Source organism: Paraburkholderia sacchari (assembly GCF_000785435.2).
Taxonomy (GTDB): Bacteria; Pseudomonadota; Gammaproteobacteria; order Burkholderiales; family Burkholderiaceae; genus Paraburkholderia; species Paraburkholderia sacchari.
In genome coordinates this window covers 571,612-622,569 of sequence record NZ_JTDB02000004.1, presented here as the reverse complement: position 1 = coordinate 622,569, position 50,958 = coordinate 571,612, and the positions used below count along the sequence as shown (strand labels likewise).

The window sequence follows — 50,958 nt, the reverse complement described above, 5'->3', positions numbered from 1 at the left end:
GCAAGGGTGGGCAGGACGCACAGGTTGAGAGATCGGTGTTGTGCCAGATTAAACAACACAACCCCAATTCAGCAAAAACCTCTTTACGCTTCTTCCAGATTGGCTGTGGCGCCGGGTTGACCAAAACCCGATGCGACGCAGCAACCCGTCATGCCTGATGACCATAGCGAGCTGGTCCCACCCCTTCCCATCCCGAACAGGACCGTGAAACAGCTCCACGCCGATGATAGTGCGGATTGCCCGTGTGAAAGTAGGTAATCGTCAGGCTCCTCATGCAGTATGTCCAGAACCCCGGTGGCTCACCATGAGCGCCGGGGTTCTGGCGTTTACGCATCGTAAGAAGTCCAGATGAGCGGCCTGGCATCGTTCACCAGGCAACGAACGCGGAAAACGTTAGGCCCAAACCGTCACGACGCGAGAGCGACACCGTACTGCGATGACAGATAGCGCCGGATATCGTCGGGTGCATTGATGAAGCGCGTTCCATTGTGCTCGCGGACGTCAACGGTGGAGTCCTTTACCGTTTGGCCGTTACCGAGCACGATCACCGGTGCGGACTGGTTGGCTTCGCCGATCAGTTCGACGATTGTCCTGCGCGGACGCGGCGCGTCGATGTACTGGACGTCAACGTCGCTGCGCAACTGCGGGAAGAAGCTCAGTAAGCCTTCGACGGCAACCGAGTCGCCGCAGTAGAACGGTCCTTCACCGCCGCTAAAGAATCCAGGACGCAGAATGAAGAGTGTGTCTTTCATGATTGTCTCGCTGTGGTTGGGTAGGGAGAGGAGAGGTGCTGCGCAAGTCGATTCAGGATTCCATTTGCACCATGGTCGCGGCACGCAGCCGCAAGAATCCGGCTTCGAGATCGGCGATCATGTCGTCGGGGTGTTCGAGGCCAGCGTGAATCCGCAACAGCGGGCCGGCCCATGGCCATTGCTTTGCGGTTCGGTAGCGCGCTGGGCTGGAGCGCAGGATGAGACTTTCGAAGCCGCCCCAGCTATAGCCCATGCCGAAACAGGTCATGCCGTCGAGCAACGCGCGCATGGCTTCCTCGGCTTGCGGGTGCAGCACCACGCCGAATAGCCCGCTCGCGCCCGTGAAATCGCGTTGCCATAGCGCGTGTCCCGGTGAACCCGGCCGCGCCGGATAGAGGATCTCGGCCACTTCCGGCTGCCGCGCGAACCAGTCCGTCAAGGCGTGCGCATTGCGCTGGTGCCGCTCCAGCCGAACCGAGAGCGTTCGCAGACCGCGCAGCGCGAGATACGCGTCGTCGCCGCTCACAGTCATACCCAGTTGCCGGTAGAACCGGTTGATCTTCGGGTACAGCGAATCGGTCGTGAGGATCACGCCCATCAGCAGGTCGGAGTGCCCGGAGATGTACTTCGTTGCAGCGTGGATCGATACATCGACGCCATGTTCGAACGAGCGAAAATAGAGCGGCGTAGCCCAGGTGTTATCCATCAGCACGATTGCACCGTGGCGATGCGCGACCCGGCTGATCGCCGGGATGTCCTGCACTTCGAAAGTCAGCGATCCGGGCGATTCGACAAACACCGCGCGCGTGTTCGGCCGCATCAGCGACGCGATGCCCGCACCAATCGCCGGATCGTAGTAGGTGGTCTCGATGCCGAGACGCATGAGCGTTTCGTTGCAGAAGGTACGTGTTGGATCGTAGACGGAATCCGTCATCAACAGATGGTCGCCGGGATTCAGCACGGCCAGCAGCGACGTCGTGATCGCACTGAGCCCGCTCGGCGTGAGCATCGCGCGATGCGCGCCTTCGAGTCGCGCGAGTGCGGTTTCGAGCGCGCGCGTGGTCGGACTGCCACCGCGCCCATACGCATTCGGCGTGCCGCTCGCGGTCTTGAGCGCGTCGAGATTTTCAAACAGCAGTGTCGATTGACGATAGACCGGCGGATTCACCGGCGCACCGAGCTGGTCGTGCTTGCGGCCCTCGTGGGCCAGAACGGTGTCAGTCGAAGGCATTGCGTTCAAGGTGTCGTCCTCTCTGTCGTCGGTTCAATCGAGGTGTATCAGGCACCGCCGCAATTTCGCGACATGTGCTGTGCGTGAAGACATATTAATTTCGCGAGCGCGAAAAATGTTTTTAAAGAATCGCGCCGATCCCGCTAAGATTGGGAAAAGTTTCTAACCCGGAGGAGATATGGATAAACGCGATGCGCAGATGCTCACACTGCTTCAGGCAGACGCGACCATCGGACTGAACGACCTCGCCAAGGCGGTCAATCTGTCGCCCACACCTTGCTGGAGAAGACTGCAGAAACTGCGCGATGATGGGGTGATTTGCCGGCAAGTCGTGCTTTGTGATCCTAACAAACTGAACCTTGGACTCACGGCTTTCGTGACGGTGCGCTCGAATCAGCATGGCGATGCATGGACGACGAAATTCATCGAAACCGTACGTGCCATTCCGGAGATCATCGAGATCCACCGGCTGAGCGGCGACGTCGATTACCTGCTCAAGGTCGTGGTGCCGGACATCGCTGGATACGACAGCGTTTACAAACGGCTGATCAAAAGCGTTGAGTTGATGGACGTGAGCTCGGCGTTCGCGATGGAGGTGATCAAGCGAACAACGGCCCTTCCACTCGATTACGTCGTGAATGGATAACGCAAACGCGCCACCGCCGAAAATGATCGGCTGGTGGCGCGTTTGTTGGATTACGTGCCCGGACGATTATGCCCGGAACTAGCTCAGTCGCTGCGAAACGCCTCGCGATAGGCGAATAGTGCGGGCGCGCCTCCGGTGTGCAGGAAGAGCACGGGCCCCTCACGTTCGAAGCGGCTGCACGCGATGCCATCGAGCAGGCCGGCCATCGCCTTGCCTGTGTAGACGGGGTCGAGCAGCAGTCCTTCGGTCTGTGCGAGCAGGCGAATTGCGTTGAGTCCGGCGGTATTGGGCTCACCGTAACGGGGCGCGAAGTAGGCATCCCACAGATCGATGCGCATGTTCGCAGGCGGTCCGAGGTCGAGCAGCTCGCTCGTCTGCTCAACGAGGCTCTGTACCTTCGGATGCTGCGCTGCCGAAGTGCGTGACACCGTGACACCGATTACGGCTGTCGATGGCATCTCATGAGCGAGCGCGAGCGCTAGACCGGCATGCGTGCCCGCACTGCCGGACGCGAGAACGATGGCCGAAAAGTCGAGCCCCGCCGCGCGAATCTGCTGATCGAGTTCGAGGCCCGCGCGCACGTATCCGAGCGCACCAAGCGCATTCGATCCGCCGACCGGAATCACATACGGACGTCGCCCTTCGTCTCGCAGTTGCTGCGCGGCGGCTTCGAGCTGCCGGTCTGCATCGTTGAGATTGGCGACCTCATGGACCTGTACACGGAACAGGTCGAGCAGCAGCCGGTTGGCGCTGTGCAGATAATCTTCGCGTGTGGTGCCGATCGGATTCTCCAGCAACGCGACGCAGTCGAGTCCGAGTTGTGCCGCGAGCGCTGCAGTCTGCCGAACATGGTTCGATTGGAGCGCACCCGCGGTCACGAGCACGTCGGCATTCTCGCGCATCGCGTGTGCGCCGAGATACTCAAGTTTGCGCAGCTTGTTGCCGCCCATGGCGAGTGAAGTGAAATCGTCGCGCTTCACATATATATCGCGGCCAACCTGCGCAGACAGCCGCGGCAGCCGCTGTAGCGGAGTGGGCGAGTCGACAAGATTCAGGCGCGCAACGTTATTCAGTCTTCTGGAAAGCGGTGTCTTTGTCATACGATGGCACGAGTGTTGGGTTCAATCTGCGCTGCCGGTCGGACGGCGGCGCGCGTCGGATCAGTGCAAAATCTTGTCTAGAAAATCGCGTGCGCGCTCTGAACGCGGCGTATGAAAAAACGCGTCGCTCGTTGCGTCTTCAACGATCACGCCACGGTCCATGAACAGCACGCGATGCGCGACCTTGCGTGCGAAACCCATCTCGTGCGTGACGCAAACCATGGTCATGCCGTCACGTGCGAGCTCCACCATGACGTCGAGCACTTCGTTGATCATCTCCGGATCGAGTGCGGACGTCGGCTCGTCGAACAGCATTGCGATCGGGTTCATCGACAGCGCTCGGGCGATCGCGACGCGCTGTTGTTGCCCACCGGACAACTGGCCGGGAAACTTCTGCGCATGCGCCTTCAGCCCGACACGATCGAGAAGGCGCAGCCCGATGTCGCGCGCTTCGTCCGTGGGCCGGCGCAGCACCTTGGTCTGCGCCAGTGTCAGGTTGGCCAGCACGGACAGGTGAGGAAACAGCTCGAAGTGCTGGAACACCATGCCGACGCGCGAACGCAATTGCGCGAGCTTGACCGAAGGGTCATCGAGCCGGGCCCCGTCCACCGTGATGCAACCTTTCTGGAATGGTTCGAGTCCGTTGATCGTCTTGATCAACGTAGACTTGCCCGACCCGGACGGGCCGCAGACTACGACCACTTCGCCTTTCGTGACCGCTGCGCTGCAGTCGGTGAGAACCTGATGCTTGCCGTACCACTTCGAGACGTTGTCGAGAGTAATCATGTTCGGATTCTTCGTGAATGGTGGGACGCAGCCGCCCGCGAACTGGACGGCGGTCGGTGGTTCAGTGCGTCGACGGCAACGTGCAGCGCGTTTCAATGCGGCCCTGGAGCCACGCGAGCAATGTGCTGAGCACCCAGTAGATCGCGGCGGCCGCGAGATACAGCGGAAGCGGCTCGAAGGTTGCGGCGATCACTTCTTGCGTCGAGCGCAACAGCTCGGTGACGGTGATGACCGATACGAGTGACGTGTCCTTGACGAGACTGATCAGCGTGTTCGAAAGGCTCGGAACCGCGAGACGCAGCGCCTGCGGGCATACGATGTAGCGCAGCGTTTGCAGGTGCGTGAGGCCGAGGCTGTGCGATGCGGCCCACTGGCCGCGGCCGATGCCAAGGATCGCGCCGCGCATGCTTTCGGACAGGTACGCGCCGGCGTTCAGCGTTAGCGTCAGAATGCCTGCGGAGGTTGGATCGAGCGAGATGCCAAGGTCGGGCAGTCCGTAGTAGACGACGAACATCTGCACGAGCAACGGCGTGCCGCGCATCAAGCTCACATAGCCTTGCGCGATCGAGGACAGGAACCGGTTGTTGCCGATTCGTACGATCGCGACCACCAGTCCGACGATCAGCCCCAGCAGCATCGATGCGATCGCGAATTTCATCGTGAGCACTGCGCCCTTCGCGAGTACGGGAAGGGTGTGAACAACCAGATCAAATGCTTCCATGAACTGGACTCCAGATCGTTTTCGAACGCGCCGGCGAGGCGAAGGCGCGCGCGCATCATTGATTTGTGGGGTTAGTGGGCATTCGGGGCCGAGACGTCGGCGCCAAACCACTGCATCGAGATTTTCTTGAGCGTGCCGTCTTCGCGCATCGAAGCGAGCGCGCTGTCGATGGCTTTTTCGAACTTCGGATTACCCTTGCGGAAAGGAATGCCCATCTTCGTGTCGGCGCCGGGGATCACCCCGCTCGCACGCAGTGGCAGATGCGAGGTTTTGATCAGGTAAGGAACCATCAGGCGATCGTTCACTGCCGCGTCGAGCCGGCCCGTTGCGAGGTCGCGCAGAATCTCCGCCTCGCCGGGATATGTCTGCCCATTGATCGCGGGTACAGTTTTTACGAGCTCCGCATAGTTGCTGCCGAGCACCACGCCCATCTTGAGATTCTTCAGGTCGTTCAGCGATTTGAATGCACGCGAATCGTTCTCGCGTTGCAGCAGTTGCGCGGCCGAATACACGTAGGGCTGGCTGAAATCGAGCACCTGCTGGCGTGCCGGCGTGATGGCGACCTGGTTGACGATCACATCGAACTTGCCGGCCTGGAGGCCTGCGAGAATACCGCTCCATTCGGTTGTGACGAACTGAGGCTTGACGCCGAGCCGGGAGGCGACGGCTTTCGCGACATCGACGTCGAATCCTTCGAGTTGCCCGTCGCTATTGCGGTAATCGAACGGAGGGTAAGTGCCTTCGAGCGCGACTCTCAGCACGCCGGCCTGCTTGACCGTGTCGAGCAGGTCGGCCGCATGCACGGATGCGGTCGTGACGCCGAGCAGTGCGGTGACCAGTGCTGACGTGAATAGCGGTTTGAACGACTTCATCTTTGTCTCCGTTGGCAAGAATACGAATTGGTGTGGCGATTTCGTGTTTGAGCGACGATTGCTGCTTAAAAGCGCAGGTTTCGCGCGTAGATCGGGGCGCATCGCTCACGGTTACGAATGCGGCTCGACTGATGGCAAGCTTAGTTCTGTCAAAATGGAAAGTGTTTCCAAAAGCGTGCGCACAACAATCGTTTCCTGGAAGATTTTGCTAGTTCTGAACCAGGTTGCGAAACCAATGTGCTATCGGTGCGACCCGGGTCCGACACGGTTACACCGGGGCGCGGCGCGGTTGCTCCGACGCCGGTCGCGGGCCCGTGTGCCATGCATGGAAGGACATGGAAGCAGCGCGCGCTTATGCAGCAGCGACTCGGGCAGGGAAGGTTGATTGCATGGAGGTCGCCTGGCGAGCACGCGAACGTTCACGGCAAACGCCGATGAGTCTTGCGCGGGACCTCGGAATGCGGGTGCCTGTCGACCCGCTGCCGATGCGTTCGGCGAGAAGAAAAGGCGGCATCCCTTCAACGAGGTTCTCGACGATCTCTCACGAGCAGCCGCTACGTGACGGCGCTCTACCGCATTGCACAAGTGGCGCCGCGCGCGATCATGCCGACGGGCTATGTTTCGGTGGCGAACCGGCTCGAGCCGGGCGAGCTTTTTTCGCTGCCATTCGACAATCCGCTGCTGACCCAGCGCCCCGCATGCAGGTCAAGACGCTTGCCGGGTGAACTTTAGATGGCATTGCGAAGGAATGCCTGGAGTGGATAATCAAGCAACTTAAGCACGCGACGCCGTCGCGATAAATTACAGCACCGGCCATTTCCGCCCATTCAGCGCGGCTTCAGACAAGTCGATGCCGAATTTCATTTCGCAGCCGACCGCGGGCGAGGTGTGTCTCCACACCTCCTGGCTGCCGCCGCGGCTGGCGTGTCGTTCAACGCGCTCCGCGGGGATTCAGGCCTCGCGGTAGGTGCCTTTCGCCTTCGCTGCGTGGGTAGCGAGAATGTCCATCAGCGTGGGGCTCAGGCAGTCGTACGGCTCGAGCCCTTTGTCGCGCAGGGTCTGGCGCACTTCGGCCATCGTTGAAGGCGGCGTGCCGCTTTCGATGATCGACGAGACGAAAGCCGCGAAGCCGGGGCCTTCCCAGCCGGTGTCCTTCGACAATTCCGTGTGAATGAAATCGAGGCCGTGGAACGCGTGGTCCTTGTTCTCAATGCGGCCATACAGGTGCGTCCCGCAGGCAGTGCAGGCGTGGCGCTGGATTACGGCCTTATCGTCCACGACCTTCAACTTCTCCGCATGCGCCGTCACCGTGAGCTTGTCGCGCGACACGACACCCACGACGGAGAACAGCGCCCCCGCCGGTTTCCAGCATTTGGTGCATCCGCAGGCATGATTGAACGCGACCTGCGAGTCGACACGAACCTCGACGGGATCGTGCGCACACTGGCAGCGCAAGGTGCCGCCCGCAAAGTTCTCGGCACCTTTCTGAATGCCGCGATCAACTGAAGGATGGATTGCTGAGGTCATACTTTGTTCTCCTTTTTTAATATCAATAGTGAACTACGGTGTGGATCGATTTACGCCATTTCTACGATCATCTGCTAAACCGGTTTTTCGTAGTCATCGAGCTTCAGGCAGTCGATTGCCAAGCATGACAGGGCAAAAGTGGAGATACTGGGCGGTAGTATATTGCAGTACTGGGCGGGAGTATACGATTTAAGGTGGCCTCAGCCTCTCAGAAGCTGGTGCGCAGATGAGCAGGAAGCATGCCGCAGAGTATTTGGACAAGCGCTGGCGCCATCGGCACGCGTTCCGAAATTGCGGAAGGCTTTCCCCAAGAGGTACCACGAAGCGTGGCGCTCACGCGGGCCAGCAACGCGCCCGCCGAGCGCCTTGAGAGCATGATGAAAAGCGCGTGCGGCGCTTTGCGCGAACTATGCGGGCACATGCGTTGCGCTACGACGGCGAGGACAAATTCGTCAGTTGCGCAAGGAGAAAGTCATGAAGCCAACCGTGTTAGGCGTGTACGAAAGCTACGCGAACGCGCGCTCGGCACAGCGCGCACTGGGTGAGGCTGGGGTGGCGCAAGCGGATATTGCCATCTACTCGATATCGGTTGATGCTCCCCGCGAAAAGGGGCCACGTGTCTATCTACAGGGCGCTGTCGATACGCACCACCATCACCGGAGAGTCTTCGAACAACTCGAGCAGTTGTTCGCGCGCATTTTCACGAAGGGAGAGTATCCACCGGATCCAGAGGACTACAGGGAATTCATCCGCCGCGGCGGCACGATAGTTAGCGCCGATGTTTCTGAAACGCAAGTTGACATTGCGCTTGAAGCGATGCGCCGAACGGGCGCCGCTGACATCGAGGAACGCGCCAACGTATGGCATACCGGTTCTGCGAAAGCGGAAAATACGGAACACCCGGCACATCCAGATGGCGCGATGGCCGGCAAATATGCCATGCAGAAGGAAGCCATGCGCGCACGGCAAGATGACACGCCGGACGCGTCGGCGGTGCGAACGACGCCTTCCCCAGGCAATGCTGCCGCAGCAGGACCAGACGCGCACGGCTCCGCATTTTCGTCCACCGATCCGAATCTGCGGCAGATAACGACGCGTGCGGAAGCGCGAGGATCGACCTCGCCCACCGGGAAGCAGTCGCACGAATCGGGCGTGGATCAGGCCGGGTTCGGGCGCATGGATACCTGTGCGGGTCTCAAATCGCACGCTGCGCAGCCAACTGACGGCACCTCCGCCGCGTCGAAAGCCCAGCGTCCACAGGGTCCCCAGCATCCCCAGTATCCCCAGCATCCCCAGCATCCATTAGGCAGCGGCTACATGGGCGATCCTGGTCTCGGCACCCCGCGGGACGGCGCAGGCCAGGCCGACAGTGAATTTAGAGAGGATTACGAGACATATTATGAGAACACGGGCGCATCTTACGACGAGTATCGCCGTGCCCACTCGCATGGGGCCATGCTTGGACGCGACGAGCGCTACCGCGGGGCGGACTGGCAGGGCGTTGAAGCGCGAGCGCGTGCGACATGGGAGGCTCGCTACCCGGAAAGCGCCTGGGAGCGGTTCAAGACGGCAGTCCGACACGGTTGGGAGCGTGTCAGGCGCGGCGGCTAGTTTTGAACGATGGTTCAGCGGGTCTGGCTCGCCGCGCCAGCGAAACGGGCGAATGAGAAATGCGATAAATCTGCGCGACTCTGGCCGTACATGACGCGCTCGGCCAATGCCTCGCCGATCGCGCTGGCAAACTTGAAGCCGTGCCCGGAAAAGCCAGTCGCGACGTGGACGTTCGGGCAGCCCGGCGCGGTATCGATGATGAAATGCTCGTCCGGCGTGACGTCGTATTCGCAGATCCTTCCCGTCCGTAACCTTCCGGCTCCCGGGAGGAATTGCTGGACGAAGTTCTCCAGATCGCCAGGATCAGTTGGCTCGGCACCGAATGGGGCAAGCTCGGCGTCTGCGGAAACGGGCTGTCCCCCGTCATGCCGGCCGACCTTCAGGCCTTCGCTGTTCAGGTCCGGGAAGCCGTAAAACTGGCCAGCCGCCGACGCCATTGCGAAGCCGGGGAACCGGTCCGGGCCAAAATCCGGCGCTGGTTCGAACCATGCGAAGCTCTTGCGCACGCGTGTCACCGGGAGCGCCATGCCCAACGGTGCAATCAACGTGGGTGTCTGTTTGCCCGCGCACACGAGAAGCGCCTGGGCGGAGAACCGTTCTCCCTCGCGGGTCACCACACCAACGCTGTCCGGGCCATGCCATTCGATGCGCAATACCGCCGCGCTCGTCCGCAACGTCGCGCCCTGCATGACAGCGAGTTTCCGGTAAGCGCCAACGGCGTGCTCGCAATACAGCACACCGGCATCGGGTTCGAAATGGACGATATGCTCTTCGCACAGCCGCCACGCCGGCCATCGGTTGCGGGCCTCGCAACCGTCGAGCGTCTCCAGCGTCAGCCCGTAACGGGCAGCACTTCGCCTGACCTCGTCCAGAAAGTGGTCGCCGGGCAAGCCGATGTTGGCCACACCAGTGCGAACAAAGAGCGGCGTCCCCGTCTCCTGTTCCAGTTCCGTCCAGAGCGCCTGCGCCCGCAACGCCAGCGGGACATATGCGGCCCCCTCGCCATAGGCGTGACGGATCAGGCGCGTGCTGCCATGATGCGAGCCGATGGCATGTGGCGGATCCTCGGCGTCGAGCAGCAGCACCCGGTTGCCGGCCCGGGCGAGATAGTACCCGGCAGCCAGACCCATCGAGCCTGCGCCGATGATGATTGTGTCGAAGGAGTGAGCGTTGACGTCCGGCATGGATATCGGTGGCGCAGCGACGGAAGTGGAAGGGAGCCGCTCCGGCCAGTGCCCAGGAACACTTCATTGCATGGCGATTTACGCATCACATCAAATCGGCGCGCGCGGCGGCAGCAATCATAATCGCATTCGACGCCAATGTCGTTGCTATTTCAAGACGTGGAGTTCGCCGCTAAATAGATGGAATGGTCGCCTGTCGCCTTAACGGGCGGCAGATCGCCGAAGCGAGCCCGAACTTCGGGCAGCGCGGCAGGACTAGTGCAGCGCAGCGCAAGCGGCTACGTTTGCCTCAGCCGCCACGAGCCGGTGGTCGGTGCGAAGGAGCGCGTCGAGGTCCGCCATCTGCGAGCCGTCCTGGCCACTGCGCTCGCCGCTGCGCTGCTCGCGGTACATGATCGGCGGCACGCCGAACTGCTTGCGGAATTCGCGCCCGAGATGCGAGGCATCCGCGAAACCGCAACTCGAAGCGATATCGGCCACAGTGCGGTCCGAACTCGTGAGCAGCCACGCAGCAGTACGCAAGCGCAGCACATTGGCGAACGCGCGCGGGCTCTTGCCCGTCTCGGCCTTGAAGAGCCGTTCGAGCTGGCGCGGCGAGAGATTGAGCTTGCAGGCCAGTTCTTCGAGCGGGATATTGCGCCCGACTTGCTGCTCCATCAGCAGGATCGCGCGCTTGACCTTCGGATGCGTCGCGGGCTCCAGACCCGGCGGATGCGGCTGAGGCGCGTTGCCCTTCTGCATCTCGCCCACCAGCAGAATGCGCAGCGCCTTCTGCACGGTCGCGTGGTCGAAGTGGCGCAGCAGGATCGCGGCGGCCACGTCGATCGACGCGCGCCCGCCCGAGCAGGTAATGCGGCGGCGGTCGATCACGAAGAGCCGGTCGGCCACCAGCGCGTCGGCATTCACGTTGGGAAAGCGCTCGATGAAGTCCCAGTAGTGGAACCAGCTTACGCAGATGCGGTGATTCTCCAGCACGCCCGCGCGCATCATCGCGAACACGCCGGTGCAGATGCCCACCACCGTGGTGCCGTTCTCCGCCGCGCGGCGGATATGGCGCAGCGTTTCTTCGCTTGCCTGCGGGCCCGAATGCAGCAGACCGCCCACGACCACGAGATAGTCCACGGGCTCGGCATCCTCGAAGGTCTCCCACGGTGTGACCTGGATGCCGCAACTCGCGCGCACCGGCGCGAGCGTCTCGCCGATCACGCGCCACGAGCAGCGCACGGGCTTGCTCGAATCGCCGTCGTCGGCCGAGAGGCGCAGCATGTCCACGAAGCCCGAAAAAGCCGTGAGCGTGAAGTTGGGCAGCAGCACGATGCCGAAGCGGATGCGCTCCTTGGGTTGTGCGTCGGGCGAGAGAGCGATCGGAAGCGGGTCGGACATGGCGGCGGGTAGCTCGGGAAAACGCATGCGAATGAACGTCTGCGGCCCGGGAATACCAAATCCGCATAAAACCCGCGGCGCTGCAGTCCGCTCAAGCGTCGCTTATCCGGCGCGCCGGCACTTGTGGTTATGCGTCAGGGATCTGCGTCAAAGCGAAATTCGTCCGCCATGGCGCGGCCCGTGGCGACGGTGTTCCGCGGCCACGGCGTATTTGTTCTATCGGCGCATGGCCGGGTTGGCGACACTCGGCGGGGCCGATTCAACCTGATTCAACCTGAATTCAACCGCCAGGGCCCTCCACCGTGCCGCATCAGCCGCGCGCCAAAACCGTCGATCTCAACCAGCGCGCCAGCCACGGCGACGCCGCCGCCGCGCTTGCGCTGCTCGAACAGAGCATGGCGCGTGGGCATCAGCGCATCGGCTTGCTGCGCTATCTGCGCGCGCGGTGCCTCGGCGCCATGCTGGAGGGCCGGCATCACGACTACGCGCAGCGCGTGACGGCCCGGCTCAGCGAAACGGCGCTGGCCTGCCTCGCACAGGAGGCGCAGCGCCGCCATCGGGGTTGAACACAACGCTCAGAGCACCACCGTGCGGCCGTCGTTGATGAACACGCGGCGCTCCAGGAATGCCTTCACGGCGCGCCCGAGCGTCACGCACTCGACGTCGCGGCCCACGGCGAGCAGCCGCTCCGGATCGCAGGTGTGATCCACGCGCTGCACTTCCTGCTCGATGATCGGGCCTTCGTCCAAATCGTCGGTGACGAAGTGGGCCGTCGCGCCAATCAGCTTCACGCCGCGCACGTGCGCCTGGTGATAGGGGCGCGCGCCCTTGAAGCCGGGCAGGAACGAATGGTGGATGTTGATGGCGCAGCCGGCGAGACGCTTGCTGGTTTCGTCGGAGAGAATCTGCATGTAGCGCGCGAGCACGAGCAATTCGGACCCCGTCGATTCGAACAGGTCGAGGATCGCGGCTTCCTGCTGCTGACGCGTTTCCGGCGTGACCGGCAGATGGTGGAACGGCAGCCCGTGCTGGCGCGCGAGCGGCTCGAAATCGGCATGGTTCGAGGCGATGGCCGCAATATCCATCTGCAATTCGCCCATGCGCCAGCGGAACAGCAGGTCGGCCAGGCAGTGTTCGAGCTTCGACACGAGGATCAGCACCTTGGGCCGGACCTGCAGGTCGTGGATCGCCCACGTCATCTCATGTTTGCGCGCCGTGGACTCGAACTCGCTGCGCAGGCTCGCGAGGTCGAGCTCGCCGTTGCCTCCGCGAATCACTTCGTGAAAGACGCAGCGCAGGAAAAAGCGCGAGCTGATGTCGTCGTCGAAGACGGTCAGTTCGTCGATGTAGCAATGGTGGCCGTCCAGAAAACTGGCGACGGCGGCCACCTGTCCGGCGGCGCTCGGGCAGGACAGGGTCAGGACGTACTGGTGTGAGCGAACGTCGATGGACATGTGAGGGTCTCCAGGTATCGTAGCGATGCGAGGAGTAAGCCATTTTTTGCCCGCCGGCACATAGAACGCACCCGCTATGTTGCGGGTACGGAAACGCCAGGCGGCGTTAGCGCGCCGGCGCGCCAAGCCTGAGCGTCCTCTCAAGCCCCTCAATCGTTATGTCTAAACCACGGCAATCGTCTGTGGAATTTGAAAAATACGGGCGTTCGTTGTCGAGTAATTAATTCGCGCTGATTCGGCTGGGCAGGGGATGGCCGTCGACAAGCAAGCCTGTGCTGCCAATCCAGGACGCGCCAATCCCGGACGCGAATATGACCTGTCTTCCGCCGGCGGATGTGTGGGTCGTGAACGTGCAGGAGCTTTATCTCAACGGCTCGATCAGCGGCAGCCACGGCGTGCCGATCGGCGGGCAAGAGTCGCTTGGCCTCGACGGCAAGGTTTCGTTCACGCTCGCGACGATCGAGCGTGGCTGGGGCAAGTTCGGCGGCTGGGATTTCGCATCGGCTTTCACGCTGCCCTATGTGTGGGAAGAGGTCACGGCCACCTCCGCCGTGGGGCGGGCGGGGCGCACGACGACCGATCGGGCGTCGAACCTCTGCGACATGTACTTCACGCCGATCATCGCCGGCTACAGCTTTAGCCAGAACGACCATCTCGCGCCGAGCTTCAACTTCTGGGCGCCCACCGGCCAATACGACATTCATGCGCTGGCGACCCGAGCCTGAACAACTGGACCTTCGTGCCGCAAGTGGCCTATACGAAGCGCGTGCCGCAATACGGCCTCGAATTCGACGGCGTGCTCGGGCTGCAGTTCTACACGCGCAACCCGGCGACTCAATATCAGAACGCGCCGTTGCTGACGCTCGCTGTCATGGGCCTGAAGAAGTTTGCCAATGGCCTGGGCGTGGGGGTGGTGATGGGCACGGTGCAGTTGCTCGGCAAGGACACCGGCCCGATCGCGAACCGGCTCGACGGCTTCGTCGGGCACGACTTCGCCATGGGGCCGATCATCATCTATGACACGAAGATCGGCGGCAAGCTGCCGGTTTCGGCGAGCCTGCGCTGGGTGCCGACCATTTCGAGCAGCAACCGCCTGAAGAGCACGTCGACGTAGCAGGCGAGCGCCACGGTCGCGTTCTGATTGCGGCGCGGGCCTGCGAGACGCGTAGCCTGCGTTGCACGCAAATTACACGCAATTACTCCACGCTTTCGCCGCGCGCCTTGTGCTGCGCCGCGAGCTTGTCCTGCTGCGAGGGCGGCACAGGATCGTAGTGGCTTAGCTGGATGCTGTAGTTGCCGTGGCCGCCCGCCAGCGAATTCAGGCGCGACTGGTAGTCGTTGAGTTCGGCGAGCGGCACCTTGCCCGCGATCACCATCGCATGGCCGCCCACCGTGCGCGTGCCGTGCACCTGCCCGCGCCGCGAAGAGAGATCGCCGATGATATCGCCCATGGCCGCTTCGGGCGTCATCACCTCGATGTCGACAATGGGTTCGAGCACGATGGGCTGCGCCTTGAGCACCGCATCGATAAAGGCCTTGCGCCCGGCCGTAACGAACGCCACTTCCTTCGAATCGACCGGATGGCTCTTGCCGTCGTACACGGTCACGCGCACGTCCTGCATCGGGAAGCCTGCGAGCGGCCCGTTTTCGATCACCTGCTGAATGCCTTTCTCTACGGCGGGAATGAACTGCGAGGGAATCGCGCCGCCCTTGACCGCATCGACGAATTCGAAGCCCGCGCCGCGCGGCAGCGGCTCGACGCGCAGCATGACCTCGCCGAACTGGCCCGCGCCGCCCGTCTGCTTCTTGTGGCGGCAATGGCCCTCCGCCTTGCCGCCGATGGTCTCGCGCCAGGCGATGGTGGGCGGCCGCGTGATGACTTCGAGCTTGTGCTGGTCCGTGAGGCGTTCGAGCATGTAGCGCAGATGCAGTTCGCCCAGGCCGTGCACGACAGTCTCGTTGGTGCCCTCGGGGTGCTCGATCAGCAAACAGGGATCTTCGGCGGCGAGCTTTTGCAGGACCTCCCAGAGCCGCTGCTCGTGGCCGCGCCGCGCCGGCTCGATGGCGAGACCGTAGATCGGATTGGGAAACTCGCACGGCGTGAGGTGGATATCGCCATCCTCGGGGGCGTCGTGCAGCACGTCGTCGAAGCTGATGTCGTCGGCCTTGGCCACCGCGCAGATATTGCCGGGGCCGGCGCGCTGGATCTCGGTGTGATCCTTGCCCTGCAGCATCAGCAGATGCGCGACCTTGAAGGGCTGGCGGCCATTGCCGATATAGAGCTGGCTGTCGCGCGTGACCGTGCCCTGATGGATGCGGAACACGGCCACCTTGCCGATGTACGGGTCCACCACGATCTTGAAAACGTGCGCGAGCACGTGTTTGTCGGGGTCCGGTTCCGCTTGCACGGGCGTGCGCTTGCCCTCGGCCTCGCGATAGAAGAGCGGCGGATTGCCCTCGGTGACGTTGGGCAACAAACGCACGAACACGTCGAGCAATTGCGCGATGCCCGCGCCCGTTGCCGCCGAAGTGAAGCACACCGGCACCAGATGTCCTTCGCGCAGCGCGCGCTCGAAGGGTTCGTGCAATTGCTCGGGGCGTATGGCTTCGCCTTGCTCCAGGTACAGCTCCATTAATTCCGGGTCCAGTTCAATGACCTGGTCCACGAGCGCATTGTGCGCCGCTTCCACCGAATGAAAATCGGCCACCCCCGAGGGGTTAAAAAAGCAGTCCACCACGTCGCTGCCGTTTTGCGCGGGCAGATTGATGGGCAGGCACTGCTTGCCGAATAATTCCTGAATTTGCGCGAGCAGGCCGGGAAGATCGACTTTTTCGCCGTCGATGCCGTTCACGACGATCATCCGGCACAGCTTGCGCTGCTGCGCCCAGGCCATCATGCGGCTGCTGGTCATCTCGATGCCGGTGCGCGCGTCGATCACGATGGCCGCGGTTTCCACGGCTTCGAGCGCGCTGATGGACAGGCCCGCGAAGTCGGGATAGCCCGGCGTATCGAGCAGATAAATGCGCGTGTCCTGATAGTCCAGATGCGCAAGCGCGGAATTAAGCGAGTGATGATATTTGCGCTCCAGTGGATCGAAATCGCAGAGGGCGGTGCCGCGATTCACGCTGCCCGGTGCGTGGAGCGCGCCGCCTTGATGCAGCAGCGCTTCTGCGAGCGAGGTCTTGCCGCAACCGGCGTGCCCGACGAGCGCGACGGTGCGGATGGCAACGGGTGCGAAATCCATTTTTTGAGCCCTCGTTAGACGGGGTCATCCGGCGTGATCCACGGCGGTTTTATGATTCCACTGGGTAATCAGGGGTTTGTCAACCTGATATCACCCACTCCCATGCAGTCGGGTCTTCAGCGCCGCTTCGAACGCGCTCAGCGCTTCGGGACCAGCGTCTGTGATCGCCCACCAGGTCATCCCGCTGTCGCGCCAGCGCGCCAGCGAGTAGCCTTCGCGGCCAGTCGCCCCGGCTGGGCCCGCGGCAGCCTGGGCGGAGTCCGGGAACACATACACGTCGATCACATGCTTGCGATAGTGATAAGTCAGGACCGCCACCCGCCGATGTCCGAGGTAGTCGAGCCGGCCCCCCACCAGGGGGAAGCCGCTCGCAGTCAAGTCTTCGACTGGAGGCGCATAGTCGATCCGGCCGTTGAACCACGGTTTCACCGTATGCTGATCGGACGAAATGACGTCGATGTCGCGCCCTGAAAGCTGGGCCCGGACGTGGCTCGACACGAGTTCGTCGACGAACGGGCTGTTGTCGACCGGACGAGCCAGCGTCAAGACCACGCCCGCCGCCACCGCGCATAGCGCAATCGCCAGACCTGTCAGACCTGTTAGCCCTGTTGATCCCGTCAGCCAGCCGGCGCGCGCGCCTTTGCCGGAGGCGGTGCTGCCGCCGCCTGTCCCGAAGCCGCCTCCATGCGGAATCCGCCAGCCGTCGAGCCATACAAAGCGTTTCTGCTTGCGCGTGGGAGCCTCCCTGTCATGCGTTTCGTCCGCATCGACCGACAGCGGGGCGGCCGGTAACGAGGCGGCTATCCGCGCGCGAAGCCCTTCGGGCGCACGGTAATACTCGGCGCGGCGCACCGCGCGGCTGACCGCGCGCACCGCCTCGCTTTCGCGACGGCATGCGTCGCAGCCCTTAACGTGGCGCTGCAGGCGATGCTCATCGGGTGGCGACAGCTCCCGGTCGACGCTCGCGTCCAGCAGCGGCCTTGCATCTTTACAGTCCATCTGGCATCTCCCCTCTGATGGCGCCTGGATTGTGGCGCGGGGCCAAGCCGCCGCGTAACGCGCCTGGCAGGTCGCTCGCATCGCTCGATGCACTGCTTCGGCGGGCGTTAGCGCTTTCGCCGCGGGATGGCGACTTCACGCCACGCGTCTGCAATGCGCTCAGCAGCGCGGCCAGCTTGCGGCGCCCACGCGCCAGGCGCGACATCACGGTGCCCACAGGCAGGTCGGCAATCTCCGCAATCTCGCGATAGCTCAGTTCCTCCAGTTCGCGCAGTATCAGCACCTCGCGAAATTCGACCGGCAGCTGATCCAGCGCCGCATGCACGAGACGTGTGTCCTCGTCGCGGATGAGGAGCGTTTGCGGATCGGCGCATGCAGCGCTCCACTCGTCGATCGTGGCATCGTCGAGGTTGTCGTCGAACCCGGCAACCTCGTGCGACGACTTGCGCCTGCGCCACTCCGTGTACCAGGTCCGCCGTACAATCGCCAGCAGCCAGGGGCGCGCGGTGTCGCCGCGAAACGTATCGAAGAAGCGGAATGCACGCATGAACGCTTCCTGCACGATGTCGTCGGCATCGTTGGAGTTGCCGCTCAGCCAGCGCGCGAGGTTGTACGCGGCATCGAGATGCGGCAACGCCATTTGCTGGAAACGGCTGCTGCGGGCAGCGTCGTCTCTATTGGTCTCACCCACACTGTCTCTCCACGCAGGTTTTTGCCAGGGAGGCCGAAAGAATCAGCGAAATTCCGGAGCGAAGCAATGTTCCTGACAACACGTGAAATTTGGACATGGGTCGACCTCTACAAAGTGTGCATAAGGAACATCATTAACCTCTCAGGCGCGCGAGCCCACCGGATGTTTTCGCAGCTTTCGACGTTCAAAGGCGTTGCGCAACTGACCCAGGATCAACGCACTGGCAATCAGCGCTAGATACAGAGCGACGAGATTGTGACGCGTAGCATTGAGGGCTGCCTGGTGGATCACGAGCGTGGCATCGGCGGGCGGAAGAATGCGACTCTGTCCAACGACGGCTCGCATCATCCGGATAAAGCCCGCAGCCGACAGCAGCGGTAACAGGACAACGAACGCCAGCAGCGCGGGCCGCAGGCGACGCGCCTGCGCAAAGCGGCGCAACCGGAACCACAGCCCGAGGCATCCGTGGATCCAGCCGGGCGCAAGCAGCGCCAGTTGGAGGCCCTGCGTGCCGCTCGTAAGCAGTACGACAATGACGCGTTCGTAGTCGGGTTCGAAGCCATAGAGCGAAGACGCAAGCCGCGTTGTCACCGCATGGCGGATAAGCAGGAGCGGCAGGCTGAGCCCTGCCCAAAGGCGGATCCATTCCGCGGGCGGCAGCGCCCAGTGGCGCCGCCCGTATATCGTGTGCAAAGCCAGCGTGAAATGCAGGGTTGCAGCACCGTAGAGCGCGATCGTTCCGGGTATGCTGCGCCAGAGCCGCAGGGCGAGTACGAGACCGCGCCCGGCCAGGTCGAGCGACCAGATCCCGAGCGCGTGATTGACCAGATGCAGCAAGAGATAAGTCAGCATCACGAGGCCCGATGCTAGTTGAAGCGGGCGCAGAATGGATTGCACCCTGACGCTCACTTCCGCCTCCAATGAGCGAGGCGCGGCATCCTTCGAGCGGGCGTCGAAATGGCGCCCGCTATTCTCGCGAGCTTGTTGATGCGCCGGCGTAATTGAGCAGATTCGCGACCAGATTCGCGACCAGACGCGCTGGGCGCCGTTGACCGGTGCGGCGCGCTGTCCTGCTCAATCGCCGCGCATTGAAGCAGCGATTCGGCGAAGCGCTGTAATGCCGATATCGAACCGCATACGCTCTGGTATTCCTCGCGGCCAATCCTGCCGTCGAGGATAACGGTCAATCCCGACGCACGAGCCCTGTCGATGATGTCCATTTCGTTTCCCTCATTTCGTGTGCCACGACTGCAATACCGCGAACTCGTGCCGGTTATTCCCGGATTCGACGAGAGAGACGTGAAGGCAGGCGGATAAGGGACGTGTTCAGGATCGGGAATAAAGCGGCCGGGTGGGCGGTATTGCACTTGAAACCCGCCCTGGAAGCGCTCCGGATCGAACCGGCGCGCGGCTTTCTGAATCCAGTCGAGAGGAGTTCCGCTGTTCCCGCAGCATTGAGTCGCGTGGCGCCTGCCCTCGTCCGCGCTGCCCCGAGCTTTCCGCCTTCATCGGCCAGGACCCGTCATATGGACCAGCTACAAGCCATGCGCGTCTTCACGCGTGTCGTCGACCTGAGCAGCTTTAGCCGCGCGGGCGATCAGCTCGGCATGTCCGCCGCAGCCGTCACGCGCAGCGTCAGCATGCTGGAGGCGCATCTGAACCTGCGCCTCCTGAACCGCTCCACGCGCAGGCTCTCGCTCACCGAGGCGGGCCGCCTCTATTTCGACGGCTGCCGCGCCGTGATAGAAAAGCTCGACGAAGTGGAATCCGAGCTCGTACGCGCCACGTGCGACCCGAGCGGCGTGCTGCGCATTGCTGCGCCTTCGGTGTTCGCAAGCGGTGCGCTCGCCGCGCTGCTCGGTGCGTATCGCGGCGCGAACCCGCGCGTGGATTTCGATGTGACCGCGTACGACGGCCACATCGACATGATCGAAGGCGGTTTCGACGTGTGCTTCGCCACCGACCACCAGCAGGTCAACGCCTCGCTCGTGAGCCGCGAACTCACTTCTATGAAGGAGATCGTGGTGGCCGCGCCCGGCTATCTCGCGCGCAAAGGCGTGCCGCGCACGCCGGGGGAACTCGCGCAGCACGACCTGCTCGCGGTTTCCGACGCGCCGCGCAGCTGGACGTTCGCCAATGCGGAGGGTCTGCAGCGCGTGAGCGTGAACGGACCGCTCACTGCGAGCGGCTACGTCACCGTGCGTGCCGCGGCGCTCGCCAACATGGGGATTGCACTGTTGCCGCTGCCCCTCGTTACCGAGGACATCGCGCGCGGCGTGCTGCTGTCCGTGCTCAACGCGTACGACATAAGCGGCGGCATGCAGCACGTCTTCATCGTATACCCAGGCCGCAACTACCTGACGATGAAAGCGCGCAGCTTCATCGACTTCGCGGTCGAGCAGTTCCGTATCGATCCTGCAAACGCAGCCAGTGGCACGCAAAGCACGCCGGTCGCGATGCGCGCCGTCGCCTGATGTGCGGGAAGAGAATCGGTTCGCCACAAAAAATCCGGGAATAAAGTCGAATCAAGCTGAGTTCAGCATGATGCAGCAAGCGAAATTTAACGGATMTAAATGTAGGAGTTCGAAATGAAAAAGCATCTTGTATTCGGTCTTTCCATTGCCATTCTTGCATCGGCTAGCGCCGCGACCAACGCGTTCGCTCAGGAAAAGACCGGTGCCGAAGTCCGCCAGGACGACGGGCACCAGATGGCTGGCAACCAGCAAAACGCAAGCGGCGTCGGCGCAGAGATGTCGGGTTCGGGCGCGTCGGGCGTCGCCAGACCATCGGCGGCTGGCAAGGCGGAGCCGAACTGTGTCGGTCCGGTCAGCTTTTGCACGCTCTACTTCGGTAGTTGAATGCGTGCGCATGGCGGCTATGCGTGGGCCATTGGACCGGAGTCCCGTCAGTCGCCCATCAAGCTGCTCGTTGGCAGCGACAGCTTGCCCTGGTCGACGAAGCGAGTACCGCCGCCGATGCCGCCCGCCAAGCGCCCACGGACCTCGTAGGGGATGCGGCCCGCCTTCACGCCGCCCCCGAAGGCGAATGCCTGGCGCACGGCGGCGAATGCGGGCACGGTCAATGGCACGACGATCACGGTTTCACCGAATCGAGGCACGACCCCGCTCTGATCGCTAACACCGCTGGCGAAGGATTGGCCGTTGAGGTTCAGTTGCAGTGACGCACCGCTAAATTCGACCGGCGAGTCGTTGGGATTCTGGATGCGCAGCTTAACGTTAAAGCGCATCTCCAGTCCTTCGCCCTGGAGCGGGTCGATGCCCGCCACGCTGACTCTGAGCGGCTCCTGGCCGGTCAACCCCACACACGCGCTGCACAGGAAAAGGACACAAAGGAAGGCGCAGAAGAGGCGACCTGAGCGCACAGCATGGAGAGCCGGCATGGCAAGCCTCGTCGGGTTGATCTGCTGGTGCTGGCCAGTGTAGCGCTTTTCCATCTTTGAACCGTGGAGCGAAGCTCGCGCTTAACGCCGCCTGCCACCGCCTCTGCCGCCGCCGAAGCCTCCTGCGCCCCATCCGGTGCTGCGCGCAGTGCCGCTTCCCCTTTGCAGGCTCGAGTTCGCACGATTGATATCTTGCCGTACGGCATTGCCGCCGCCACCCAAGCCCTGGAATCCGTTGTCGCGTCCAGCGGCCGCGTCCCGGCCCCGAAAGCCGCCGCGCCCGTCCGCGCCGGCGCTGCCGCGGCCGTATTTCTGGCGCGTGGCATTGTCGCGATAGGCCACGCCCTGGCGGTGTTTCGCATCATGCTGCCAGCGTCGGTTGCCATCGGGCTTGCCGCGTTCGAAATTGCGGTCGATGTTGGTGGCTTTGCGATGGTCGACATACACATCGCCGCCATTCCAGTTGCAGTTGCCGAAGATCGCCGCTGCCGCGATCAGGCCGACGCCAAAACCGAAGGCGGCGCCGGGATAGTACGCGGGATAGGGCGGCCAGTAGTAGTACGGGAACGCCGGGTAGGCCCACCCGGCGTAGACGACGGCGGGATCGTAGACCGGCACATAGATCACCGCAGGATCCGCGGGCTCGATGCGCACGATCGTCTCGCCGCCAACTGCGCCGCCGGCCGGGGCCTCCACGATCACGGTCTGCTGCTCATTCGATTCGAGGTGTCCCGATTGCTTCGCGCGCGCACGTAGCCGCTGCACGGCGTCGAGCACGTCTTTCGGCTGGCCCAGGAAAGCGTCGCCGAGTTTCTGGGTCCAGTCGAGCTTGTCGTTCATCGGCTCGAGGATCTGCGGGAACGCGACCAGCGATTTCACGCTGACGTCCCACGTCTCGCTCTGCACCGCCTTGATTGCGGCCTCACCCTTGAGATCCGGGTGCGCCTTGAGCCAGCGGGCGGCAAGCGCGACCTCCATCGGATAGGTGGACGCCATCAGCACCTGGGACAGGAGTGCGTCCGGATAAAGCGCGATCGGCGCGACCATGGCCTCGATTTCCTCGCTCCGGTACGGCGCGGGTTCGTTCTGGGCTTGCGCGCTGCTCGCGCCGCTCGCGGCGGGTAGCGCGGCGGACGGCGCTACAGCTGCCGGGCCGGCCGCTGGCGGCGCGACAGCAGTCTGGCATCCGGCAAGCGCCAGCAGGGCGCAACACGAAACGGCATAGGTCCGGCGCGTCATGGCGATACCTTCCTCCAGCCGTGGCCGGGGTCAAAGGATTGCGTGGCCGCTGCCTGCGCAGCGGTATTCGGTCCGAGGTCGCGCTGATAGACCTGGCCCGTATAGTTCGCGATGAAACTCATCACCCCGGTATCGCCGTAGCGCGCCGGCCATGCCATGACCGCAAAGCCGGCAAACAGCTTGCCGTCGAGAACGTAATTGAGCGCGCCGCCCTGGGCGCCGGGCCCTTGCGAGGTGAGAATCTTGTAGCGATAGCCGTAATAGCCGTCTTTGCCCTCGTTTTGCGCGCCGGCGCCTTCGAACGCGGGCCCAAGCGGGCTCGGGGATTCTCCCGGGCCAGTCGGCCAGTACAGGCCGTCGTGCTTCCCGGGGGAGCTCGACAGTTTGCTCGCGTAGACCATCATCGTCCCGTCGTCGTGGGTGGTCTCGGCGTATTCGTCCTCGGCGTCGCGGATCGCCTGCAGGACCTGGATTGCGGCAAGCTCGTTGCGTCCGATGCGTCGCAGGCGCATTTCTTTCGCGCCTGCGGCGGTGTCGAACTGCCAGCCGCCGGCCGACTTGACGATGGGGATGGGCAAGGTCCAGCCATCGTTGCCGACCGCGATGACCGCGCGCCCGTCCGATTGCCGGATGGCGTGAGCGACGCCCCATGCTTTGATGAACTGCGCCCGGACGGCGTCGTCGACCGGCGGGATGACGTCGCGGAAATGCTCGCCCAGCATGTTTTGCATCGCCGGTTCGTCGTTGTTCAGCACGGCCTGGCCGAAAGCCGTCATCGCCGCATCCGGCGTGCTGAAGTGCTGGCGCGCGAGCGCGTTTGTCGCGCCGAGCCCGAATAGCAGCGCGCAGGCCACGCCGATGCGGGCTCGCCGGAAAAATCCGTGTTGCGGGGTTCTCATGCCTGGGTCTCCCTGACATAGGCTTGCGCGGCGCGGGGCGCGTCGCAGCCGGTCCGCGGGCAGTGCCGGTTCAAGCGTACGCGAGGCGGGAGACTGCTGGTATTGGACTTTGGTCCCATACCCGCCTGGCAGGTTTTGGTGCAAATCGGCCCGAGGCCACGAGGCCCGCGTAGTGCGCCATGTCGACCATGAAATACGCGCCCACGCTCCTGGCGATCCTCGAAAGACGCTCGAAGCCGCTGTGCAGCGCGGCCGCGCTGCACAGCCATTCAGACGGACCCGCTCGTGCGGCCGCCGCGCGCGTCGCGCATCGTCGCGGCATAGCCGGTCAGGCCCAGCAACGGACCGGGCACGAGCAGCCAGGTTGCATCCACGCCGATGTAGCCGAACAGCGCGGTAGTGGCGGCGATCGAGACCACCGTGATCGCAAAGCCGATCGAATTCTGGATTGCCAGCGCGCCGCCCACGCCGCCGGGCGGGCACGCCTTTGCCGTGAGCGCCGAGAATTGCGGAGAATCGGCGATCACGGACGCGCCCCAGAGCAGCAGCAACACCGCGAGCATCGTGGGCGAAAGCAGCCGCCACGCGATAGAGAAGGTCAGTGCGCACAGGCCCGACATCGCGAGCGCGCCAAGCGCGACCCTGGCGCTGCCGATGCGTCGCGACAACGCGCCGCCAATCAACGTACCGAGCGCGCCCACGCCGATGACGCAGAACGCAAGACCCGACACGCCCATGCGTGGAAAAGCACCCAGCAGCGCGGTGCGCGAAATCAGCAGCGGCACTGTGGTCCAGAACGCGTAGAGCTCCCACATATGGCCGAAGTAGCCGAAGGCCGCCGCGCGAAATGCGCGAATGCGGAATGTCGCCCAGGTGCTGGCCGTGGCATGCGCGCTGCCGGCAGAGGAGCGTGCCATGCGGGCGTGCGGCCCCTCGCCGAGTGCGCCGACGAGCGCCGCGCCAAGCAGCGCGAGCACCGACGAAGCGGTAATCACGAGTTGCCACGGAAAGCCCGCGCCAACGAAACGCATCGCATGCGGAAGCGCGGTGCCGAGCGTGAGCATGGCGACGAGTTGCGCGAGCGCCTGACCGGTTCGCTCGGGCGCCCATCCGACGATCAGCTTCATCCCCATCGGATAGATGCCGGCCAGACACACACCCACGCAAAAGCGCAGCACGGCCCCGCTGACGAGGCCAGTCGCGAGCCACGCGAAACCCAGGTTAAAGAGCGCACCCGCCAAAGCGCTCAACACGAAAATCCGGCTTGCGGCGTAGCGGTCCGCCATGCCGCTCGACGATATATAGAGCGTGCCGAGAATGAAACCCATCTGCACGGCGCTGGTGAGCCAGCCGATGTCGCTAGCCGTGGCGTGCCAGACGCGCATCAGGTCGGCGGCCGTGCTGTTCGCGCTGAACCACAGCGAGGTGCCGAACAGTTGCGCAACGGCGATGGTGCCGGTCGCGCCCGGCACGCGTTGCCGAAGGCCTGGACGTTTGCGTGCGGTGGTGGAATTCATGAGGTGCCTGGTAGCCATGCTCGCGCACGGCGGCGCGCGGGGTGACGACCAGGTCATGTGCCTTTTCAATTCCCCTGTGGCCCGTTAAAGCGCTCCAGCAGCGAACTGAGCAAATCGATCGGCAACGGAAACACAATGGTCGAGTTCTTGTCGGCGGCGATGGTGGTGAGCGTCTGCAAATAGCGCAGCTGCATGGCCTGCGGCTGCTGCGCGAGCCGCTGCGCGGCTTGCAGCAACTTTTCGGATGCCTGAAGTTCGCCTTCCGCATGAATCACTTTCGCGCGTCGCTCGCGCTCTGCTTCGGCCTGGCGCGCGATGGCGCGAATCATCGTCTCGTTGAGGTCCACATGCTTGATCTCGACGGTGGAGACCTTGATGCCCCACGCATCGGTTTGCGCATCGAGCGTCTTCTGAATGTCGGCGTTCAATTGCTCGCGTTCCGCGAGCAACGCATCGAGTTCATGCTTGCCCAGCACCGCGCGCAGCGTAGTTTGCGCGAGCTGGCTCGTGGCCTCGAAAAAGCGCGCGACCTGAATCACGGCTTTTTCCGGATCGACCACGCGAAAGTAGACCACGGCGTTGACCTTCACCGAAACGTTGTCGCGCGTGATCACGTCCTGCGCGGGCACGTCGAACACGACAGTGCGCAAATCGATGCGCACCGCCTGCTGCACGACGGGAATGATGAGCACGAGCCCCGGCCCCTTGACCTTCCAGAAGCGGCCGAGCATGAACACCACGCCGCGCTCGTACTCCCTGAAAATGCGAATGGCCGAAACGGCGAGCATGATGGCCAGCACAATCAGCAGACTCGTGAAACCGAAGGTATAACCGATCATGAATGTCCTCCGTGATGTGCTTCGCGCAGCGGCGCTTCGTGCAGCGGCGCGACGCTCAACAGCAGGCCGTGGCGACCCGTCACGCGCACCTGGCTGCCCGTGGCGAGCGGCACCTCGCAAGTCACGCGCCAGCGTTCGCCATGCACGCGCGCCCATCCCGAGGCCAACGCGTGATCGGGCGTCAGGCCTTCGTCGATGATCTCGCCGATGCTGCCGACCATCGCTTCCGAGCCGCTCACCACCGGGCGGCGGCGCGCGCGCAGCGCCACGCTGGAGACCGCCGCGACAAACGCCGCGCCGCCGAGCGCGAGGCCCGCGATCAGCGGCAGCGGAATGCCGTAGCCGGGCACGTCGGTGTTGATCAGCATGAGCGCGCCCACGGCGAACGCGACGATGCCGCCAAAGCCGAGTACGCCGAACGTGGGCAGGAACGCTTCGGCAATCAGGCACGCGAGCCCCAGCATCACGAGGCCGAGCCCCGCATAGTTGATGGGCAGAAGCTGCATCGCGAAGAGGCCGACCAGCAGGCAGATTCCGCCGGCCACGCCGGGCAGCACGAAGCCGGGATTCGCGAACTCGAAGAACAGGCCGTAGATGCCGATCGTCAGCAGGATCAACGCCACGTTCGGATCGGCCACGATGGAGAGAAAGCGATTGCGCCAGTCGGGCGCGACATACACGAGCGGCGCGTGCGCGGTTTCGATGCGCATCGTGCCGGCCGCCGTGGCGATGGTGCGGCCGTCGAGCTGGTGCGCGAGATCGGCGGGGTCTTGCGCGATAAGGTCGATCACGTGCTGGTCGAGCGCCTCGCTGGCGGACAGGCTCACCGCCTCGCGCACCGCGCGCTCCGCCCATGTAGCGTTGCGCCCGCGCAGCTGCGCGAGGCCGCGAATATAGGCGGCGGCATCGTGCATGACCTTGCGTGCTTCGGTGGAGGCGTTGTCGGTGGCGTTGTCGTTGGCTTTGTCAGTGGCTTTGTCAGTGGCCTTGTCATTGGTCTTGTCGCTGGCCTGCCCGCCCGAGGCCGCGCCTGGCGCGCCGGGCGGATTTGGCGCGCCGCCCATGCCGCCGATCCCGAGCTGCACCGGCGAGGCCGCGCCGAGGTTGGTGCCGGGCGCCATGGCCGCGACATGGCTTGCGTAGACGATATAAGTGCCCGCGCTCGCGGCGCGCGCGCCGCCAGGCGCGACGAACGCGGCCACCGGCACGGGCGAGCCGAGGATCGCCTTGATGATCTGGCGCATCGAGGTGTCGAGTCCGCCGGGCGTGTCGAGCTGGAGAATCGCGAGCTGCGCGTGCTGCTGTGCGGCGCGCTCGAGCGTGCGGACGATGAAATCGGCGCTGGCGGGGCCGATGGCGCCGTTGACGGTCATCACGACGACCGCGCGCTGTGCAGCCGCCTGAGCAGGCTGCGCCTGAGCCGTGGCGTTGAGTGCCGCCACCGCCGCGCAAACCACCAGCAGCGCCGCAAAAAGCGCGGCGCGCGCGAGCCGCGCCGGCAGCGGATGGCGCGGCGGGCGACGAGGGGGCGGAGGCGCGTCGTGCTCCGCCGCCCGGGTGGGGCGATGAGCGCGCATCGGAACGTCCGGACGGGCAAATGGAATAGCCCGATATTTAAGAGTAGGTGGTTTTTGGGGGAAGGGGGGAATAGCGCGGAAATGTTGCGGTGCAGCGGGGCGTAATCATCAACGACAGGTGCCCGCCTCAAAACCAGGTGGACACCTGTGTTCCTCGTTCAGCGCGCCGCCTCGAGCCTCAAGGCAGCTTGCCAAGTACGGCGCCGAACTCGTCCTTGCTCAGCGCACGCAGCGTTTGCGTGCGGATATTGCCGAGCGATCCGAGCGCAAGGCCGAACGCCATGAAGCTCTGCTCGTCCGGTGCTTCGACGATCGTGACAATGTCGTATTTCCCTAGCGTCCAATAAATTTCCCTCATTTCGCAGCCGAAGGTTTTGGCCATTTCCGCGGCCTGGCCGGCGCGCTGCGCGCTGTTGCGGACAGTGCGAATGCCCTGGTCGGTGAACTGCGCAAGAACCACATAGGTCGACATGACGGCTCCTCGTATGTTGACATCGGGTTGGAAGACGCGCGCGGGCTTTCGTCACGAACGCCATCGCAGCCGTGCTCATCAAATGCCTCCGCGCGCGTTCGACATTTCGGGCAGGCGCGAGCACGGCTGGCGCGTCGTTCGAGTCAACTGCCCGCTGCCTGCCGGGCTTCGGGCAGGATGTTCTGGTTGCACCGGAAAAGGTTGTCCGGGTCGTAGCGCGTCTTGATGGCGATGAGACGCTGCATGTTCGGCCCGTAAGCCGCCTCGACGCGCGCGCGTTCGTCTTCGGTCAGGAAGTTCACATACACGCTGCCGAGCGCGTAGGGCTTCGACGCTTCGAAAAATCCGCGCGCCCAGGCAATGCAGCGGGCGTCGTCCTCGGGTTCGGTCCAGCGGCCGTGCACGTTCATGACGTAGAGCGCATCGCGGTTTGGATAGGCCATCGCGTCGGCGGCCACGCGTTGCGTCGCCGCGCCGATTTGCCCGAAGAATATTTCGCACTGGGGCGAGGGCAGCGTGGCAATAGCGTCGCTCAACGTGTCGATGAGGGCGTCCGGCAGCGCGGCGAGATTGTGCGATTTCCAGTAATTGCGCGCACCCGGCGTGAGCAACGGATCGAACGCCTTTTGCCACGCGGCGTAGGGCATCGGCCCAAGATGCTCGCCATAGGGCTGACCGAAACGGCGCACCGGCTCCACCGCGCTCGGGCCGTCTTCCAGCGCGCCCGTGTAGCAGACCGCGAACGCGATGATCGGCTTGCCGTGCACCTCGGGCGGCAGGAACGGCAATGGCGGCGCGAGGCGCGATACGCTCCAGACCGTGAGCGTTTCCGGCATCGCCGCGGCGGCTTCGCGATACTGTGCGAGCGCCTCTTTCGCGGCGTCGAACGGCAGTACGACGAGTCCGCCGTAGACTTCGGGCCCCACCGGATGCAGCGCGAACTCGAACATCGTGACCACGCCGAAGTTACCGCCGCCGCCGCGAATCGCCCAGAACAGATCGGCGTTTTCATCGGCGCTCGCGCGCAGCAGATTGCCATCGGCGGTCACGACGTCGGCGGCGACGAGGTTATCGACCGACATGCCGAAGCGCCGGCTCAGCCAGCCGAATCCTCCGCCGAGCGTGAGTCCGGCCACGCCGGTGGTCGAGTTGATGCCAAGCGGCGTGGCGAGGCCGAACGCCTGGGCTTCGTGATCGAAGTCGCCCAGCGTCGCGCCGGGTTCGACATACGCGCGGCGCGTGGCGGGCTCCACTCTGACCGACTTCATCGGCGAAAGATCGATCACGAGACCGTCGTCGCACAACGCGCTGCCGGCGATATTGTGGCCGCCGCCGCGCACGGCGAGCGGCAGCCCGGTGTCGCGCGCGAACGCCACTGCGCGCCGCACATCGGCGCAGCCCTGGCAGCGCACGATCAGCGCGGGACGTCGCTCGACCATGGCGTTCCAGATGCGCCGCGCTTCGTCGTAGCCCGCGTCGCCCGGTTGCAGCACCTGGCCGCGAAGCGTGCCTTTCAGTGTTTCGATGGAGTCGCTCGACAGAGTGGGCATGGCACACCTCTCATTCAACGGATCGGGAAAACGCACGCGATTGGCGCATCGCGCCACGGCCTGGCATGGACTGGCTGAACTGAACTTCTGGCGACCGATTCAATGTGTCGAATCAAGGCGGATTTCGCACGCGGGGATCAATGCGTGCATTCGGTCGGGAAAGCGTGAAAGACGGGCTTTCGGAATGGCTGCGGGCGCAGCCTGGCTGGCCGGGACATGGAGGCCCAGCCGACGAGCGCTTCGCGAAACGGCTCGTAACCCGGGCTCGTACCCCGGCAGCCGGCGAGGCTCGAAGATAAATTAGCTAACCTGAATGATCAAGCTCGATAGATAATTCTTTTGCGTTTGGTTTGCGCATTTCACTTAATTCGCGCAGTTAAATCAGATTATTATTGTGCGCGAATTCATTTTAGTAGTTTAGCAAACGCATTACGCCGATTCTATAATTTTCACGCATACGCGGGCTGCTTGCGTATGCGCGCGTCGTAAAGCGCTGTTAACCTGCCAACAAGGGGTCTCGCCATGACTCGAAAGTACATTGATTGCAGGGAGTTCCCCAGCGAGATGAATTGCACGGTTGCAATTTCGGCGGATTCGGACTCGGAGCTTCTGGAGGCCGCCGTGCAGCACGCGGTGAGCGTGCACCATCACACCGATTCACCGGAGCTGCGCGCACAAATCAGTCAGCTCTTTCACGAAGGCTCGCCGCCCGTAGCGTCGCCACGCGCGGCATGAGCGAGAACAGGTGGCCGGCATGCAACGTGCCGGCCCAGGCGGGGGTGCCTCGGCGGGGAGCTAATCGCCACAGCGCGTGAGAGCAGGAGCCCTGCGCGCCGTGGCGATTGCTGCGATTGCCTGCGAGTGCTTGCCTTAGTAGTGAACCACGGTGCGAATCGACTTGCCTTCGTGCATCAGATCGAAGGCTTCATTGATCTCCGTGAGCGGCTTCGTGTGCGTGACGAACGGCGCGAGCTGGATCTTGCCCGACATGGCGTCCTGCACCATGCCCGGCAGCTCCGAGCGGCCCTTCACGCCGCCGAAGGCCGTGCCCAGCCAGCGGCGGCCTGTCACGAGCTGGAACGGGCGCGTGGAAATTTCCTGGCCCGCGCCAGCCACGCCGATCACGACCGACTGGCCCCAGCCGCGGTGCGCGCATTCGAGCGCCGCGCGCATCACGTTGACATTGCCGATGCATTCGAAGCTATGGTCCACGCCCCAGCCCGTCATCTCGACGATCACTTGCTGGATGGGCTTTTCGTGGTCCTTGGGGTTGACGCAGTCGGTGGCCCCGAAGGCGCGCGCCAGATCGAACTTGGTCGGGTTGGTGTCGATGGCGATGATGCGGCCCGCCTTGGCGATCTTCGCGCCCTGGATCACGGCGAGACCGATGCCGCCGAGGCCAAACACCGCAACCGTGTCGCCTTCCTGCACCTTGGCCGTGTTCTTTACCGCCCCCAGACCCGTGGTCACGCCGCAGCCCAGCAGGCAGACCTGTTCCGGATTCGCTTGCGGGTCGATTTTCGCGAGCGATACTTCGGCCACCACGGTGTATTCGCTGAACGTGGAGCAGCCCATGTAGTGATAGATGGGCTGGCCGTTGTAGCTGAAGCGGGTGGTGCCGTCGGGCATCACGCCCTTGCCCTGGGTGGCGCGCACCGCCACGCACAGGTTGGTCTTGCCGCTCTTGCAGAACAGGCACTCGCCGCATTCCGCGGTGTAGAGCGGAATCACGTGGTCGCCGGGCTTTACGCTGGTCACGCCTTCGCCCACTTCCACGACAATGCCGGCGCCTTCGTGGCCCAGCACGGCGGGGAAGAGGCCTTCGGGATCGTCGCCGGAGAGCGTGAAGGCGTCGGTGTGGCAGACGCCCGTATGCGTAATCTTCACCAGCACCTCGCCCTTGCGGGGCGGTTCGACATCGATCTCGACGATCTGGAGCGGCTTGCCCGCTTCGAATGCGACTGCGGCACGTGATTTCATGGGAATCCTTAAGAATAGTGGTCGAACGGCTGCGGGCGGAGCGCCTAGCGCAAATAGGTCCGGACGAGGCTCACGACATCGTCGATCGAGCCGGACGTGGACTCCGTGATTCCAGTCAGTTGCGTGAACTCTTCGCGCAGATGGCTTTCGAGCACGCCGGCCATGACCCCGTTGATTGCGCCGCGAATGGCCGCGAGTTGCTGCAGCACGGGAGCGCAATCGGCGCCTTCCTCTAGGGCGCGCTCGAGCGCGTCCAGCTGCCCGCGCACTTTGCGCACGCGCGTGAGGACGCGTTTCTTTTCTTCGGGGGAATGGGGCATGGCGTTACCGGAATGGTGATACTGGGAGAGAGTATAGTGGAATACTGCCTGGGAGTATAGGGGCCGCGAGGCCGCCGCCGCGCTCAGCGCTTCAACAGCCATAGCAGCAGGGACACCACCGCCGAAACCAGAATGCCGGTGACGATGGGGAAATAGAAGTCGAGGCCGTCCGTGACGATATGAATGTCGCCGGGCAGTCGGCCGAACGGGATGCGCACGAGCCAGCGCCATCCCAGGCCCGCGAGGATGCAGGCAATGCCGACAACAATCAGGAAACGGTTCATGCAGCGCGCTCCCCTTGCGCTGGTGGGATCAGATCATGATAGGCCGATGGAGGAAATTTTGGCGCGTATGCGGTTGCGCGCGACTATTAGGGGCGGTTCACGAATCCGTAGCGCCCGCGGCACTCAAGGCATAATTCCCTACGCGAACTACCTGTAATATTTGAAAGCCCCCCATGGCATTGCACAGACTTTCCGCTTTCGCGCGCCAAATCGCACGAATTGCGCTGATCGCGCTTTTGTCCCCGCTTTTGTCGCCGTTTTTGGCTCTCACGCTGGTTGCTCCTGCGCTCGCCTTTCCGGCTGTCACGATCGCGCCCGCCGCGACCGCAAGCGGTGTGGACGCCACGCCGCCCGCCATTTCTCTGACCGAGGTGCAAGCGCTGCTCAAGCAGATGCAGGCCAAGCAGGACGGCATCAAGCAGCAGACCTCGACCGCGACGGGCGGCAAGGATCTCGATGCGCTCTCCGACGCAACCCAGCAACTGAGCGCCGACGTCGATAAATTGCGCAGCCAGATCGCGCCGCTGCGCACGCAGGTACAGGCTCAGCTCGACGTGCTCGGGCCGGCGCCGGCTTCCGGCGAGCCGCCCGGCACCCAGGCGGTGGCCCGCCAGCGCGCCACCCTGAATGCGCGCAAGGATCAGATCGACGCCGTGCTGAAGCTGGCCGACGACCAGAAAAGCAATCTCGACATTCTGTCCGCGCAGTTCGCGAAGCTGCATCGCGGCTTGCTGAAAAACCAGCTCGCGCTGCGCTCGGGCGGCATTTTCAGCGCGCAATTCTGGGTGCCGCTGCTGCACCAGCCTCCCGAAGACGGGCAGCGTCTCGGCGCGTTCGACGCTCAGGTGCGTGAGATGTTGCGCTCGGTCTGGGAGCCGGGCCAGCGCTTCCTGACTTCGCTGCTGTTGATCGTCGCGCTCGCGATCTGGCTCGGCGGGCGCAAGCTCGTGCAGCGCTCGCTCGCGTGGTTCTGTCTGCATCGCTTGCCGCCCACGCGTCTGCGCCGCAGCGCGCTGGCGTTGTCCACAGCTATCTCCACGCTGCTGGCAGCGTCAATTGCGCTACAGGTCCTCTATCTGGCGCTCGCGCGCCGCGTCGATCTCACCCCCTCGCTGAGCGACCTGTGGGGCGAGTTCACGAAGCTCACGCTGACTTGCGCACTGATCTCGGGGCTCGGCCGCGCGCTGTTGTGCACCAATCATCCTTCGTGGCGGCTGCCCGCGCTGGCCGATCCGGTGGCGCGCGCGCTGCGGCCGTTTCCGAGCACGCTCGCGATGCTGCTGTTCGTCGCCGGCGCAGTCGAGGCGATCAACCGCATCGTCGACACGAGCCTTTCGGTCACGCTGCTCGGCCGAGGCCTCGTTTCGCTTGTCACGGTGCTAACCATCGGCGCGGCGCTGCTGCGCGCGAACCGCGTGCGCGCCGCGATGGCCGCGGCCGGCGAGGCGCCCGAATCGCACTCCACGATGGCGGGGCTGATTCACGCCGGCACCGCACTGGCGATCATCGCGTCGCTGATCGCGCTGGTGATCGGCTATATCACCGTTGCGCGCTTCATTACCTACGAACTGGTGTGGTTCGAGATCGTGCTGTGCAGCATCTACGTGCTCACGCAATTGAACCGCGATATCTGCGCGAGTCTCTTTAGCGCGAATTTCTCGACGGGCAAGCAGCTGAAAAATCTGCTCGGACTCGAGGACAAGCATCTCGACCAGGTGCAAGCCGTGCTCTCGGGGGTCGGCACTAGCATACTGATGCTGCTCGCGGTGGTGGCGCTGTTGACAGGCGGCTTCGGCACGACGCCGGCGGACCTCCTCAACAGTCTCATCGGCATCATTGGCGGGCAGCGGCTGAAGAGCCTCGACATCATGCCCGCGCATATCGTGAACGCCGTGATCGGGTTCGCAGTCGGCGTTTACCTGCTGCGCTCGGTGCGCCGCTGGCTCGACCAGGAGTTCATGCCGGCGCTGGGCATGGACCCCGGCATGCGCATGTCGCTCATCACGCTGTTCACGAACGTGGGCTATGTGCTGCTGGTGCTGATGACGTTCTCGCTGCTTGGCGTGCGCTGGGACAGCCTCGCGTGGATCGTGAGCGCGCTCTCGGTCGGTATCGGCTTCGGCCTGCAGGAGATCGTGAAGAATTTCGTCTCGGGTCTGATCCTGCTGACCGAGCGGCCCGTGAAGGTGGGCGACCGGATCAGCATTGCCGACATGGAAGGCGACATTCGCCGCATCAACGTGCGCGCGACCGAAATCCAGCTGCTCGACCGCTCGACGATGATCGTGCCCAACTCGCAGCTGATTTCGCAGAACGTGCGCAATGTCACCATGGGCGACAGTACCCAGGGCGTCGCCACGCTGGCCTTGACGTTCCCGCTGGATACCGATCCGGAGCAGGTGCGCGACCTGTTGCTCGCGGCCTATCTCGAGCATCCCGACGTGCTGGCCGAGCCCGCGCCTTCGGTGCTGTTCAGCCAGCTCACGCCCCAGGGCATCACGCTCAGCGTGACGGGGTACGTAGGCAGCCCGCGCATCGCCGCCAAGACCAAGAGCGATCTTCTCTTCGCCATCCTCAAGCAATTGCGGGCCGACGGGATCACGCTGTTGAATCCGCACAAGGTGATGGTGCAGAACTGGCCGATGCAGGACTCCGCACAGACGTAGATCGGGAAACGCGGCGCGGAGCTTAACCTCGTCGCGGCCCCCGTAAGGTCATAGGGCGATTACTTGCCGCAAAGCAGGAGCAGGCGCTCCTGGTCCGAGCATGGCCGGCCGGTGATTTTCTGCTGGGCGGTAGGGCCTGGCGGCGTCGCCGCCGCCTGCGTTGCGGCGCGATGCGCGATACAAGCCTTGAGGCGGTGCTCGACAGGCGGATAGTACTGCCACCCTTTGCCAAGGCCCGGCAGTTCGAGTTTCACCTGCTTCCACTTCGGGTGGCCTTGGCTCTGCAGATTACCGAAGTTCTCGCAGAGCGAATCGGCAAATCGTTTCAGATTGCCGACGGTGTCGCGCAGATTGTAGTCATAGGTCACGAGAAAGGCCTTGACCGTCCATGTCGGCACATCTTCTTTCAGCCAGTTCGGGTAGCTCGATGCGTGAATGGTCGCGGGAAAATAGGTTTGCTTCGCGCGGGCCGTTTCCGGGGCGTTCGCGTCGACGCGCAGGAAGCGGATTTGCTGAAGCAGCTCGGGATTCATGTCGGTAAAGAGCTTCGCGGGTTGCCCTGCGACGACAATCGCCACATCGATCTTCTTCACGATCAGCGCGGCCAGCGCATCTTCGTTGCTCAGATTCTGTACGTTCTGCTCGGGAATCGGCTGGCCGAACATGAGGCGGTACAGTGTCGTGGCCGATTGCGCGGTGCCGCTGCCGATCAGGCCTACGCTGATGACCTTGTCCTTGATCTCATTGATCGTCTTCATCGGCGAATCGTTTCTAACAACGAAATAAATTTCCTCGTCATAGAGCGGCATGATGAGCCGCAGCGGGCGAATCATCGTGCCGGCCTCTTCGTTGCCCGATTTGGCCATATCGACGTAGGCCTGGTAGACGTCCGACTGCACGAGCGCGAGTTTTACGCCCGGTTCGAAGCGCATGCGCTGCACGTTTTCCGCCGACCCCTTCGAGGGAATCACTGCGAGGTCGATGCCGGCGGGTTGCGCAACCCATTTTGCGAGGTCCTGGCCGATCTGGATGTACGTGCCTCGCTCCGGGCCCGTCACGATCTTGTAGTGTGCTTCTGCATCTGCCGTGGCGCTGGCGGCGAACGAGGAAAAAAGCAGGGCAAACAAGCCCGTCAGGGCCGCCAGGATCATTTTCAGCATGGTCTCTCTCCCGCATGGAATCTGATGACCGACAGACCTCCAATATGATATGGAATCCTGCTCAATGCGCCGCGTTTGCCGGTGACGGGTGCTTCCAGCCGTCTTGCACGATCGCCCGCTCCGCTGCATCGGCGCCATTGGTGTTGCCATTGATGGCCGGACTGGTGGCACGGGTCGTGGCAGATTGATTCGCTGCCGCAGCCGTTTGCGCAGCGCGATTGCTCGCGCCCGGCGGATTCGGTGCGCTCAGCGGTGTCCAGCCCGTGGCAACGATGGCGCGCTCCATCAACGCGCGTGCGTGCTGGCTGTATGAATCGATCGCGAGCGCTTCCGATGCCTTTTGCTGTACGCAGCCCCAGACATGCTCCGACGCACATTGCTCCGCGATCCGCAACGCACTATCGCGTTGCTGTTCGCGCGGATTATCGGACACGTCACTGATTGGCGGCGTGACTTGCGGTTTTGTCGTGGCGGATTGCGATCCCGTATCGGCAGCCGTGGGCTGCCCGGGCGCAATGTAAGCAATGGACCCGCCCGAAGTGTGTGCGCTCTGCTCGTCGGCGGGACTATAGGGCTTGCGGATTTCGACGATCAGAAGATGCGCCGCGTACCCGATGGTGAGAAACATCCCGGCGAGCAACAAGCCTTTCGTGAAGATCCATCGCGGCGTGAACCTCGATAGCGCCTCATGTTCGAGCGGCCCGTTCAGGTATTGGGGCTTTACTGTTTCACGTTCGGGTACAGGCAGGTCCGTGCGCGAGAGCCTCGCGGCCGCAGGCGCGGGGGGGCCCGCCGCCATGGCGCCAAGGGCTCCCGGCATGATTCTCGGGCGCACATCCCGCGCAACCCTGTCGAGCGGATGATGCATGCCGCAGTAAGGGCAAAGGTCGACGTCATCGTGAAGCATGTGGCCGCAGCGCTTGCATGCCGCCGGGGAACTCTGGTCACGAAAAATCTGAGTGGACATGTTGATGCTCCACCGATATGCCAGCGCCATTGGCATCTTCAGAATCGTTGTCGAAGCGACCGGTGAGGCGTCGCTGGGCTACGATCTGCATGTGCGAGAGAACGGGAGCGCCGGTCCGTGCGCTGCCGCGGGTGAGGAAAATATGGGTGATTTCCCACACTGAGTCAACCTTCGCTGTTACCTACCGCACATATGCATTTTGGAATATTTGTTTGAAGGGTTGCATCGCGTATTTTTTTAGTATGCATGTGCGGTATCCACGTTTGGGAACAAAATCGCGAAGCTGGAAAACGTTACGGATAAAAGCTATTTAATTCATCAATGTCTTACTTCGCGTCGCCAGAGCGTGATGCTGACTGTTCATGGATCGGGAACAGCGCGTCGGCTCGTGACATCTATTTCCTCGAAAGCCGGGAAAGTCCCGGCCGTTTGGAACGAGGAACGAGAATGGCGGACTCGCACGTAAGCGCATTGAGCGATGCCGACGCGGATATCGTGCGCCGCGTCGTGGCTGGCGATCTTCCGGCCTTCGAATTGCTGATGCGCCGCCATAACCGCCGCCTGTTCCGGCTCGCGCGCGCCACGCTGCGCAACGACGCCGGAGCGGAAGACGCATTGCAGGACGCGTATCTGAAGGCGTTCAGGGCGCTCGGGCAGTTTCGCGGCGATGCGGTACTCGCGACATAGCTCTCGCGCCTCGTGCTCAACGAGTGCTTCGCGAGGATGCGCCGCGAGGCCCGCCGCCAGAACCTGGCGCCAACGCTCGTGCATTGCGCCGACGACGAGCAGATGGCTTTCGACATGGACCCGATCAACGCTCACGACGATGTTGCCCCGATCAGGCGGCCTCCCGCGCGGAGATCCGCGCGCTGCTCGAACGCAAGCTCGACGCGTTGCCGGTGGGGTTCCGCCAGGTCTTCATGCTGCGCTCGGTCGAGGAGATGAGCATCGAGGAAACGGCGCAATGCCTCGGCATTCCCGAAGCCACGGTGCGCAGCCGCCATTTCCGGGCTCGCCAGATGTTGCGCGATGCGCTGGCCGAAGAGGTCGATCAACTGGGGCCGGCGCTATTCGAGTTTGGCGGCTCGTGCTGCGACCGCATCGTCGCGGCCGTGCTCGCGCGGTTGCGCGAGGAGTAGCAGCGTAGTGTCATTGACGCTGGTGGCGTCGATGTGTGTGTTACCGAACACACATGCCCGATCAATGAGCGTTCGCGTCCGCGAAAATCGGCGGAGAATTCACAAGTGCGGCGCCAGCCGGCCGCCGCTGCGCCTTTCTCCTCCGCGAGGTCCGCGATGATCTTTCGCCAGCTATTCGACTCCGTCTCGTCCACCTATACCTATCTGCTCGGCGATGCCGCAAGCGGCGAGGCGCTGCTGATCGATCCCGTCTACGAACAGGTGCCGCGCGATCTCGCGCTATTGCAGGAATTGGGCCTGCGCTTGCAGGCGACGCTCGACACCCACGTGCACGCCGACCATGTGACCGGCGCGTGGCGCATGCGCCAGCGCTGCGGCAGCGAGATCGCGCTCGCGGCCACGGTGAACGCAGAGGGCGTGAATCGTCCGCTGCAGCATGGCGACCGCGTGGCGTTCGGCAAGCGTTATCTAAGCGTGCGCGCAACGCCGGGGCATACGAGCGGCTGCCTGACCTATGTGCTCGACGACGAGAGCATGGCCTTCACCGGCGACAGTCTGCTGATTCGCGGCTGTGGCCGCACCGACTTCCAGGGCGGCAGTCCGCAGCAACTGTTTGTGTCGGTGCGCGAGCAGATCCTCACGCTGCCCGACGACTGCCTGCTTTACCCGGCGCACGATTATCGCGGCATCACGGTCACGAGCGTGGCCGAGGAGCGGCGCTTCAATCCGCGCCTGGGCGGCGACGTGGATCTCGGCGATTTCGTGGGCTACATGGACAACCTGAACTTGCCGCACCCGAAGCAGATGGCCATTGCGGTGCCCGCCAACCTGCGCTGCGGCAAGCCGGAAGGCGAAGCGCAGGCGGCGATGGAGACGCCCGACTGGGCGCCGCTGACCTTGCGCTTTAGCGGCGTATGGGAAATCGAGCCGATGGCGCTGCTCGAACATGGGGCCGATTTCCAGATCGTCGACGTGCGCGAGGCGCCGGAATTCATCGATCGTCTGGGCCATCTGCCAGGCGCCACGCTGGTGCCGCTTTCGCAGTTGATGGGCCGCCTCGACGAACTCGACCGCGAGCGGCCCGTGGTGGCGGTGTGCCGCTCGGGCGTGCGTTCGGCGCAGGCGAGCGTGCTGCTGGGCAAGGCCGGTTTCGGCAAGGTGGCCAACCTCGCGGGCGGCATGCTGCGCTGGAAGGCCGAAGGCTTGCCGGTTGCGACGGATAGCGTTTAACGCCGATTGCGTTCTTCAATCAATGCCCCAGCCCCGACCTGGCGATCTGCTGCTCGACGAATTGCGCGAATAGCGCGTGCATACGCGTGGTCGGATGGAGATTGTCGGCGAACATATAGGTCTGGTCCGCGTTGGGCGCGACGTAGGTAGGCCGCGAGCATAGCAGCGCGGTGTCGTCGGGCGTTTTGGCGGGGTCGCAGGCCTGCGCGGTGTTGGACACCGTGAAGCCGTTCGACTGGTAATTGGCGATCAGCTGCGTGGCCCACGTGTACGAATCGATCTCGATGACCTTGCCTTGCACGCCGTTGCTCTGCAACGCGGCATTCAACGTGGCGTTGAAGCGTTGCGACAGCTGGGTGAGATTCGCGCCGTGGTCGGCCTGGGCGATGCCCTTGGGCGAGAGGCCCACGTTCGGCACGTTGACCACCACGACATGCGTGGCGCCGCCCTGGACGATCTGCGCAACGATCTGGGCGAGCGTGGTGGCCGCCTGATCCACGGTCGCATTGGCGGCGGGCGGCGTGCCGGCCCGCAGCACGTCGTTCGATCCGGCCCAGACGAGCACCAGTTGATTGGCATTGAAATTCCCATGCGCGGACACGTAGCTCGAAAGCTGCTGAGTCACGGGCATTTCGACGTTGCCGATCACGTCGGAGAGAAAGTCGTACTGGTTGGCCGGCGTGGCCACGGTGGAGCCGCCTTCCGCATAGCCCAGACCGCTTTGCGCGCTGAGCTTGTGGTCGATGCCGATCGTGTATGCGGCGCTCAGGTTGTCGCCATAATACTGCGCGACGTTTTGTGTCCACACCTGGCCGGGATTGGTCGTGAAGCGTCCGCCGCCCACCGCGCCGGCTATTGGCGCATAGGTGCCGACATCGGACAGGCTGTCGCCGAAAGAGACGATTTGCAGATGCACGCCGCCAGGCGGGTTGGCCGCGCTGGGGCCTGGGCTGCTTTCGTCGCCTCCACCGCCGCCGCATGCCCAAAGCAGTGCAAACAGGATTGTCGACGTTATTGCAGAAGTTACACCGCGCAGGCAGTTGCCGGTTCGTTGCATCGCGCCTCCTCGCCGCCTGAGGCGGCCATGCCCGCTTTGGCGGGCTTGCGCGAGAAGAAGAGGCAAAAAGGGTGCCCGCCCCGGCCTGGTGCCTAATGACGAACGCGCTTCAAAGTCTCGCTGGGCATCTTGCCAAACGCGCTTCGGTAGTACTGCGCGAACCTGGGCATATGGCGAAAGCCCCATTTCGCGGCCACTGCGGCGACCGTGCAGGCGGGGCGGCGCTCAGCAGGTCGCGCAACGCACCGTTGAGCCGTGCATTCATGAACCACCGGCCCGGCGTCATGCCCACGCTGTTCTTGAAGATCATCTGGAGCGAGCGCTGCGTGTATCCGCTGCGCCTCGCGATATCGGCGAGCGAAAAGTCCGCCAGTTCCCCGGCGATGTCACCCGTGCTCGCGATGCGTTCGGCAAGACCCAGCGCGAGCCGCAAATCGCCGAGCACGAGGCGCTGATGCGCCATTGCACTGCTTCGGGCGCTCAGCAAACGATGCTCGATATGCCCGCCATAAACGACATCGAACGCTTGCTGTAATTCAAAACCCGAATAGTTCTGTCGCCAATAAACGGGCGGAGACGACACGTTGCACTCTCCTGGGGATTTTCGCTTTTTGGATAACGCATTTTATCCACCTCGATTATTTTACGTCCCAGTGATGCAACGATATTGGGCGCGAGGGGGAATAAGGTGCCGAGCGAATCCGGCAAGGCGACGATTCGCGTGGTCGAAGACGATGACGGTCTGCGCGATGCCCTGGCCGCGCAGCTTCGTTGTGCGGGCTACGAAGTCCGCACGTATGCGTCGGCGGGCGAGTTTCTCGTGAGTCCGCCGCTTGAGTGCCATGGCTGCATTCTGCTGGATCTGGTGTTGCCGGGGCCCGGCGGTTTGTCTCTTCAGCAGGCGTTGCTGCGTGAAGGCGATGTGTTGCCTGTTGTGTTCATGAGCGGGCACAACGATGTGGAGGCCGCCGTGAAAGCGATGAAGGCGGGCGCGGTGGATTTTCTGGTCAAGCCGTTCAGCTTCGATGTGCTGGTGGGCGCGCTGGAGGCGGCGCTTTCGGCGCGTGCAAACCAGGCGCCGCCGCCTGCGCCGTCAATCGAGTTGAGCGAGCGCGAGCGCTTTGTCCTGATCGCTATCGTCGGCGGATCGAAAAACAAGGACATTGCGCGCGAATTGCGCCTCTCCGAGCGGACCATCAAGCATTGCCGCGCCGCGCTGATGCAGCGCGTCGAGGCGAAATCGTTCGCCGACTTGTTGCGGTGCGCCGCGCCGATTGTCGGCTAGCGATGCGCCCGGCGCTGGCGGACTTCACCAACGCCATGGGTCATCAGGGCAACTGTCCCAGCGATTGCTGCAAGCTGACCAGATTGACGGGCACCACGCGAATCAGGCCGCCGCGCGGGCTGTCGATATCGGCGATCAACGACAGCGAAAGCGCGACCGTCACCGGCAGCACGAACATCAGCACGCGCCGGCCCGTCGTGCCGCGCGCGCCGTAGCCCTGCATGAGGTTGCTAAAAAACGCGATCGCCATCATCAAGCCCCACGCGGACACCGGAATGCGATTGAGCCAGGCCGCCTGTGTATAGCCCTGGGTATTCAGCACGTCGTTCATGCCCGACGCCACCATGGCCGTGACCGGGTTGGGCCGTTCCAGCGCCGCGCCGCGCACGCTCTGCCACAGTTGCGCCTGGAGCGCGGTGGTTTGGTTGTTGATCGCTTCGAGCTTGTGCCCATCGCGGGTTTTGTAGTTTTCGATGCGCAGTTCCAGATATTGGGCCAGCAGCGCCTTGATTCTGGGCGCGTCGGCGGGGCCCAGCAGATCGGCGCGCACATATTCGGTGCCGATTGCGTTGGCTTCTTCTTCCTCGTAGTTCTTGCGCTGGTCGTAACGGCTCACCGCCATCGAAAGCGTAAAGCCGATCAGCAACGCAAGCAGCGTAAGGGTGGCGCCTTGCACGACGTTGTAGTTGTCGCGCGCTTCGTCGGACATGGGAAACCTGCGCTGCATGACGAGCGTGCCACAGGCGGCCGCCGTGCTCAGCAACGCGACCAACACGACAAACAGAACTGCAGGGTGGTGAACGAGTTGAGCCATTTCTATCTCTCGAGCTTTATCTAATAGTTGGAGCCGGGCGTCAGGATTTTACGGTAACTGGCTCGTTTCTGGATATTGCTGCGTTGCGTGAAAAGCCAGCGTTTCGAATGAAATGCCTGGCGGGATTTTTAACGGCGATTGCCCTTAAGGGCAATAAATTGCCCTCAATACCTATGGCACGTTTATGCCGAATTACGAAAACTTGCATATCTGCCAAAGGACGATCTCTAAACGGTCGCGCCGCGCTTTGAGTTAGTTGCCTGCCTTTTGCCGGCTCGCTATTGCTCCTTTACTGAATCCGTTGGGCGATGCCATGAATCACATTTACCGTTTGTGCTGGAATCGTTCGCTTAGGCAATGGGTAGTCGCGTCGGAGCTTGCGACGCGGCGTGCTGGCAGAGGCGCGAGCCGAACCGGCAAGGGCTTCAGGCGCGTGTTGGCGTTGATCTTCGCAGCGGGCATGCCATTCGTGCTGATTGGTCCGGCGCTTGCCGCGGGCGCGCCCACCGGCGGCCAGATCGTTTCGGGCGTAGGTTCGATCAGCCAGGCGGGCGCGGTCACGACCATCCAGCAGGGCAGCCAGACGCTGCAGCTGAATTGGCAGAGCTTTAACGTCGGGGCCGGCAATACGGTCAATTTCGTGCAGCCGGGCGCGAACGCGCTGGCGGTCAACCGCATTCTCGGCAGCACGCCCAGCGCCGTGCTCGGCAACCTCAACGCCAACGGCCAGGTCTGGCTGATCAACCCCAACGGCGTGCTGTTCGGGCCGTCGGCGCGCGTGAATGTCGGCGGCATCGTGGCATCCACGCTCGACGTCGACCCGAACACGCTCGGCAGCAGCAAGCGGCGCTTTAGCGGCAACGGGCAGGGCAGCGTGATCAACCAGGGCTCGATCACGGCGGCCGATGGCGGCTATGTCGCGCTGCTCGGCAATCGCGTTTCGAACCAGGGGCTCATTAGCGCGCGGCTCGGCACGATCGCGCTGGCGGGCGGCAGCGCCGCGACCCTTACGTTCGACGGCTCGCGCCTCGTGCATATCCAGGTCGATGCGAGCACGCTCAACAACCTGGCCGAGAATAATCAATTGATGGTCGCCGATGGCGGCCAGGTGATCATGACCGCGGGCGCGAAGGACGCGCTGCTCGCGAGCGCCGTGAACAACACGGGCAAGATCCGCGCGCAGACCGTCGAGAACCGCGACGGCTCGATCGTGCTGCTGGGCGGCATGGAGTCGGGCACGGTCAACGTGGGCGGCACGCTCGACGCCAGTGCGCCAAATGGCGGCAACGGCGGCTTTATCGAAACTTCGGCGGCGCATTTCAACCTCGCGCCGGGCACGCGGATCACGGCGGCGGCGCCGCTCGGGCGCGCCGGCACGTGGCTCGTGGACCCGACCGACCTGACCATCGACGCCAATGCGGCCAGCACCATTTCGGGCACGCTCAACGGCGGCACGAACGTGGTCGAGCAGACCACGGCATCGGGCGCAACGGGCGCCGGCGTGCAGACTCCGGGCAATGGCGATATCACCGTTGCCGCGCCTATCAGCTGGACCAATGCGGCCGCGAGCCTGACGCTCGACGCGTACAACGCCATCAACGTGAACGCGGGCGTGAACGGCGCGGGTGGCGTGACAATGGGGGCGCACGGCGGCAACCTGACGATCAACGCGGGCGGCTCCATTGTCGGCGGCACCGGCGTCACGCTGGGAACCGGCGGCAACTTCGTGAACAACGCGGGCGCCGCAGCCGTGAGCACGGGCACCTCTGCGCCGTGGCTGATCTATTCGAGCGACCCGCGCCGCGACACCACGGGCGGCCTCACGCCTTCATACGTGCAGTACAACGCGCCCTATGGCACGACGCCGGCGGCCTCCGGCAACGGCTTCCTCTACAGTCTCGCGCCCACGATCACCCTGACGGGGCTGACCGGCAGCGTGACCAAGGTCTACGATGGCACGACCACCGCGCACCTGACCAACGCGAATCTCGTGACGACCGGCCTCGTGAACGGCGACATCGTCGCCAGCGCGACGGGCACCTACGCCACGTCCAACGCGGGCACGAACATCACGGTGAATTCGCCCACCACGTTCGCGGGCGTGGTGGTCACCACGGCGGGCGGAATCCCGGCCTACGGCTACCAGGCGAAGGGCCTGGCCTCGGCCGACATCGGCACGATCACGCCCGCGCCGCTCTCGGTCAGCATCGTCAACAACCCGACCAAGGTCTACGACGGCACGACCTCGGCGACGCTCCCGGCCAGCGATTACCAATTCACGGGATTCGTGGCCGGCCAGGGCGCGAGCGTGAACCAGGCGAGTTCGGTCTCGTACGCGAGCGCCAATGCGGGCTCGAACATCCCCATCAACGCGACCTTCACGTCGACCAACTTCGTCGCGAACAACGGCACCAACCTCGCGAACTACACGCTGCCGGCGACGGCGACGGGCATTGGCACCATCACGCAGGCGCCGCTGCTCATCAGCGGGCTGATCGCGAGCAACAAGGTCTACGACGGCACGCGGGCCGCCACGCTCAACACGAGCGGTGCATCGCTCTTTGGCGTGATCAGCTCGGACAGCGGGCAAGTCGCGCTGGATTCGAGCGGCGCGGCCGGCAATTTCGTGACGCCCAACGTGGGCAACGGCATTTCGGTGATCCCCTCGGGCTTCACGCTCACGGGCGCCAAGGCCGCCAACTACCAGATCGTGGTGCCCAGCTACCTGGCAGCGAATATCACGCCCAAGCTCGTGACGATCACGGGCGTGACGGCCAGCGACAAGGTGTACGACGGCACCACCACGGCGCCGCTGAACGTCAGCAATGCCACGATTTCGGGCCTCGTGCCCTCGGACGCGGGCAGCGTTTCGCTCTCGACCGGCGGGGCCGCCGGCACCTTCAGCCAGTCCAACGTGGGCAACAACCTGGCCATCTCGGTCAACGGCATGACGCTGGGCGGCTCGGCGGCGGGCAATTATTCGGTGGCGGGCATCACGGGGCTCACGGCGAACATCACGCCCGCGCCGCTGACCATCACTTTCATCGGCGCGCCGACCAAGGTCTACGACGGCACCGTCAACGTCGTGCTGAGCCAATCTGACTACACGATGTCGGGTTTCGTGGCGGGACAGAGCGCGACCATCGGCCAGGCCTCGGCAACTTATGCCTCGCCGAATGCGGGCACCAACATTCGCATCACAGGGAGCATCACGCCTTCGGATTTCGTGCCGGGCCCCGGCACGTTGCTGTCGAACTACTCGTTCCCGCCCACGATCACGGCCCCGGCCGGCACCATCACGCCCCAGCCGGTCCAGGTCAGCATCATCAACAACCCGACCAAGGTCTACGACGGCAACGACGTCGCCACGCTCGGCGCGAACAACTATCAGGTAACCGGAGCGATTCCGGGCGAGTCCATCACGCTCAACCCGTATCCGCCGTCCGGCACCTATGCGTCGTCCAACGTCGGCTACTGGGTGGTGACCTCGACCCTGCCGGCGGGCGACTTCCAGGCCGGGCCGAACACGCTGCTTTCCAACTACCTCTTGCCGACCACGGCAACGGGCTTGGGGACGATCGTGAAGCGGCAGATCAACCCCGGCACCTTGACGGCGCAGATCACGAACAACCCGTCGAAGACCTACGACGGCAACACCGTCGCCACGATTCCGGCCAGCGATTTCACTTTCAGCGGCTTCGTGCCTGGCCAGGGCGCGACGGTGAACCACACGATCACCGGAAGCTACGCGACCAAGGACGTGGGCCAGCAGCCGGTCACGGCGAGCCTCAACCAGTCCGACCTCACGGCCAACGCGGGCACAGACCTGAACAACTACTCGTTCCCGGTTTCTGCTTACGGGATGGGCTCGATTCTGCCGGCCCAACTGATCGTCACGATCGTCGGCAACCCGACCAAGGTCTACAACGGCGACACGATCGCGCGCGTGACCGGCAGCAACCTGCAGATCAGCGGCTTCGTGAGCGGCGAGGGCGCCAGCATCACGCCCACCGCGCAATTCACTTACGGCTCGGCGAACGTGGGCACGCGCCTCATCACCGGTTCGCTCGTGCCGAGCAACTACACGGCCAACAGCGGCACGCTGCTCAGCAACTACCTGCTGCCGACCACGGCCGTGGGTCCCGGCACGATCACGCCGGCGCCGCTGTACGTCATCAACACCTACGGGACCAACAAGGTTTACGACACGACCACCGCCGACACGCTCGACGTGAGCAGCGCGCAGCTCGCGGGCGTGGTGCCGATCGACAGCGGCAACGTCACGCTCAACACGTCCACGAGCGGCACGTTCGCGCAGTCCAACGTGGGCAACAACATCGCCGTGACTGCGAACGGTTTCAGCATTGCGGGCAGCGCGGCCGGCAACTACGTGCTGCAGCCGATCACCGGGCTCACCGCGAACATCACGCCCGCGCCGCTGATCGTGAACGGCGCGCTGGCGAACAACAAGGCCTACGACAGCACGACCGCCGCCACCATTACCACCACGGGCGCGACGCTCTCGGGCGTGCTCGGCAGCGACAACGTCTCGCTCGCCGCCGGCAACGCCTCGGGCACGTTCGCCACGCCGAACGTGGGCACGAACATTGCCGTCACAGCCAGCGGCTTCACGCTCTCCGGCGCGCAGGCAGGCAACTACTCGGTGCAGCAGCCGCAGAACCTGATCGCCAATATCACGCCGCGGCCGCTCACGGTCACCATCACCGGCGACCCGGTCAAGCAGTACGACGGCACGACTTCGGTGCGGCTCGCCCCTTCGGACTTCGGCATCTCGGGCTTCGTGGGCAACCAGAGCGCCACCGTCACCCAGACGGCTTCGAGCGGCTATTTCTCGCCGAACGTGGGCACCAACATCGGCATCGGCGCGACGCTCGAACCTTCGGACTTCTCAGCGGCGCTGGGCACGAACCTGTCGAACTACGCGCTGCCGACCGAGGCCACCGGCCCGCTCGGCCAGATCACGCCGAAAATCATCAACCTGACCGGCACGCGCGTCTACGACGCCACCACCGGCGCGAACGCGAGCCTGTTCCTGACCAGCAACGGCGTGATCGACGGCGTCAACGGCCAGACGCTGGGCCTGACCGGCTCCGGCGTGCTGACCACGAAGAACGTGGGCAAGCAGCAGCCGTTCGCGAACCTCGGGACGCTCGCGCTCACCGACGGCAGCGGCCTCGCGAGCAACTACACGCTGGCGGGCGGCACCGACTGGGTGACCATCACGCCCGCGACGCTCACGGTGCTCAACACGACTGCGGACGACAAGGTCTACGACGGCAACCGCAATGCGAACCTGCATAACGCGCTGCTGAGCGGCGTGCTTGGCAGCGACGCCGTCACGCTCGGCAACGACACGGCCGGCCTGTTCGACACCAAGAACGTGGGCAACAACAAGCCGGTGTCCACGAGCATGACGATCTCGGGCACCGATGCGGGCAACTACGTGCTGGTGCAGCCCACCGGCATTACCGCGAGCATCACGCCGCTGAACGGTGCGGTCATCGTGGCCACCGGCAAGGACAAGCAGTACGACGGCACGACCACCGCGCAAGTTGGCTTGAGCAGCACCGCCGTGGTGGCGGGCGACCAGGTGAGCTTCACCGATACGGCCGCCAACTTCTCGCAGTCGGACGTGGGCGCCAACCTCGCGGTGCACGTGAGTGGCATTACCGCGAGCGGCGCGGACGCGGGCAACTACGTGTTCACCAACACCACCGCGGACACCACCGCGAACATCACGCAGCGCATCCTGAATCTGCAGGGCACGCGCGTCTACGACGCCACGGCCAGCGCGGTCGCGACGCTATTCGGCAGCAACGGCGTGCTCCAGGGGCAGAACGGCGAGACGCTCACGCTCTCGGGCACCGGCGCGCTCACGGACAAGAACGTGGGCAACCAGAAGGCGTTCGCGTCGGGTGGCCTTGCGGGCTATACGTTGACCGGCAACGGCGCGGCCAAGGCGAGCAACTACACGCTCGTGGGCGGCACCGACTGGGTCACGATCACGCCCGCGCTGCTGACCGTCGCGGGTACCACCGCGCAGAACAAGGTGTACGACGGCAACACCAACGCGGTGCTGCAGAATGCGACACTTCTGGGCGTGCTGGGCACGGATAACGTGGTGCTTGGCAACGACACCCAAGGCCAGTTCTCGGACAAGAACGTCGGTACCCACAAGCCCGTCTATACGAGCATGACGATCTCGGGCTCCGATGCGGGCAATTACACGCTCAGCCAGCCCGGCGACATTTTCGCGGACATCACCCAACTCAGCGTCAACGTGGTGGCGCAGGCCGACAACAAGGTCTACGACGGCAACACGAACGCAACGGTCCACCTGAGCAGCCCGGGCGTCATTGCGGGCGACAACGTGACCTTCAGCCAGACATCGGCCAATTTCGGCACGAAGGACGTGGGCACGGGCAAGCTCGTGACGGTGCTGGGCATCAGCGAAGGCGGCGCCGACGCGGGCAATTACACGTTCACGAATAGCAGCACCACGACCACGGCCGACATCACGCCGTACGTGATCAATCTGACGGGGCAGCGTGTCTACGACGCGACGACCAATGCCAACGCGAGCCTGTTCGCGCCGGGCGGCACGGTCAATGGCGTCAATGGTGAAACGCTCGCGCTGACCGGCTCGGGCGTGCTGAACGACAAGAACGTGGGCACCCAGAAGCCGTTCACGCTCAATACGCTCGCGCTCGGCGACGGCGCGAATGGCGGCCTCGCCAGCAATTACATGCTCCTGGGCGGCAACGACTGGGTCACTGTCACGCAGGCGCCGCTCATTGTCACCGGCACCACGGTGAACACGAAGGTCTACGACGCCACCACCAACGCCACACTGAGCGGCGCGACGCTGTCCGGCGTTTTCGCGGGCGACACGGTAACGCTCGGCAACGACACCACGGGCACGTTCTCGGACAAGAACGTGGGCATCGGCAAGAACGTAACGGCTGGCACGATGACGATCAGCGGGACCGACGCCGCCAATTACACGCTGACGCAGCCCACCGGCCTCACCGGCGATATCGTTGCGCGTCCCATCGTCGTGGATGCCACCGCGCAAAACAAGACCTACGACGGCAATACCAGCGCCACGGCATCGGTCGGCACCAACGGCGTGCTGGCGGGCGACACGGTGAACTTCGGCTTCAGCGGCGCGACCTTCGACACGGCCAACGCGGGCACCGGCAAGACGGTGACGGTGAACGGCATCGCCGGCACTGGCGCGGACGCGGGCAACTACGTCTACAACACCACCGCGACGACCACGGCGAACATCCTGCAAGCCGTGCTGAACCTCACCGGCACGCGCGCGTACGACGGCACCACGGCCGCCGACGCGAGCCTGTTCGGCGCGAATGGGACGCTCACGGGCGTGAACGGCGAGACGCTGTCGCTCACGGGCTCCGGCGTGCTGACGGACAAGAACGCGGGCGTCCAGAAGCCGTTCGCGAACTTCGGTTCGCTCGCGCTCGGTAACGGCACGGGCCTCGCTAGCAACTACACGGTCGTGGGCGGCACCGACTGGGTGACGGTGACCCCGCTGCAAGTCACTTTCACTGCGAGTGCGGATAGCCGCTACTACAACGGCACGAGCGTGGCCACGGCCAGGGTCACGCCCACGGGCGTGCTCGCAGGCGACAACGCGACTTTCAGCGTGAGCAGCGCGACCTTCGCCTCGCCGAACGCGGGCCTCGCCATTCCGGTCACCGTGAACATCGCCGCGAGCGGCTCGGATGCGCAGAACTACACGTTCGCCAACACCGCGACGACGGCCGCGGACATCTATCAATATGTGCTGACCCTTCAGGGCACCCGTATTTACGACGGCACCACCAGCGCCGCCGCAACGCTCTTCGGCAACAACGGCGTGCTCACCGGCGTGAACGGCGAAACGCTCACGCTCTCCGGCGCCGGCACGCTCGCGAGCAAGAACGTGAACCCGCAGCAGGCGTTCGCCGCGAATGGCCTGGCGGGCTACACGCTCACGGGCAACAATGGCGCGCTGTCGAGCAACTACACGCTCGGCACCGGCCAGGGCGACTGGGTCAACATCATTCCGAAGCCGCTCTCGATCACCGCCACGGGCCAGAACAAGGTCTACGACGGCACCACGGCCGCGACGCTCAGCAGCCTCACCGTGAACGGCCTCGTGGCGGGCGACAACGCGAACGTCTACTACCAGTCGCCGACCTTCGCCCAGGCCAACGTCGGCGCGGCCATTCCCATCTCGGTGAGCCTGTACGCCGACGGCGCGGACATCGGCAACTACTCGTTCGGCAGCAAGGTCGTGACGACGAGCGCGGACATCACACCGCGCCTGCTTAC

43 protein-coding genes, 1 rRNA gene and 3 pseudogenes (1 of these 47 only partly in view) are annotated in these 50,958 nt (G+C 64.0%); 15 read left to right on the top strand and 32 right to left on the bottom strand.

What is annotated here, in order from left to right:
- Window positions 1-153: 153 nt before the first annotated feature.
- Window positions 154-267 (top strand): 5S ribosomal RNA (rrf, locus tag NH14_RS18390).
- A gap of 140 nt (window positions 268-407) precedes the next feature.
- Here rrf and NH14_RS18385 read toward each other — a convergent pair.
- Together NH14_RS18385 and metC are read right to left on the bottom strand one after the other, a co-directional pair.
- Window positions 408-752 carry a DUF3088 domain-containing protein gene (locus NH14_RS18385; RefSeq protein ID WP_035530574.1) on the bottom strand — a complete coding sequence of 115 codons (345 nt, stop codon included), beginning with the start codon at window positions 750-752 and terminating at the stop codon, window positions 408-410.
- A gap of 52 nt (window positions 753-804) precedes the next feature.
- Window positions 805-1,992 carry a cystathionine beta-lyase gene (metC, locus tag NH14_RS18380; protein ID WP_035530572.1) on the bottom strand — a complete coding sequence of 396 codons (1,188 nt, stop codon included), beginning with the start codon at window positions 1,990-1,992 and terminating at the stop codon, window positions 805-807.
- 169 nt (window positions 1,993-2,161) lie between these two features.
- Between metC and NH14_RS18375 the strand changes: the two genes are divergently transcribed.
- On the top strand, window positions 2,162-2,629 hold the full coding sequence (locus NH14_RS18375; protein WP_035530570.1) for an Lrp/AsnC family transcriptional regulator: 468 nt from the start codon (window positions 2,162-2,164) through the stop codon (window positions 2,627-2,629).
- A gap of 83 nt (window positions 2,630-2,712) precedes the next feature.
- Here NH14_RS18375 and NH14_RS18370 read toward each other — a convergent pair whose 3' ends face one another.
- From NH14_RS18370 to NH14_RS18355, 4 genes are all read right to left on the bottom strand, one after another.
- A complete protein-coding gene (locus NH14_RS18370; protein WP_035530569.1) occupies window positions 2,713-3,729 on the bottom strand; it encodes a D-cysteine desulfhydrase in 1,017 nt (338 codons plus the stop codon).
- A 60-nt stretch (window positions 3,730-3,789) separates the two neighbouring features.
- Window positions 3,790-4,515: an amino acid ABC transporter ATP-binding protein gene (locus NH14_RS18365; protein ID WP_035530567.1), complete on the bottom strand. Its 726-nt coding sequence runs from the start codon at window positions 4,513-4,515 to the stop codon at window positions 3,790-3,792.
- Window positions 4,516-4,576: 61 nt separating this feature from the next.
- Window positions 4,577-5,236 (bottom strand): amino acid ABC transporter permease, encoded by a 660-nt coding sequence (locus NH14_RS18360; RefSeq protein WP_035530565.1) that lies wholly within the window; start codon window positions 5,234-5,236, stop codon window positions 4,577-4,579.
- A gap of 71 nt (window positions 5,237-5,307) precedes the next feature.
- Window positions 5,308-6,108, bottom strand: a complete 801-nt coding sequence (locus tag NH14_RS18355; protein WP_035530563.1) for a transporter substrate-binding domain-containing protein — start codon at window positions 6,106-6,108, stop codon at window positions 5,308-5,310.
- Between the two features lie 558 nt (window positions 6,109-6,666).
- Here NH14_RS18355 and NH14_RS18350 point away from each other — a divergent pair.
- On the top strand, window positions 6,667-6,840 hold the full coding sequence (locus NH14_RS18350; RefSeq protein ID WP_161790870.1) for a hypothetical protein: 174 nt from the start codon (window positions 6,667-6,669) through the stop codon (window positions 6,838-6,840).
- A 219-nt stretch (window positions 6,841-7,059) separates the two neighbouring features.
- Here NH14_RS18350 and gfa read toward each other — a convergent pair whose 3' ends face one another.
- Window positions 7,060-7,635: an S-(hydroxymethyl)glutathione synthase gene (gene gfa / locus NH14_RS18345; protein ID WP_035530562.1), complete on the bottom strand. Its 576-nt coding sequence runs from the start codon at window positions 7,633-7,635 to the stop codon at window positions 7,060-7,062.
- 474 nt (window positions 7,636-8,109) lie between these two features.
- On the opposite strand from gfa, the gene NH14_RS18340 reads away from it, so the two are divergent.
- Window positions 8,110-9,246, top strand: a complete 1,137-nt coding sequence (locus NH14_RS18340) for a hypothetical protein (protein ID WP_035530560.1) — start codon at window positions 8,110-8,112, stop codon at window positions 9,244-9,246.
- 14 nt (window positions 9,247-9,260) lie between these two features.
- Here the strand turns inward: NH14_RS18340 and solA are convergent, their stop codons facing one another.
- Both solA and NH14_RS18330 read right to left on the bottom strand, forming a co-directional pair.
- Complete coding sequence (gene solA / locus NH14_RS18335) at window positions 9,261-10,430, bottom strand: N-methyl-L-tryptophan oxidase (RefSeq protein WP_035530559.1); 1,170 nt, start codon at window positions 10,428-10,430, stop codon at window positions 9,261-9,263.
- 255 nt (window positions 10,431-10,685) lie between these two features.
- Window positions 10,686-11,813: a GlxA family transcriptional regulator gene (locus NH14_RS18330; protein ID WP_084225777.1), complete on the bottom strand. Its 1,128-nt coding sequence runs from the start codon at window positions 11,811-11,813 to the stop codon at window positions 10,686-10,688.
- Between the two features lie 302 nt (window positions 11,814-12,115).
- On the opposite strand from NH14_RS18330, the gene NH14_RS18325 reads away from it, so the two are divergent.
- Complete coding sequence (locus NH14_RS18325; RefSeq protein ID WP_035530557.1) at window positions 12,116-12,379, top strand: hypothetical protein; 264 nt, start codon at window positions 12,116-12,118, stop codon at window positions 12,377-12,379.
- 9 nt (window positions 12,380-12,388) lie between these two features.
- On the opposite strand, the gene purU is transcribed toward NH14_RS18325, so the two are convergent.
- Window positions 12,389-13,267: a formyltetrahydrofolate deformylase gene (gene purU, locus NH14_RS18320; protein ID WP_035530556.1), complete on the bottom strand. Its 879-nt coding sequence runs from the start codon at window positions 13,265-13,267 to the stop codon at window positions 12,389-12,391.
- Window positions 13,268-13,539: 272 nt separating this feature from the next.
- Between purU and NH14_RS18315 the strand changes: the two are divergent.
- Window positions 13,540-14,381, top strand: a pseudogene (locus tag NH14_RS18315) (SphA family protein).
- 82 nt (window positions 14,382-14,463) lie between these two features.
- Here the strand turns inward: NH14_RS18315 and fusA are convergent.
- The 5 genes from fusA to NH14_RS18290 form a co-directional block, all read right to left on the bottom strand.
- Window positions 14,464-16,512, bottom strand: coding sequence for an elongation factor G (gene fusA / locus NH14_RS18310; RefSeq protein ID WP_035530554.1), 2,049 nt, complete (start codon window positions 16,510-16,512; stop codon window positions 14,464-14,466).
- Between the two features lie 90 nt (window positions 16,513-16,602).
- On the bottom strand, window positions 16,603-17,511 hold the full coding sequence (locus NH14_RS18305; RefSeq protein WP_035530551.1) for an anti-sigma factor family protein: 909 nt from the start codon (window positions 17,509-17,511) through the stop codon (window positions 16,603-16,605).
- On the bottom strand, window positions 17,501-18,151 hold the full coding sequence (locus tag NH14_RS18300; protein ID WP_237179692.1) for an RNA polymerase sigma factor: 651 nt from the start codon (window positions 18,149-18,151) through the stop codon (window positions 17,501-17,503). Before NH14_RS18300 ends, NH14_RS18305 begins: the two co-directional genes overlap by 11 nt.
- Before the next feature lie 192 nt (window positions 18,152-18,343).
- A complete protein-coding gene (locus tag NH14_RS18295; protein ID WP_202031706.1) occupies window positions 18,344-19,054 on the bottom strand; it encodes a hypothetical protein in 711 nt (236 codons plus the stop codon).
- 53 nt (window positions 19,055-19,107) lie between these two features.
- On the bottom strand, window positions 19,108-19,422 hold the full coding sequence (locus tag NH14_RS18290) for a hypothetical protein (RefSeq protein ID WP_035530549.1): 315 nt from the start codon (window positions 19,420-19,422) through the stop codon (window positions 19,108-19,110).
- Between the two features lie 306 nt (window positions 19,423-19,728).
- On the opposite strand from NH14_RS18290, the gene NH14_RS18285 reads away from it, so the two are divergent.
- Window positions 19,729-20,676: a LysR family transcriptional regulator gene (locus NH14_RS18285; protein ID WP_035530547.1), complete on the top strand. Its 948-nt coding sequence runs from the start codon at window positions 19,729-19,731 to the stop codon at window positions 20,674-20,676.
- Between the two features lie 114 nt (window positions 20,677-20,790).
- Window positions 20,791-21,060 (top strand): hypothetical protein, encoded by a 270-nt coding sequence (locus NH14_RS18280; RefSeq protein WP_035530545.1) that lies wholly within the window; start codon window positions 20,791-20,793, stop codon window positions 21,058-21,060.
- Window positions 21,061-21,107: 47 nt separating this feature from the next.
- On the opposite strand, the gene NH14_RS18275 is transcribed toward NH14_RS18280, so the two are convergent.
- From NH14_RS18275 to NH14_RS18235, 9 genes and pseudogenes are all read right to left on the bottom strand, one after another.
- A complete protein-coding gene (locus tag NH14_RS18275) occupies window positions 21,108-21,602 on the bottom strand; it encodes an LEA/WHy family protein (RefSeq protein ID WP_035530647.1) in 495 nt (164 codons plus the stop codon).
- Window positions 21,603-21,683: 81 nt separating this feature from the next.
- A complete protein-coding gene (locus tag NH14_RS18270) occupies window positions 21,684-22,841 on the bottom strand; it encodes a DUF3300 domain-containing protein (protein ID WP_035530544.1) in 1,158 nt (385 codons plus the stop codon).
- Window positions 22,838-23,740 (bottom strand): DUF2950 domain-containing protein, encoded by a 903-nt coding sequence (locus NH14_RS18265; protein ID WP_052148316.1) that lies wholly within the window; start codon window positions 23,738-23,740, stop codon window positions 22,838-22,840. The genes NH14_RS18270 and NH14_RS18265 overlap by 4 nt, the downstream gene beginning before the upstream one ends.
- 130 nt (window positions 23,741-23,870) lie before the next feature.
- Window positions 23,871-23,999 (bottom strand): annotated as a pseudogene (gene glyA / locus NH14_RS33555) (serine hydroxymethyltransferase); the annotation flags it as partial.
- A 10-nt stretch (window positions 24,000-24,009) separates the two neighbouring features.
- Window positions 24,010-25,257 carry an MFS transporter gene (locus tag NH14_RS18255; RefSeq protein ID WP_035530542.1) on the bottom strand — a complete coding sequence of 416 codons (1,248 nt, stop codon included), beginning with the start codon at window positions 25,255-25,257 and terminating at the stop codon, window positions 24,010-24,012.
- Window positions 25,258-25,322: 65 nt separating this feature from the next.
- Window positions 25,323-26,096, bottom strand: coding sequence for a slipin family protein (locus tag NH14_RS18250; RefSeq protein ID WP_035530540.1), 774 nt, complete (start codon window positions 26,094-26,096; stop codon window positions 25,323-25,325).
- Window positions 26,093-27,673, bottom strand: coding sequence for an NfeD family protein (locus tag NH14_RS18245; RefSeq protein ID WP_035530537.1), 1,581 nt, complete (start codon window positions 27,671-27,673; stop codon window positions 26,093-26,095). Before NH14_RS18245 ends, NH14_RS18250 begins: the two co-directional genes overlap by 4 nt.
- A 178-nt stretch (window positions 27,674-27,851) precedes the next feature.
- Window positions 27,852-28,145 (bottom strand): GYD domain-containing protein, encoded by a 294-nt coding sequence (locus NH14_RS18240; RefSeq protein WP_035530535.1) that lies wholly within the window; start codon window positions 28,143-28,145, stop codon window positions 27,852-27,854.
- A gap of 143 nt (window positions 28,146-28,288) precedes the next feature.
- Window positions 28,289-29,695: an FAD-binding oxidoreductase gene (locus NH14_RS18235; protein ID WP_035530533.1), complete on the bottom strand. Its 1,407-nt coding sequence runs from the start codon at window positions 29,693-29,695 to the stop codon at window positions 28,289-28,291.
- A gap of 522 nt (window positions 29,696-30,217) precedes the next feature.
- Here NH14_RS18235 and NH14_RS18230 point away from each other — a divergent pair.
- Window positions 30,218-30,430, top strand: a complete 213-nt coding sequence (locus NH14_RS18230) for a DUF1059 domain-containing protein (RefSeq protein WP_035530530.1) — start codon at window positions 30,218-30,220, stop codon at window positions 30,428-30,430.
- 135 nt (window positions 30,431-30,565) lie between these two features.
- Here NH14_RS18230 and NH14_RS18225 read toward each other — a convergent pair whose 3' ends face one another.
- The 3 genes from NH14_RS18225 to NH14_RS18215 form a co-directional block, all read right to left on the bottom strand.
- Complete coding sequence (locus NH14_RS18225; protein ID WP_035530528.1) at window positions 30,566-31,675, bottom strand: S-(hydroxymethyl)glutathione dehydrogenase/class III alcohol dehydrogenase; 1,110 nt, start codon at window positions 31,673-31,675, stop codon at window positions 30,566-30,568.
- Between the two features lie 44 nt (window positions 31,676-31,719).
- Window positions 31,720-31,995, bottom strand: coding sequence for a formaldehyde-responsive transcriptional repressor FrmR (frmR, locus tag NH14_RS18220; protein WP_035530526.1), 276 nt, complete (start codon window positions 31,993-31,995; stop codon window positions 31,720-31,722).
- Window positions 31,996-32,078: 83 nt separating this feature from the next.
- Complete coding sequence (locus tag NH14_RS18215) at window positions 32,079-32,279, bottom strand: DUF2905 domain-containing protein (RefSeq protein ID WP_035530525.1); 201 nt, start codon at window positions 32,277-32,279, stop codon at window positions 32,079-32,081.
- Between the two features lie 173 nt (window positions 32,280-32,452).
- Between NH14_RS18215 and NH14_RS18210 the strand changes: the two genes are divergently transcribed.
- Window positions 32,453-34,945: a DUF3772 domain-containing protein gene (locus NH14_RS18210; protein ID WP_035530523.1), complete on the top strand. Its 2,493-nt coding sequence runs from the start codon at window positions 32,453-32,455 to the stop codon at window positions 34,943-34,945.
- A 59-nt stretch (window positions 34,946-35,004) separates the two neighbouring features.
- Here the strand turns inward: NH14_RS18210 and NH14_RS18205 are convergent, their stop codons facing one another.
- The gene (locus tag NH14_RS18205) at window positions 35,005-36,105 is read right to left on the bottom strand and encodes a TAXI family TRAP transporter solute-binding subunit (protein WP_035530521.1); all 1,101 of its coding nucleotides are present in this window, start codon (window positions 36,103-36,105) and stop codon (window positions 35,005-35,007) included.
- A 61-nt stretch (window positions 36,106-36,166) separates the two neighbouring features.
- Window positions 36,167-37,072 (bottom strand): hypothetical protein, encoded by a 906-nt coding sequence (locus NH14_RS18200; protein ID WP_152617227.1) that lies wholly within the window; start codon window positions 37,070-37,072, stop codon window positions 36,167-36,169.
- 447 nt (window positions 37,073-37,519) lie between these two features.
- On the opposite strand from NH14_RS18200, the pseudogene NH14_RS18195 reads away from it, so the two are divergent.
- Window positions 37,520-38,211 (top strand): annotated as a pseudogene (locus NH14_RS18195) (RNA polymerase sigma factor).
- Between the two features lie 156 nt (window positions 38,212-38,367).
- Window positions 38,368-39,441 carry a rhodanese-like domain-containing protein gene (locus NH14_RS18190; RefSeq protein WP_035530516.1) on the top strand — a complete coding sequence of 358 codons (1,074 nt, stop codon included), beginning with the start codon at window positions 38,368-38,370 and terminating at the stop codon, window positions 39,439-39,441.
- Window positions 39,442-39,460: 19 nt separating this feature from the next.
- Here NH14_RS18190 and NH14_RS18185 read toward each other — a convergent pair whose 3' ends face one another.
- On the bottom strand, window positions 39,461-40,498 hold the full coding sequence (locus NH14_RS18185; protein ID WP_035530514.1) for an SGNH/GDSL hydrolase family protein: 1,038 nt from the start codon (window positions 40,496-40,498) through the stop codon (window positions 39,461-39,463).
- Between the two features lie 92 nt (window positions 40,499-40,590).
- Entirely contained in the window at window positions 40,591-40,770 is a 180-nt protein-coding gene (locus NH14_RS34120) for a helix-turn-helix domain-containing protein (protein WP_407947154.1), read from the bottom strand.
- On the opposite strand from NH14_RS34120, the gene NH14_RS33545 reads away from it, so the two are divergent.
- Together NH14_RS33545 and NH14_RS18175 are read left to right on the top strand one after the other, a co-directional pair.
- A complete protein-coding gene (locus tag NH14_RS33545) occupies window positions 40,762-40,953 on the top strand; it encodes a hypothetical protein (RefSeq protein WP_237179667.1) in 192 nt (63 codons plus the stop codon). The two genes, NH14_RS34120 and NH14_RS33545, sit on opposite strands and share 9 nt — an antisense overlap.
- Window positions 40,954-41,186: 233 nt before the next feature.
- On the top strand, window positions 41,187-41,783 hold the full coding sequence (locus NH14_RS18175) for a response regulator transcription factor (RefSeq protein ID WP_035530511.1): 597 nt from the start codon (window positions 41,187-41,189) through the stop codon (window positions 41,781-41,783).
- A 43-nt stretch (window positions 41,784-41,826) separates the two neighbouring features.
- On the opposite strand, the gene NH14_RS18170 is transcribed toward NH14_RS18175, so the two are convergent.
- The gene (locus NH14_RS18170) at window positions 41,827-42,597 is read right to left on the bottom strand and encodes a bestrophin-like domain (protein WP_035530509.1); all 771 of its coding nucleotides are present in this window, start codon (window positions 42,595-42,597) and stop codon (window positions 41,827-41,829) included.
- A gap of 313 nt (window positions 42,598-42,910) precedes the next feature.
- On the opposite strand from NH14_RS18170, the gene NH14_RS18165 reads away from it, so the two are divergent.
- On the top strand, window positions 42,911-50,958 hold the 5' portion of the coding sequence (locus tag NH14_RS18165; RefSeq protein WP_152617226.1) for a YDG domain-containing protein. 2,278 nt of this gene lie beyond the right edge of the window; only the first 8,048 of its 10,326 coding nucleotides appear in the window; the start codon lies at window positions 42,911-42,913; its stop codon lies off the right edge, out of view.

What these genes read in the sequence shown, in the direction of transcription:
- NH14_RS18385 (WP_035530574.1), bottom strand. Translation starts at nt 752, where the DNA reads ATGAAAGACACACTCTTCATTCTGCGTCCTGGATTCTTTAGCGGCGGT.
- NH14_RS18375 (WP_035530570.1), top strand. Translation starts at nt 2,162, where the DNA reads ATGGATAAACGCGATGCGCAGATGCTCACACTGCTTCAGGCAGACGCG.
- NH14_RS18370 (WP_035530569.1), bottom strand. Translation starts at nt 3,729, where the DNA reads ATGACAAAGACACCGCTTTCCAGAAGACTGAATAACGTTGCGCGCCTG.
- NH14_RS18365 (WP_035530567.1), bottom strand. Translation starts at nt 4,515, where the DNA reads ATGATTACTCTCGACAACGTCTCGAAGTGGTACGGCAAGCATCAGGTT.
- NH14_RS18360 (WP_035530565.1), bottom strand. Translation starts at nt 5,236, where the DNA reads ATGGAAGCATTTGATCTGGTTGTTCACACCCTTCCCGTACTCGCGAAG.
- NH14_RS18355 (WP_035530563.1), bottom strand. Translation starts at nt 6,108, where the DNA reads ATGAAGTCGTTCAAACCGCTATTCACGTCAGCACTGGTCACCGCACTG.
- gfa (WP_035530562.1), bottom strand. Translation starts at nt 7,635, where the DNA reads ATGACCTCAGCAATCCATCCTTCAGTTGATCGCGGCATTCAGAAAGGT.
- NH14_RS18340 (WP_035530560.1), top strand. Translation starts at nt 8,110, where the DNA reads ATGAAGCCAACCGTGTTAGGCGTGTACGAAAGCTACGCGAACGCGCGC.
- solA (WP_035530559.1), bottom strand. Translation starts at nt 10,430, where the DNA reads ATGCCGGACGTCAACGCTCACTCCTTCGACACAATCATCATCGGCGCA.
- NH14_RS18330 (WP_084225777.1), bottom strand. Translation starts at nt 11,813, where the DNA reads ATGTCCGACCCGCTTCCGATCGCTCTCTCGCCCGACGCACAACCCAAG.
- purU (WP_035530556.1), bottom strand. Translation starts at nt 13,267, where the DNA reads ATGTCCATCGACGTTCGCTCACACCAGTACGTCCTGACCCTGTCCTGC.
- fusA (WP_035530554.1), bottom strand. Translation starts at nt 16,512, where the DNA reads ATGGATTTCGCACCCGTTGCCATCCGCACCGTCGCGCTCGTCGGGCAC.
- NH14_RS18305 (WP_035530551.1), bottom strand. Translation starts at nt 17,511, where the DNA reads ATGGACTGTAAAGATGCAAGGCCGCTGCTGGACGCGAGCGTCGACCGG.
- NH14_RS18300 (WP_237179692.1), bottom strand. Translation starts at nt 18,151, where the DNA reads ATGGCGTTGCCGCATCTCGATGCCGCGTACAACCTCGCGCGCTGGCTG.
- NH14_RS18295 (WP_202031706.1), bottom strand. Translation starts at nt 19,054, where the DNA reads ATGCTGACTTATCTCTTGCTGCATCTGGTCAATCACGCGCTCGGGATC.
- NH14_RS18290 (WP_035530549.1), bottom strand. Translation starts at nt 19,422, where the DNA reads ATGGACATCATCGACAGGGCTCGTGCGTCGGGATTGACCGTTATCCTC.
- NH14_RS18285 (WP_035530547.1), top strand. Translation starts at nt 19,729, where the DNA reads ATGGACCAGCTACAAGCCATGCGCGTCTTCACGCGTGTCGTCGACCTG.
- NH14_RS18280 (WP_035530545.1), top strand. Translation starts at nt 20,791, where the DNA reads ATGAAAAAGCATCTTGTATTCGGTCTTTCCATTGCCATTCTTGCATCG.
- NH14_RS18275 (WP_035530647.1), bottom strand. Translation starts at nt 21,602, where the DNA reads ATGCCGGCTCTCCATGCTGTGCGCTCAGGTCGCCTCTTCTGCGCCTTC.
- NH14_RS18270 (WP_035530544.1), bottom strand. Translation starts at nt 22,841, where the DNA reads ATGACGCGCCGGACCTATGCCGTTTCGTGTTGCGCCCTGCTGGCGCTT.
- NH14_RS18265 (WP_052148316.1), bottom strand. Translation starts at nt 23,740, where the DNA reads ATGAGAACCCCGCAACACGGATTTTTCCGGCGAGCCCGCATCGGCGTG.
- NH14_RS18255 (WP_035530542.1), bottom strand. Translation starts at nt 25,257, where the DNA reads ATGAATTCCACCACCGCACGCAAACGTCCAGGCCTTCGGCAACGCGTG.
- NH14_RS18250 (WP_035530540.1), bottom strand. Translation starts at nt 26,096, where the DNA reads ATGATCGGTTATACCTTCGGTTTCACGAGTCTGCTGATTGTGCTGGCC.
- NH14_RS18245 (WP_035530537.1), bottom strand. Translation starts at nt 27,673, where the DNA reads ATGCGCGCTCATCGCCCCACCCGGGCGGCGGAGCACGACGCGCCTCCG.
- NH14_RS18240 (WP_035530535.1), bottom strand. Translation starts at nt 28,145, where the DNA reads ATGTCGACCTATGTGGTTCTTGCGCAGTTCACCGACCAGGGCATTCGC.
- NH14_RS18235 (WP_035530533.1), bottom strand. Translation starts at nt 29,695, where the DNA reads ATGCCCACTCTGTCGAGCGACTCCATCGAAACACTGAAAGGCACGCTT.
- NH14_RS18230 (WP_035530530.1), top strand. Translation starts at nt 30,218, where the DNA reads ATGACTCGAAAGTACATTGATTGCAGGGAGTTCCCCAGCGAGATGAAT.
- NH14_RS18225 (WP_035530528.1), bottom strand. Translation starts at nt 31,675, where the DNA reads ATGAAATCACGTGCCGCAGTCGCATTCGAAGCGGGCAAGCCGCTCCAG.
- frmR (WP_035530526.1), bottom strand. Translation starts at nt 31,995, where the DNA reads ATGCCCCATTCCCCCGAAGAAAAGAAACGCGTCCTCACGCGCGTGCGC.
- NH14_RS18215 (WP_035530525.1), bottom strand. Translation starts at nt 32,279, where the DNA reads ATGAACCGTTTCCTGATTGTTGTCGGCATTGCCTGCATCCTCGCGGGC.
- NH14_RS18210 (WP_035530523.1), top strand. Translation starts at nt 32,453, where the DNA reads ATGGCATTGCACAGACTTTCCGCTTTCGCGCGCCAAATCGCACGAATT.
- NH14_RS18205 (WP_035530521.1), bottom strand. Translation starts at nt 36,105, where the DNA reads ATGCTGAAAATGATCCTGGCGGCCCTGACGGGCTTGTTTGCCCTGCTT.
- NH14_RS18200 (WP_152617227.1), bottom strand. Translation starts at nt 37,072, where the DNA reads ATGTCCACTCAGATTTTTCGTGACCAGAGTTCCCCGGCGGCATGCAAG.
- NH14_RS18190 (WP_035530516.1), top strand. Translation starts at nt 38,368, where the DNA reads ATGATCTTTCGCCAGCTATTCGACTCCGTCTCGTCCACCTATACCTAT.
- NH14_RS18185 (WP_035530514.1), bottom strand. Translation starts at nt 40,498, where the DNA reads ATGCAACGAACCGGCAACTGCCTGCGCGGTGTAACTTCTGCAATAACG.
- NH14_RS33545 (WP_237179667.1), top strand. Translation starts at nt 40,762, where the DNA reads ATGAACCACCGGCCCGGCGTCATGCCCACGCTGTTCTTGAAGATCATC.
- NH14_RS18170 (WP_035530509.1), bottom strand. Translation starts at nt 42,597, where the DNA reads ATGGCTCAACTCGTTCACCACCCTGCAGTTCTGTTTGTCGTGTTGGTC.